Source organism: Chloroflexota bacterium, assembly GCA_035652535.1.
In the GTDB taxonomy this organism is placed as follows: Bacteria; Chloroflexota; UBA6077; order UBA6077; family SHYK01; genus DASRDP01.
Window position 1 is genome coordinate 1 of the sequence record DASRDP010000098.1, and the last position, 45,983, is coordinate 45,983.

The following is a 45,983-nucleotide window of genomic DNA, read 5'->3' on the forward strand; positions in this document are numbered from 1 at the left end:
ATATCCCTGCCTGGAGAAGGGAGGCATCATCTTCACCTACATGGGTGAAGGCGATCCGCCGCTCTTGCCGAACTACGAAGTGCTTTCCGCCCCTGAGGAGAACCGGTTCACCACCAAGCACTTCCACGAATGTAACTATCTCCAGGGGCTCGAGGGGAGCCAGGACAGCACCCACGTCCGCTTCCTGCACCGTTTCTTGCGGACGGACCCTGGCACCAGGCAGCTCGAGACGCATCCCAGAGATACGGGCGGAGCCCAGGAGATGAATTTTCGTGAGCCCCCGCGCGACGAGTACATCGGGTACACGCGGGTAGAGGAGCACGATTTCGGCGTGTGGGCCTACCGGGCCGACGGGATGGGCGGTCCCGAGTACACCTTCCCGAGCCTCTGTCTCACCAACGGCGGGTCGCAGGCCGCGGGGGATGGCTACCTCATCTACTGGCGCGTACCGATCGACGACACCCACAATTGGCTGTTCGCCCTGTCCTTCAAGCGCTCCGGGCCCATCCCGGAGGAGCACCGATACAAGCGAAGCTGGGCGATGATGACGCCCGACTACCACTTCATCCGGAACCAATCGAACCGCTACCTGCAGGACCGCGAGGAGCAGAAGACGAGCACGTTCACGGGGATGGGGTCGGTGTTCGTGGTGCAGGATGCGATGGCCAACGAGACCCAGGGACCCATCCAGGATCGAACGAAGGAGACGCTCGGGGTCGCGGACATGTCGATCGCGGCGTGGCGGCGGATGCTGCTCCGGGCCATCCGAACGGTCGAGGAGGGGGGAGTGCCGCCCGGCCAGATCCGGGATCCGCGCGTCAACGACGTGGATCCCATCTTCCTCAAGCGGAACGCGCCGCCGACGGATGAGGAGCTGGAGGGTCTCCTCCGGGAGACCGGGGGACGCTATGTCGATCCACTCTGGAGGGCGCCTGCCGAGCGCGTAGCGCGGTAATTCGACGTGTCGCTACGCGCCGCCTCGTGCCCACCGACCAAGGTCAGGAGCCAAGAACCCAAGGGACTGTCTGCTGGGCCAAGGCCGCAGCTGGAGCCGGCTCGTCCAAATCGAAGGCCAGGGCGAGGACGGCGCGTAGGCCCCGATAGAAGGGGCGCGGGTCGCGGGATTCGCCGCGTTGGGCGCCACCCAGCTCCGGCGGGAAGCCCATCCGGTTGTCGATCACAAAGCTCTGCGCTGTCGAGAGCCGCAGCACTTCGAAGAAGGCGTCGAGGTCTACCCCGCCCTTCTGGGCCAGACGGATCCCCTCCGACGCCGCCAGCAGGTTTACGACGGTCACAGCCTGCTGCGCGGCCTTGGTTACCGCGCCCATCCCCAGCGGGCCCATGTGGATGACGTGGGACGCCGATGCCTCGAGGACAGGGCGGACGCGGTCAAGGACCGCGGCGTCGCCGCCCACCATGAAGAGCAGGTTTCGCGCCTCTGCCCCCGTGCGCGCGCCGGTCATCTGCGCGTCCAGAACGTGGACGCCCTGGGTGGCCGCGCGCGCGTCCACTTCCTTCGCAGTCTGGGGATGAATCGTGCTGTGGATGATGACGGTCGTGCCCGGCTTGGCCCCAGCGAGGAGCCCGTCCTGGCCGAGCACCGCGGCCCGAACCGCGGCGTCGTCGGGGACGGCGAGCTGAATCACGTCTGCCATCACCCCGAGCTCTCGAGCGGACGTCGCCACCTGCGCACCGCGTGCGGCCAGGGGCTCCGTCGCCTCTTTGCGCGGGTCAAAGACTGTCAGCTCGAAGCCGGCCGCCAGGGCGTTGAGGGCCATCGGGGTGCCCATCGTCCCGAGCCCGATGAAGCCAACCCGGGTAGGCATCAGCCGACGCTCGCGAAGTGGCGCTTCTCTTGCTTCTCCGCGAGGCCTGCCGGGGAGACCCAGTCCTTCAGCGGCTGCCCCTCGGCCAGGGCTTTGAGCTCGCGCTCCCAGATTTTGCGCTTCAGGATGACACCGACGTCGGTCGATCCGAGGTGCTCCGGTCGCTCGCGTCCTCGCTGGCGCTGGCCGACCTGCGTCACGTAGTCCTCGATCCAGAAGAGCTTGTAGATGCTCATGTCCTTCGGCAGGTCCTCGATGCGCAGCTTGCCCGCTAGGATCTGGTCGCCAAGGGCGTTGAGCTCCGCCGGCGACGCCTCGCCGGCCTCGCGCCGTCGATCGCGGTACAGCTCCGCCTGCTCGGGCGTGAGCGGAATGTAGTCGACGACGAAGTTGACGCAGTTGTCGTCGTCCACCGGGACGCGCCAGAAGAAGCGGTCGGCCTCGAGGTTGCGCGCGTCTTCGATGGTGCCCTCGATGCGCGGGCTGCGGACCTGGTTGATGTTCGGCATGTGGAAGTAGGTGAAGCGCTGGACCTGCCCGGGCTTCGCCGGCGCGTAGGTCACGACGCCATATTCGGTCTCCTCGGCTCGCAAGTTCGACGGCCCTGAGCGCATCGGCGCGCCCATTCGGATCCACGACTCCATGTGCGTGTACACCACGTGGCGGGAGTCGTTGTCGATGCGCGTCATGAAGTTGCACGGCCAGTACTCAGGCGGACCAGCCTCGAGGTAGCCGGGGCGCTCCGCGTCGGGAAGCCGCTTCAAGGGTGGTGTCTCGCCCTCGCCCAGGTAGGCAAAGATCAAGCCGAGGTACTCCTGCACCGGGAACGAGCGGATGCGGACGCGCTCGCAGAATGGCCGGTCCTCCAAGGGCTGCTCGAGGCACCGGCCGGAGCCGTCGAACATCCAGCCGTGGTAGCGGCAGCGCACGTTCTCGCCCTGCACCCAGCCGATGGAGAGCTGCGTCCCCCGGTGCGCGCAATGGGCGTCGACGAGATAGACCTGGCCGCTCTCGCCCCGGTACAGCGTGTAGTCCTCACCCATGATGCGGACGGGTACGGCTCTCCCGGCCGCCAGGTCCTGCGCGCGATAGACGGGCTGCCAGAACAGTCGGAGGTACCGACCCGCCAGAGTCCCGGGCCCCGTGTGGGTAATATCGCGCCACTCCTCAATTGCCATCGTACGCCTCCTGCTTCGTCGGCCCGAGTGTACGGGCCCCTCGTCCCTTTCTCAAGAGCGCTTGCGCACATGAGCTCCCACTCCTCGATGTTCCAGTAGTTCGGAGTCTCTGAGACCCCCGCGTCGGGTCCGCGCAGGGCGCCAAGGTGGGCGGTGACGTTCAGGCTGTAGTGTAAAGAGCTGGAAGCGGCCGGGGATCGCGTGGTTTGGGACTCGGAGGAGCCTGTGACGTGGGCCGACCTCTGCCGCGGCACCGCCGCCCCGCGCGACGTTCCGCTCCACCCTGGGGCCGAGCGATCCTATGGTGAGCGAGGCCACGTGTCGTAAGCGCTCGTCGGTGCGACCGGCGCCTGACGCTGGAGCGACGTCGCATACGGCGTTGTCTCTGGTCGCGGCTCCGCAGACTGCTCCCTCTTTTGCCCCCGGTGACGCCGTCTCGGAAGCTCCTCGGGACATGCAGGAAGGGATGAGGAAGAGTCTCTAGCTCATCGCAGGCTCAGATTCTCCCGCATACATGGCAATCTGTTTCCATTCCGCGTCGGCGGGGATCACCGCGCTCTCCCCACGGACGCGATCCAACGGGACCGACGGGTCGGCCTCGGCCACCTCACCCGACTCGACGAACCGCTTCACCGCCTCGATGAGGCACTGGCGCATGGCCACGATGACGACATCTGCCACCCCGAGGTGCTCCTTCGCCCAGTTCGTCAGCGGCCCCATGCTCTCGATGACGGCCATGTCCTGGTGGGGCTTGCCCCAGGGAATGCCGGAGAAGCTCCAGTGCTCCTTCTTCGCTCGCATCGCCTTGCGGTCTTGCAGGAAGTTATTGTCGAGGGTTCGGAACTTCCGATGCTGGGCATCGACGTCCACCCCTACTACCTCGCCCCGCTCCCGCAGCTCGCGCTCCCGGTCGACCTTGTGGGTGGCGCTGGCGCGCACGTCGAAGTACCAGCAGTGCTCGTCATCCATCGGGACGAACATATGGGGCGATGTCGACAGGAGAATGTGGAACGGAACGATGAAGGGCGTGATGTGGATCGCTTTCTGATCGTCGTCCAACGGTTTGATGCCGGCGAATCGGAAGCCGTATGGAGTGTCCTGGTTCTCATAAAGCCGGGCCGCTGGGCGAAATCCGTAGTAGCGCTTGTCGAGGCTCGCTATCTGTGCCTCATTCCAGCCCATCAACTCGTGACCCGAGTGGAGCACGTCGCCGTGGATGTGCTCGATGGCGCCCTCGATGGACTGGACGTAGTTGCAGGCGTAGTCGATCTTGCCAACGCTGCGCTGATCCGCGGGTACCGTGGTCCACCAGAAGTTCGGGAACGGCGGCTGCTTCTCCTTCGGGCCCATGTAGATCCAGACCACGTCGCCCTGCTCCACGACCGGGAAGGCTCGGTGCTTGATGTGGAAGCGCATCCGGCTCTCGGGCGGCTCGCAGGGAGTCTCCAGGACGTTCCCGTGCACGTCGATCTTCCAGCCGTGGTAGAGGCAGCGGATCCCGCCCTCCTCGTTTCGGCCGAAGAAGAGGGAGGCCTGACGGTGGGGACAACGCTCTTCCATGACGCCGACATGACCGTCGCTGTCGCGAAATGCAACGAGGTCCTCGCCGAGGAGCCGGATGCGGATTGGGTCACAGTCCGGCTCCGGCAGCTCCTCAGAGAGACAACACGGCACCCATGTCCGGCGGATGAGCTCGCCCATTGGGGTCCCGGGCCCGGTTCGCATGATCAGTTCTGCATCTTCCACCGTCAACATGGCTCCGCTCTCTCCTCGATACGCTTGATGACTTGCCCCATGATCCGCAGTCCAAAACGACGAGCGCAGGCGGGGAGCCCGTCCACGGCCAGTGTACCCTCGGACAGGCCGCTCGTCATGAGGAAAAATGAAGTGCTCGCATCAAGGTCAGGCATCCGATACCATGGCGTCCATCCGAAGCAGTCATTCGGCGTGACGCAGACCAGCACGCGAGACGGAGACCGACCATGCTGAGCAAAGAAGACAACGAGCTCCTCACCCGAACGGGGCCGGGCACGCCCATGGGCCAGCTCTTCCGCCGATTCTGGATGCCGGCCCTGCTCTCGGAGGAGCTCGCCGCGGATGGGCCGCCGATGCGCACCGGGCTCCTCGGCGAAGACCTCGTCGCGTTCCGGGATTCCACCGGCCAAATAGGTGCGGTGGATGCCTACTGCGCCCACCGCCGCTCGCGTCTCTACTACGGGCGGAACGAGGAGTCCGGCCTGCGCTGCATCTACCACGGCTGGAAGTTCGACACGGCCGGCAATTGCATCGAGATGCCCACCGAGCCGGCCGAGTCCACGTTCAAAGACCGCATTCGCCTCAAGGCCTATCCCGCACGGGACTGGGGCGGGGTCGTCTGGGTCTACATGGGGCCGCCGGAGCTGATGCCCGAGCTGCCCCTCTTCGAGTGGTGCCAGGTGCCGCCGAGCCACCGGATGGTGATGCGCTGGATGCAGGAGTGCAACTACTTCCAGGGGATGGAAGGCGAGATGGACTCCACCCACGCGTACTTTCTCCACCAATGGTTCGACCAGCAGAACATCCCGACTGGACCGGCAGGCGCACGCGGTGGCGCCGCGACGGGTGGCCGACCCTCCTTCAACTTCCGCAATATCCAGATGCCGCCCCGACAGACGGACTTCGGCATGATCCGCTCGTCCCACTCGCCCGATCCAAGCGGGCTGGAGCGGTGGCGCATCGACCGATGGATGGTGCCCAACTTCAGCCTCATCTCGTCTCCGACCTATCCGTCCGGCGGGCGGGTCTTCGTCCCCATCGACGACGAGCACTGCACAGTCTTCCAGTACATGTCGCACCCCGAGCGGCCACTGAAAGACGACGAGCGGCGACGGCTCCAGGTGAACGCGCCCAGCGAGAAGAAGTACAGCCCAGACGTCGAGCGGACCGTGTACCAGCTTCCTGGCGGGTACGCCATCGACACGTATCGGGACACGCGGACCCTTCAAAACGACTACCTGCAGGACCGGGAGTTCCAGCGGACGAAGAATATGAGCGGAATCCCGGCCCAACGGACCCAGGACACGGCGATGGTGGAGCGGCAGGGACCTGGGGCGATCGTCGAGCGGGACCTGGAGCACCTCAGCGCCACCGACGCGCCGTTGATCAAGATGCGGGCCATCCTGCTCGAGGCCTGTCGCGATCTCCAGAAAGGCATCGAGCCCTACAACGCGAGCCATCCGGAGGCCTACTCCACGATCTCAATCGAGTGCCTCTCCGAGCATACGGACCTCGACGGCGCGCTCGAGGACCAGCTCGCATGCATTCGATCCGCCGCCCGCTCGTGGAAGGACACGGTGCCCCAGACGGTGCCCGCCGGCTAGCGGGGGATGGCCCGATGACGAACCTCCGGCACCGGACCGCCTGGCTGGCATGCCTGCTCACTGTCGCCGCGTGCGCGCCATCGGCGGCGCCTGGAACGTTGGGGAGATCGCCCGCCGCTCCTTCGCCGAGCGCAGTTCCGATCCAGCGCACCCTCGTGATGCTGGCACGCGGCGAGCCACCCAGTATCGCGGCCAAGCCCCTCCAGGCATTCTCAGGATCGCTGCTGGGCCCGATTCGCATGTTCAACGGCACGCTCGACTACATGGATGACACCGAGGGCATCCACCCCTACCAGGCCGAGGCGTTACCGCAACTCAACACGGACTCGTGGCAGGTCTTCCCCGACGGCACGATGCAGACGACATATCATCTGCGCCCCAACCTGTCCTGGCACGATGGCCAGCCGCTCACCGCCGCGGACTTCGTGTTCGGCTGGCAGGTTTACTCCACGCCGGAGCTGGGCGCGTCGGCCGGGGCGCCGATCGGGCAGATGGCCGAGGTGCTCGCGCCGGACCGCGACACGGTCGTCATCAAGTGGCGACGCCTGTATCCCGACGCGGCCGGGCTCGACATGGGGTTCCAAGCGCTCCCCGCCCATATCCTCCGCGGGTCGCTGCGCCAGCTCGATCCTGAAGCCTTCGTCAATCTGCCGTTCTGGACGCGGGAGTACGTCGGCTCCGGGCCATACCGGATCACTGAGTGGACGCCGGGCTCGGCAATCGAGGCTTCTGCGTTCGAAGGCCACGCCTTGGGCAAGCCCAAGATCGACCAGGTCCGCATCATGTTCGTCTCTGACCCCAACACGGCGATCGCCCTGATGCTGACCGGTGAGGCGCAATTCGCCCACGACTGGGTGTTCTTCTACGAGGAAGCCGCCACCCTGGAGCAGGAGGCGCGGGCGCGCAACGTGGATATCGTGCTGGACTATGCGCCGTCCCTACTTCGCCTGACGGGGATCCAGCACCGGCCGGATACTGTCAGCCCCCGCGCACTCGTCGACGTTCGCGTCCGTCGCGCCATTGCCTGGGGCATCGACGCGCAAGCGGCAGTAGACGCGGTGACGGGCGGTCACGGACTCGCGACTTCTACGATCACCTCGCCCCGGTCGCGCATGTTCAAGGCAGTGGAAGGGCTCAGCCCGCCGCCGCGCTACGATCCCCGCATGGTCCAGCAGCTCCTCGAGGAGGCCGGGTTGACGAGGGGGCCCCAAGGGTTCTTCCAGGAGCCCGGGGGCGAGCCGTTCCGGGTGGAGTACGCCACGGATGGCGGACCATCGCCCGAGCGCGAGAACGCCATTTACGTCGACAGCCTGCGCCAGGCGGGCGTGGACGTCTTCTCCTACGTCATCCCGGTCGCGCAGCTGCGCGACCTGCAGGCGCGGGCCTTGCGCCCCGGGCTGACCATGGGTGGCTTTGGAGGGAAGGCCCTCAGCCTCTTCACCTCCGCGGAGATTCCACGCCCGGAGAACCGGTGGGCCGGTCAGAACAGGGCTGGCTGGTCGAGTCCCGAATACGACCGCGTCTGGCAGGCATTCGACACCAGCCTCGACCCTGCGGACCGCGAGCAGTACACCGCGCAGATGGAGCGGCTGATCTACGAGGACGTGGGCGCGATCCCGACGATGTTCATGGTCGTCGTCAACGCCCGGGCGGGCAATCTCCAGGGGCCGAAGGTCCGCCAGACGCCCGACGCCGCGAATGGCGCGTTCAATACGTACCTCTGGGAATGGACCCGCTGATGGTCGAGCAGCTTCGTCTCGGGATCGTCGGCGCCGGCCGTCGCGCCCAGCAGCACCTCGCGACGCTCCGCGCCCTGACGGATCTCTTCCAGGTCGCCGCCATCTGCGACGCAAATCCGTCGGTCGCCGAGCGGGTCGCGGGCGAGCTGGGCTGCGAGGCGTACACCGACCCGCGCGAGTGCCTCACGAAGGATCGCGTCGATGCGGTGCTCATCACGACACCGCCCGAGGCTCACCACCTCGTCGCGATCGTGGCGGCGCGCGCGGGCGTCCCCATGATGATCGAGACGACCCTCGGTCTGACGCGTCCGATGATGGATGCGATCGCCGACGCGGTGGCGAAAGCGGGCGTGTTCGTCGAAGTCGCCGAGAATTACGGCCGCCGACCCGCGGAGCAGCTCAACGCCGCCGCGATCCGCGCGGGCCTCATCGGGGAGCTCGTCCACCTCTCCGCCTACAACCCGCCGGTGAACGAGGAGAGCAGCTACCACATCATGAGCCTCCTCCGCTCCTACGCGGGGTGCGATGTGGCTGAGATCCGGGCGGCCGGCCGCCGGGTGCCCAACGGCCCGGTGCGCGAGGGTTGGCCCGAATCCTGGATCGACGCGACGCTGACCTTCGAGAGCGGGATCACAGCCTCCGTGAGCTACAGCACCGCCTGGGTCACGCCGCTCCGCTGGGGGCGGCCCCGAATCGTGACCGCCGAGGGGACGAACGGCTACATCCTGACCGAGGACGGCGCGGATCGCCTGCGGCGAGGCGAGGATGGCGGGCCGGTCGATTACCCGACCCGGGTGGAGATGGCAGTCACGGCGAACGGTGAGACCCCGACGCGCTACTCGTTTGGACCCGGTTTCGATGCCAGCTGGGACAATCCGTTCGCCGACCGGGCTCTACCGGACACGGGCGGGATCGCGGACGGCATCGCCCGCGCTATCGAGCTGCGGAGCCTGCACCGGGGCGTGACAAGCGGCGGAACGCCGGGCTGGACGATCGCGCAGGCGCGGCGCTCGCAGGAGCTCGGCATCGCCATCGCCGAGGCCGCGCGCCGCGACACGCCGATGCCGGCCAAGTTGGAGGGCGGGACGAGTTGGGAGCGCGAGCAACACGCCGCCGTCGTGCAGCGCTGGCGTATCGATCCGCTGGACGACGTCGACCGCGTGCTCGACCATCTCTCTAATCGACGACACTAGACGACCAAAACGAGACTTCCGGCCGGACAACCTTCCCCAGTTCGCGATCTACACGGGCGGGCAGGGGAAGATCGAGCCGCGGGAACCGCAGCGACCCTCCGAGCACGGTGCCGTACCGAATCCGCTGTCCTACCCGTGCGACGCAGCGCTTGGAGCTGGCCTGATCCACCTCGAGATCGGTATCGACAACCCGCGCGGCGAGGCGGCTCGGGCCAACGTGACCGCCAGCCTGCCCGTGTGGGCCTCAGGTGTTGAGGATGCCGTTTGCAAAGATGTCGGCGTACTGCGGGTCTGAGCTGATCAGTCCTTGTTCGCGGTTGTACTGAATGAACGTGTCGATTTCGCTCTTGTTGGCCTGGATCCCGTACTTCCAGGGGTCGCCCCAGCGCTTCATCTGGTCCAGCAGCCGCTCGCGCAGGTAAATCGTGGAGAAGCCGGCCCGGTCGCTCAGAATGTCGTCGTACGCGATCTGCTTGGCGCGCTCGAACGCGTCGTAAACCTTCTGCGCCAGCTCTGGGCGCTCCTTGTCGAGCGTCCTGCTCATGACCATCATGTGGGCCGGCGCGAAGATGCCCGTCTCCCGGTACAGCTTCTCATCCTCGTCCATGTAGTTTGGGAAGAGGCGCTTCACGGCCGCGCTGGTCTCCAGCGTGTGGAAGAGTTTCGTATCCGAGATGTCGGTCATGATGGCATCGACCTCGCCGTCGAGCAGCGCATCGACCGGGCTCTTCTGCGGGTCGGCTGGGGCTTCGATCCGGGCGTTCTTGTCGTGAAGCGGGAAAATCTCGTTCCCCCAAATCACCCAGCGGAATGTCGAAATGTCGACACCGTGGCGATGCTGCAACAAGCCCTTGAGCCAGATCGTCGTGGAGAGCCGGTAGGGTCTCGAGCCGATTCGCTTGCCTTCCAGGTCTTTCGGCGTGTCGATGCCGCGATCGGTGCGGCAGAACACGTACTCGTACACGGGTTTCCGCTTGATCCAGAGCGGCAGACCGATAATCTGCCACCCGGCCTCGATCGCGGGCAGCCAGTACATGACGTTCAGGTCGGCGATGCCGAACGAGCCATCCTTGTACGGCGATTCCTCGGTGAAGATCATCGCGGGGATGCGCATCGGCTTCAGGGTGACGCCGTCAATTTGTACCCGACCGTCGAAGAGCGGCAGCGTAATGTCGTACCGCATGTTCGCGATTGGCAGCTCGAGCTCACCCTTCATACATTCCTCCATGTCCGAGCATCGTCGCCTTGCGCGTTACTCGGCCTGAAATTGAATTGCCGCATTATGCGGCGGATCATCACGCGGGCTACGAGAATGGTGGCAAGGCGATGTCATCGCGCATGGAGCTCTATGGCATCGCTCGCCATGCTTCCTCCACTCCGTGGGTGCTATCTCGCGATTCTCGGTCAAGCGGAAATTCGTTGATGAGCATCGTGAGCAGCCGCTCGAATTCAGGGAGCCGAGGGCCGCTGCGCCGACGGGGCGATTGCAGGAGATAGACCGGCTGCTCGCTCCGGTACCCTTGGACCGCTACTTCCCGCAACTCCCCACACTGAAGCTCGCGCTGTACGACAGCGCGAAGTGCGATCGCCAACCCAGAACCTGCCCGCACAGCCTCCTTGACACCTTCCCAGGTTCCGAATGTCAGCACGGTGTTCAGGGGTGGCAAGCCGGCTCCAACAATCGCCTCATCCAGGGAAGCGGCCGCGGTATCGCGACCTGTGGCGCGACGGACGAACGGAAGACCGATAACTTGCTCGAGCGTCAGTGTCGGTCCATCCCATACGGGCATTCGAGCTGACTGGATCAGAATGACGTCGTCTGTGCCCAACAGATAGGCATCAAGATCGTCTTCGATCCGTCTGGTCCGGATGATCGCGATATCCATCTGCGCCCGTCGGACCTGCTCGATGAGGTCAGTCGGCGACCCATCGACGAGGGTCACGCGAACAGAGGGATTTGACCGCTGAAATGCCGCCAGCAACGAAGGCAGCAAGTAGGCGCTGTAAGCCGCCCCGGTTCCCACCGTAATGTGGTGCAGCCCCCGGATCGAGAGCGCCTCGATGTCGCGCTGGAGCGTTTCACTCGCGGAGAGCACTTCGTGTGCATATCGGTACACGGCAAGCCCAGCATCCGTCGGCACGAGCTTTCGCCCGTCTCTCTGGAGGAGCGTCGCCCCGAGTACCGATTGCAGACGTTGCACCTGCATGCTGACCGCAGGCTGGGTGAGATAGAGCTCAACCGCGGCCTTCGTGAAACTGCCCGAGTCGATCACCGCGACGAGGGCGCGCAGCTGCTGAAGGTTGATGACCAAACAAACGAATCCTTATGGAAGTCTCGAAAACACTTATTGGACTTATGACCGGATCTACCCTAGTATACGCTTCATCGGCTCGTCCCGAAGTTTCGCGCGTGCCGGCCACCGGGCGCGGGAGATGTTGACGACGTGCAGTTGAAGCGAAGCGTATCCGGGCTCGTCCTCATCCTCATCGCAGCGTTGCAGGGCTGCGGACCCGCCGCCTCCGGCACAATAGCCTCTGGAAGCGCTGTGACCGCCGGGGCTCCGCCGGCCGCGAAGCGCCTCACTGCCGCCATTCAAGGCGCCCCCGCTACCGTGAGCACCATCGCCAGCCAGACAGGCGGGGCTGTTCAAGGAACCGACGCTCTTGAGGCGCTCGCCAACGCGGGCCTCACCATCTTGGACGAGAAGGGCAATCTCCATCCGCAGCTCGCAGAGGCGACGCCGACGATCGAGAACGGGCTCTGGACGGTCTTTCCCGACGGTCGAATGGAGACGACCTGGAAGATCAAGCAAAGCGCGGTATGGCAGGACGGAGCCGGTGTGACGTCAGGGGATGTAGCGTTCACGGCACGCGTCGAGCAGGACAAGGACCTTGGCCGTGTTCGTAATGCCAACTACGATCTCATCGACCGCATCGAAACGCCAGACCCGTACACCGTGGTCGTAACGTGGCTCCGGCCTTATATCGCGGCAAACGCCATGTTTTCGACCCTTGTGCCCAAGCACCTCTTGGAACAGACGCTGGACGAGGACAAGGGCAACTTCTTCGACCTTCCGTACTGGTCAGCGCAGTTTATCGGCGCCGGGCCATACAAGGTTCAGGATTGGGTTGCAGACTCCCACGTCGTCTTCCGAGCGAACGAGCTATTCGTGCTCGGCCCACCCAAGATCGATGTCATCGAAGTGCGGTTCATCCAGGAGCCGAACACATTGATGGCGAACCTGTTGGCCGGGGATGTCCAGCTCACTATGGGCCGCAGCCTGTCGCCAGAACAGGCGGTCAGCATCCGCGATCGCTGGCAGGGCGGGCGGGTCGTTAGCCAGGCCAGCGGCACACTGATCGCCTTCCCGCAATTCCTCAACCCCAACCCTCCGATCGTAACGGACGCGCGCTTCCGTCGGGCGCTGTACTACGCGCTGGACCGCAAGGAGATGGCAGAAACGCTCGGGAGCGGCCTGGCCCCCCAGGCGGACACATTCCTCGATCCGGAAGAGCCGGAATACCGTGAGCTCGAAACCAGCATCGTGCGATACGAGTACGACGCGGCGCAAGCGAGCCGAATACTTGAGGACCTCGGCTACACACGGGAGGGGGACGGGTTCTTCCACGATCCATCAGGCCAAACATTGTCCCTCGAGCTCCGATCAACCGGCGCCGAGCTAACACGGAAAACGACCTCTTCGGTGGCGGCCTACTGGCAGCGCAGCGGGATCCAGGTTGACCTCAATCTCTTCCCCAATGCGCAGTTCCGCGACCGGCAATACGTGGCGACCTTCCCGGCGTTCACCCTGTTCAACCAGCCGTCGACCATCTTCTTCTTCACGGACAACCTCCACAGTCGCATGGCAAGGACGCCAGAGAACGGTTTCGGCGGTGGCAACAACTACGCGCGCTACATGAACCCAGATTTCGACACGCTCGTTGACCGCGCCTTTGCCACGATCCCGTGGAACGATCGCATGGCGCTGTTCCGTCAGCTCATGCACAAGGTCACAGACGAGCTTATCGTCATGCCGATCTTCTACTCATCCCAAGTAACAATCATCAGCGGCCAGCTGCGGGGTGTGTCGCCCAGCAAGATCTGGAACGCAGAGCAGTGGGACCTCGTTTCGACACCGGGCTCCTGAGGAGGAATGCGGATGGCAGTCGAGATTCAGGCTCCGTACGACGCGCTAGTGCGAGAAGACTCCGTCCACCGACGCCTCTACACCGACCCGGAGATCTTCCGCGATGAGATGGCGCGCATCTTTGGACGAACGTGGGTCTTCGTAGCGCACGAGAGCGAGGTTCCCGAGCCTGGCGACTTCAAAACGGACACGCTGGCCGGGCGGCCGATCATCATTTCCCGCGACGCCGACGGCCAAGTGCATCTGCTCTACAACGCCTGCCGCCACCGGGGCGCCATGGTGTGCGTTCTCCCGAAGGGGAACGCCAGCTTCTTCCGCTGCCCCTACCACGCCTGGACCTACAAGCCGGATGGGAAGCTTGCCCTAGTCCCGAGCCAGTACGCGCTGGGCCCCGATTTCGACCTGTCCGACCATCCGCTCGTCCCGGTTGCGCGCGTCGAGAGCTACCAAGGGTTCATTTTTGCGAGCCTGGCCCCGGAGGGGCCTAGTCTCCGCGAGCATCTCGGGCGCGCGACCCACTACATCGATCTGTTCGTCGAGCGGGCCCCGAACGGCGTGGTCCGGGCGACGAAGCCGTTGAAGTACGAGTATCCGGGCAACTGGAAGCTCCAAATGGACAACATGGCGGACAACTACCATGCCGAGTTCACGCACGCGAGCGCGTTCACCATTCGACCGGATGCCCTGGTGCCGCGGACGAATGGATTCACGTCCAACGGCTCGTACGAGGACCAGACCGACCGCAACTACCCAACGGGCAAGACATTCGGGCCGGGGATTGGCTGCGCCTTCTATCACGGAGGCAGGCAGATCGTATCCGACCCGGACCGATACCCTGACTACCTCGCTGCTCTTGCAAAGGCGCATGGCGAGGAGCGGGCCAGGGAGCTCGCCGGGCTCCACTTCCATCTCATGATCTACCCTAACCTCATCCTGCATCCGCTGTACAGCCACTACCGCGTGATCCGCCCCATTTCGGTGGACCACACCGAGATCAACGTCTATCCCTGCGCGCTAGAAGGCGCCCCGGATGCGTTGAATGAAGCGCTCATCAAAGCGGCGGCGCTCCACGTGTCAGCGGGCGGACAGGTGCAGGTCGACGATCTGGAAGCGTTCGCACGAGTTCAGGAGGGGCTGAAAACCGAGGCCTTCGATTGGCTACTCTTCAAGATGGGCGGCGAGGAGACCGACAACGAGTACGGCGAGCGCGAGACGAAGGTGCTCAGCGAGATGATCCCCCGCGGCTTCTATCGCGAATGGCGCCGGCTGATGGCGCAGCCGTGACGCAGGAGCTGGCACGCCGAGCAAGCCAGTTGACCAAGTCAGGCGCCTTGCGCTTGGAGATCGAGCGCTTCCTCTACGAAGAAGCAGCGCTGCTGGACAACCGGCAGTTCGACGAGTGGTTGACCCTCTTCGCTGAGGACGGAAGCTATCACGTGCCCAATGACGATGACGAGGTGCGTCCAGGTGACGCAGGCGCGCTCATCTACGACGACTATCGCGCTATTGCCGCCCGGGTTCGGCGTTTTCAGCACCCGGCAGCTCTTACACAGATCCCGCCTCCGAAGACCCGGCACTTCATTACGAACGTCGTGGTGAATCCCGGGCCCGACGATGAGGTGACCGTTACCTCGTATCAGATCGTGTACGCATCCCGGCGCGGTCAGGACAAACAGTATCCCGGATCGATGGAGCATGTCTTACGGCGCGACGGCGACCGGTGGCGCATCCGGCGCAAGAAGGTCTGCCTCATCACCGGCGACAAGGCCCTCGCTAGCCTGCCAATTCTCTGAGCCAGCGGAAGGAGGCACTCAATGGCATACGACCTCGTCATTCGGAACGGCCTCGTGGTGGACGGAACAGGCAGGCCGGGGTTCGAAGCAGACGTCGCCGTCGAGGGGGACCGGATCGCCGCCATCGAGAAGAACCTCGGCCGTGGCCGGAGGGAGATCGATGCCCGCGGCAAAGTGGTCTCGCCGGGGTTCGTCGATCCCCACACCCACATGGACGAGTTCGCCTTCCTCTACCCGAACGGCCAGCCGGTCGTTCAGTACGGCGTCACGACGGTCGTGACGGGAGACTGCGGCGGGTCGGTGGCTCCTGTCCCACCTGCAGGCAAGCCGTTGGACGTCCTGATGAGCTACCTGCGACGCGTCCTCGACGACTACGTGGACGAGAAGAAGTGGAAGTGGGAAACGATCCCGGAGTACCTCAACTTCCTGAAGGGCAAAGTCGGCATCAACTACCTGACGCTTGCCGCCCACTCCCCGATTCGCCTCAGCGTCATGGGCGAGGATTACGAACGCCCCGCGACTCCGGCCGAGCTCGACGAGATGAAGCGCGTTCTGCGCGAGGCTCTGGAGGCTGGCTGCGGAGGATTCTCTACGTCGCCGAAAGGGGCGGCAGCTGCGCACGCGGGTACGCCGAGCACCTTCGCGACGGAAGAAGAGACCTCTGAGCTGGCAAACCTCGCCGGTCGATATGGCGGGCTCTTCCAGTTCAACGGATTCCTGCCTCAGGTGGTGACGCCCGAGACGGGGCATCCGGCGCTCCTAGAGCGCATCAACTGCACGAGTATCGGGAATGAGTTTCGCATCGTTCCCGAGAGGAACGCCCAGGCATACCAGGCGCTCGCGTGGCTGGACGAGCAGAAGCGTCGTGGGAAGGACGTCGTCGGCGTCTTCATTCCCTATCGCTATACCATGCGCTTCGACCTCTCGCGCCCCCTGATCTTCGACGGCCTCCCGGGCTGGGAAGAGGCGAGTGGAGATCGCGAAGGGCTCAAGACCAGGCTCGCCGACGGCGAGTTCCGACGACGTCTGGAAAAAGAGCGCATCGCCGGCGCGGGCAGGCCCCGGTTTGGCGAGTGGTGGGGCTGGGACGACGTCGTCGTTCACACCGTGAAAGAGCCGAGCCTCAAGCACACGGAAAACCACAACATCGCGGAGCTCGCCCGAGCCAAGGGTGCGGAAGCAGTCGACGCCTTTTTCGACCTCTGGCTCGCGGATGATCTGGCCTCGACCTTCGATTTCTGGGGTGCGCAGAATGGGAATCCGGCACTCTTCGAGAAGGTCCTCAAGCATCCCCAGGTCGTTTTCGGAACGGATGCTGGCGCCCACCTCTCCCGCTTCTACTGGCACGGCTCTCCCTGTTACGTTCTCGGCTACCACTGGCGGCAGAGGGGGACCTTCACGCTGGAGGAAGCGGTCAACAAGATCACGGCGCTGCCCGCCTCCAAGCTCGGGATCAATCGTGGACAGCTCAAGCTCGGCTGGCCGGCGGACATCACCGTGTTCGATCCGGACCGGGTCATGGATACGACCAGCGCGCGAATCCCCGACCGCATGGACGAGATGGAGATCAGGCGACAGCCGGAGGGAATCGATGCGGTCGTCGTCAACGGGCAGATCGTGCTGGAGCAGCGGGAATTCAGCAACCTGCTCCCTGGCAAGGTCACGCGCCAAGAGATCTCGCCGCCTGTCCCCTACTGAGGCGCAGGTCTCATTTTGGGTTCTGCACTCTCACGTCCTAGCAAGGAGGCCGACTTGGCGATCAAGGTTGAAATCGACACATCGCTGTGCGAAGGAAACGGCACGTGCGCCCGCCTGGCGCCCGAGATCTTCGTGTGCAGTCCGTACGGCTCCGTCATCATGGAGCGGGTGCCCGACGAGCTGAAGGCGAAGGCCTTGCTCGCCGCAAAGCAGTGCCCCACCTACGCGATTCGCACATCCGACGATTAGACAGAGTGGAGACGCTGCTTTGACACGCTCTGCGAACGAGACGGTCGGAATCGGCGTCGCCGGCCTCGGCGCGGCAATCGTCAAGCTCTGAAAGGAAGACTTCATGACCCAAGTGGCGCGGATGCGCGACCTGCGCGACTATATGGAGCAGCTCGAGCGGCGAGGCATGCTCTACCGCTTCACCGAGCAGATCAACAAGGACAGCGAGCTGTACCCCGTGTTCAGGGTCCAGCAGCGCGGCCTCCCAGACGAGGCTCGAAAGGCGCTCCTCTTCACCAACGTTGTAGACGCGAAGGGCAATCACTTCGACATGCCCTGTCTGGCCGGCGCATACGCAGCCTCGGAGGCGATTCTCCGCGTCGGCCTCGGCATCGAGAGCCACACGGAGGGACTCGAGCGCTGGCACTACGCGCGCGAGAACCCGATCGAGCCCGTTCTTGTCGACAGCGGCCCGGTGCAGGAAAACGTGATGACGGGCGATGAGCTGAAGACGCTCGGCCTCAGCATGTTGCCCGTGCCCGTGGAGGAGCCAGGCTTTAGCGGCATGCTGCGCTGCGGTCTGCCGATGATCTCCAAGGATCCCGAGACCGGCATCCGCAATGTGGGGACGTACAACGCATTCCTCAAGGCGCCAGACCGTATGCAAGCAGCGATCGGCCCGGGCGCGCACGCCATGGCCTACCATTGGAAGAAGGCCCGCGAGCGCGGCGAAGCGCTTCCCATCGCCATCGTGATCGGCTGCGACGTCCCAACTATGGCCGTCGGCTCGGCCAGCATCCCGTACGGCGCGGACGAGCTGGGCGTGGCGGGCGCATACGCCGGACAGGCGATGGAGCTCGTCCGTTGCAAGACGATCCCGCTGGAGGTACCCGCCTACGCTGAGGCGGTGATCGAGGGCGTCATGTCGACCACCGTGGTCGAGCCGCGCCTCCCGTTTGGCGAGTATCCGGGCTACATCCACTCGGATCTCACCGTGCGCCCGATCTTCAACGTCACGGCGATAACCTATCGAAACGGCGCAACCTTTACGCCCGTGCTCGTCGGCATGCCGCCAAGCGACACCAGCGTCGTGTGGGGCTTCGTGCACGCGGCTGAGGTTTACCATCGCCTGAAGTACGAGTGCGGCCATCCTATTGACGAGGTCTACTACCCGGATTGGGGCGGCGGAAGTGCGCTCTGTCTCATCCGCGTTCAGGAAGGCTCGACCCCGGAGCAGGTGAACGCCCTCATGAGTGAGCTCGAGGCGCGAGCCGGCGATGCCCGCAAGTACACAATCGTCGTGGATTCGGACATCGACATCCACGACGCGGAATGCGTCTTCTGGGCGCTGTCCTTCCGGACGGCCCGAAAGCGCGACATCCTGCTGCCACATTTCCATGGCGGCGGTCTCGATCCGTCGGGCTCCCCAGCCGGTCACGGCCGCGGTAAGCTGTCCGCTGAGGGTGAGGAGCCGGACTTCACACGAGTAGTCATTAACGCCACCCGCAAGTGGAACTACCCGCCAGTGGCGCTCCCAAAGCGCGAGTTCATGGAACGCGCGATGGATATCTGGGCGAAGCACGACGACCTGCAGCAGCCGAAGATGCGGCAGCCGTGGTACGGCTACACGCTAGGCCACTGGAACGATGAACTCCAGCATTACGCCGACATGATTGTGGCCGGCGAGTACGTGAAGCTGGGTGAAGAGATGGTCGAGTACCAGCAGCCGCTGCAGGACTTCATGGTCGGCAACAACAACGACCGATCGCTGGACTGAGCAGCCAAAACACATCGGCTTTCAATGGTATGGGGGAAACAATGCGTCGGCGAACTGGCTCTGTTATCCTTCTGGCTGTCCTGCTCGCCGCATGCGCCCAGCCTCAACAGCCGCGAACGGCTGCCAACCCAGACCAGGATCTGGGCGGTCAGCGGAGCGAGTCACACGCGAAGCGTGTAACCGCGGTGATCATGGGCGACCCGCCCGGAGTGGTTCAGGCGGTCGCGGGCTTCGGCAGCCGAGGCGTCGACGCACTGGAGCACATGGTCGGGGCCGGGTTGACGGTGATCGACAACACCGGCAGGCTGCAGTCCAGGCTCGCCGAGGCAGTTCCCTCGCTGGAGAACGGCCTCTGGGTCGTGCTTCCCGGCGGCGAGATGGAGACGACCTGGCGGATCCGGCAGGGTGCCCTCTGGCAGGACGGCACACCCGTCACGGCCGACGATGTGCTGTTCTCGGCGAAGATCGAGCAGGATAAGGACCTTCCTTTTTATACGAACGCCGTCGGCTGGGCCGCGATCGACGGCTTCGAGGCGCCAGACCAGCAGACGATCAAGGTGCATTGGAAGCAGCCGCAGATAGAGGCGGACGGGCTTTTCAGCGATCCGGTGCTGCCAAAGCACCTGCTCGAGCGGCAGTACCTGGACGACAAAGCGAACTTCATGAGCCTGCCCTACTGGGCAGACGAGTACGTCGGCGCGGGACCGTACAAAGTGCGAGAGTTCTTGCGCGGCACGCGCGTCACGCTCGAAGCCAACGACTCGTTCGTGCTGGGCCGGCCGAGGGTAGATGTGATCGAGGTGCGCTTCATCCCCGATCCGAGCACAATCATCGCGAACATCATGGCTGGAGAGATTGACGTTACTCTTGGCAAGACACTCTCCGCGGAGCAGGGCATCGAGGCCGCGAACCAGTGGAAGGACGGGAAGCTCGACTTCACCGCCTCGAACATCGTGTCGATCTACCCTCAGTTCATCGGCTCGAACCCGCCGATCGTTCGGAACGTCCAGTTCCGGCGGGCGCTCATCCATGCAATCGACAGGCAGCAGATGGTGGACTCGCTGCTGCCTGGCCTGAGCTCGGTCGCGCACAGCCTGATGTATCCGGGACAGGCCCAGTACAAGGACATTGAGGAGGCGCTGCCACGCTATGAGTACGATCCGCGGCTCGCGTCCCAGATGATTGAGGGACTCGGCTATACGCGCTCCGGTGAGTTCTTCCGCGACCAAGCGGGTCAACCCCTCAACGTCGAGCTTCGCACGTACACCGTGGACATCAACCAGAAGGCCACGTTGTCCGTGGCTGACTTCTGGCAGCGAGCCGGCGTGTCAGTCACGCCAAACGTCATGTCCCCGCAGGCCGCTCAGAACAATGAGTACGTCTTTACCTTTCCTGCCTTCATTCTCCAGCGGTACACGAGCGACCTTCCGGGGCTCAAGCAGCTTCACAGCTCGCGCACCCCACTCCCAGAGAACAACTTCCGATCGGGGAATGTCTCGCGCTACATGAATCCCGAATTCGATGCCATGCTCGACACATACTTCAGCACGGTTCCAATACAGCAGCGAATCCAGGCGCTCGGTCAGATCCTGTACCACATGGCGGATCAGCTCACGCAGATGGGTCTGTTCTACGATGCCGAGCCCACCATGCTGAGCAATCGACTGCAGAACGTCACCGCACGCTGGCCCAGCTCCACGCAGGCCTGGAACGTTCAGGCCTGGGACGTGCGCTAATGGGGCGAGATCGACTCCCGAGCCGAGCGGTCTCGCTGGCTATCGTCTGCATTGCGCTGACCGCGTGCGCGCCGTCGCCGGCGCGGAGCGGCACCAGCGCAGCCTCCGGGTCGGCCGCGTCGACGGCGGCAGCCACCACGCCAAGTCGGGTCACGGTTGCCATTGGCGGCGACGCCACGAACCTCGCATCCAAGCTCGACGTCACCGGCGGTGTGTTCAACTCGGACTTCAAGTTCATGACCAACAGCCCACTCGTCGTGCAGGACCCAAAAGGAAACGCGCGCCCATTGCTGGCAGCTGAAATCCCGTCACGGGACAACGGCACCTGGGTTGTCAATACGGATGGGACCATGGTCACGACGTGGAAGATTCGTCCGAACGCCTTCTGGCATGACGGAGCGCCCGTCGTGTCTTCGGACGTCGTGTTCGCCTTCAAGGTCTACATGGACGACGCCATTGCCGTAAGCACGCGGGATCCAGAGCGACTGGTGGACCGCGTGGAAGCTCTGGACGAAAAGACGTTCAACGTGTACTGGAAGCAGGTTTATCCAAATGCTAATCGTTTGGGCCTTGGTCAGCTCGAGCCCCTTCCAGAACACATCGTCGGCACGATCTATGAGGCCGACCGTGAAGCTTTTCAGAACGCCTCGTTCTGGACATCGACATCGTTCGTTGGAGATGGTCCCTACCGTCTCGCCGATTGGGACAAGGGCGTGCAGCTCGTCTATCGCGCCTTCGATCAATTCTTCCTTGGTAAGCCGCAGATCGACGAAGTCACCCTGCGCATCATCGCCGATATGAACACAGTCGTTTCGAACGTACTCAGCGGAACGGTGGACACGACCGTGGCCGTAACCCTCAACCACCAGGCCGGCGCGACAGTCAAGCAACAATGGGAGAAGAGCGGCGAGGGCCAGGTCGCCAGCACGCCGACCTACTGGCGGAATATGCAGATTCAGCATGACCCCAACCGCGCGAAACAGCCCGGATTGCAGGACCGTCGCGTGCGCCAGGCGCTCGTTTACGGCATCGATCGCGCCTCGATCGCGGAAGTCGTCACGGCGGGCGCGTCGCCCGCCGCAGACTCCATCATTCCGCCCAACGACCCGCGGTTCGACACCGTGCAGCGGTCCATCGCCAGGTACCCGTTCGATCGGAACCGCGCCGCGGCGCTCCTGGCGGAGGCTGGGTACCCGAGGTCCGGCGATACCCTGATGACTCCTGGCGGCCAGCCGTTCGGGCTCGAGATCTGGACGAGCCAGGTGTCTGACAATGAAACCGAGATGAGCCTGGTGGCGGCGGATTACACCGCCCTGGGGATGCAGATGGTCCAGAGTGTCATCCCGATTGCCCGGAACGCGGATCGCGAGTTCCGGGCCGAGTTTCCCGGCCTGAACATCACCGCCACGTCGATCGACATTCCGAACGCCCTGATCGATCTGACAGACGATCGGTGCCCACGACCCGAGAACCGCTTCGCGGGCAGCAACCGCGGCTGCTGGTCCAATCCCGAGTTCGAAACTTTCTTCCGCGTGGCGAATACGGCGCTGGATGACCGGGAGCGCGACGATGCGCTGGTACAGGCGCTTCGCGTTTTGACGGAAGATGTCGGGACGATCCCCATGTCTTACAACATGGAGATCATCCCGGTCCGCAAGGGGCTGGTCGGTCCCGCCCCTCGGTGGCCCCAGCAGCCAGGCAATACGTGGAACGTTTTTGAGTGGCGCTGGTCATGAGCGCGTGCGGACAGGGGCGGCGCGAGAGCAGGGAAGCCCAGCCCCGTCGGAGGAGACACGGATGAGCGATCGAGGCCATAGCGAATACGACGTCCTCACCCAAACGGGGCCGGGGACACCCGGCGGCAACCTCATGCGTCGCTTCTGGCATCCGGTTGCATTAATCGAGGAGTTGCCCGTCGGAGGGCCGCCGGTCTCACTGAAGCTCTTCGGCGAGGAGCTCGTGCTCTTCCGGGACGATGAAGGCAAGCCCGGCCTCCTGGGATTGCATTGCCCGCACCGCGGAGCGGATCTCTCCTACGGGCGAGTCGAGGACGGTGGACTGCGCTGCATCTACCACGGATGGCTCTTGGATCGGGCCGGGCGATGTCTGGAGCAGCCGGGGGAGCCTGCAGGCAGCACCTTCCACGAGCGCATCAGGCAGACGTCCTATCCGTGCGTCGAGCGCTCTGGCGCAATCTGGGCGTACATGGGCCCGAGCGAGCCGCCGCTCTTCCCGAACTATGAGTTCCTGACCGTGCCGGACGAGAACGTGTTCGCCATCAAGCTCCACCATGAGTGCAACTGGCTGCAGGGGAACGAGGGGAACATCGACCTGCTCCACCTGTCGTTTGTGCATCACAACGCATTGCGCGACCTCTCGGGACCCGGTGGCGCAGGCGCGCCCCTTGGCGGCGGCGGGGCCGCTCCGCACCGCGAGAAGGTCGAAGCGGAGCTTACGGACTACGGACTGAAAGTCTGCAAGGTGCGGGACTGCGGCGACCAGCAGAACTTCTACTTGTGCACGTACATCTACCCGGCCGCGTTTGCGTTCTCCAGTGAGACGCAGAACAGGGGCTACTCCGTCAACTGGCATGTGCCGATCGACGACACGCACCACTGGAAGTTCACCTTCATGCACAGCCGCGAGCAGTCGCTGGACAAGGATCGGGCCCGCCGAAGCAGGCTCCCCATGGACGACCAGTACCGACCGCTGCGGAACAAGGCGAACCGCTACCAGCAGGACCGGGAGAGTATGAAGACCGAGACCTACAGCGGGATCGGTCTCGTGTTCCAGGCGCAGGACCTGTGTGTCACCGAGAGCGCGCCAATCCAGGACCGGAGCAGGGAGCATCTCACGATTCAGGATGCTCCCCTCGTAGCATCGCGAAAGCTGCTCCTCAAGGGCATCAGGGATGTGGCGGAGGGCCGCGACCCGCCGGGCGTGATCCGCGATCCGGCGCGGAACAGCTTTCCGCGCCCGTTTGCCCATACGTTGTTCGAGCCAAATGGCGCCGACTGGAAGGAGTGGATCCGCCAGATCGAGGCCGAAATCGGCGCGACGAACCCCTCGCAGATCCCAGCAACCATCGCGTAGAGGAGATTCCATGGCGGACGTCATGCGGCTCGGCTTCGCCGGGCTCGGGGAGGCCGCGACGCTCGTTGTCCCTGAGGTCGCGCAGCTCCCTTATGTAGAGCTCACCGCCGCCGCGGACATGCGACAGGCCGCGCGTGAACGGTTCGCCCAGGAGTACGAGGCGGCGGTCTTTCCCACGGTCGAGGAGCTGTGCGCTTATCCCCATGTCGACGCCATCTACATCGCCACACCCCACGAGCTGCACGCCCAACACGTGATCACCGCCCTCGAGCACGACAAGCACGTCATCGTCGAGAAGCCGATGGCCCTGACGATCGACGACTGCGAGCGGATGAACGAGACGGCGGAGAAGCGGGGGCTCAAGCTCATGTGTGGCCACACCAAGAGCTTCGACCCACCGATCCGGAAGATGCGGGAGATCATCACGAGCGGCCAACTCGGCAAGCTGTGGATGGTCAACACCTGGAACTACAACGACTTCCTCGTGCGCCCGTACCCGGACCGCGAGCTGATCGTGAGTCGCGGCGTCGTGCTGAACCAGGGGCCGCACCAGGTGGACATCATCCGGCTGTTGGGCGGTGGCATGGTGCGCAGCGTGCGCGCGATTACGACGAACCGGGGTGATCCTACCCGTCCGGAAGGTGCTTTTGGCTGCTTCATGGAGTTCGAAGACGGCGCGTTCGCCACTCTCATCTTCACCGGCTACGGCTACTTCGACACGGGGGAGCTGACCTGGTGGCTCGGCGAGGCGACCTATCCTGGCCGCAACCAGGACTCGCGCAAGGCATTCAACAAGATTCGCGGGTCCGAGCGGGAGCGCATTCTCCAGGAGCTGAAGAACGACACGCGCTACGGCGAGCCCGGCTCGAAGGCCTACGGCCATGAGGGGTCGGACAAGCTGCGCCAGTACGGCTGGGGTGAGCACCGCGATCCCTCGTGGGCGGCGGGTCACCAGCGGTTCTACGGGCTGACTGTGGCGAGCTGCGAGAAGGGCGAGATGCGCCAGTCGCAGGATGGCATCCTGATCTACGGCGACGGCGAGGTTACCGAGGTCCCGATCACCGACAAGGTGTTCGGTCGGCAGGCGGAGATTACGGAGCTGTACGAGGCGGTTATGCACGGCCAGCCCATGTTCCACGACGGCCGCTGGGGGGAGGCGACGCTTGAGGTCTGCCTCGGCATGCTGCAATCCTCTGCCGAGCGGCGCGAGATCATGATGGCCCACCAGGTACCGGTCAAGGAGCCGTCGCGGCGCGTTTAGACGGAGCGATCTCACTGCTGAGTTGGAGGAGGGAGAGATGGAGCCGCATGAAGTCCATGAGCTGCTGACACGGATTGGACCGGGCACCGCATGCGGCGACCTCATGCGCCGGTACTGGCAGCCAGCGGCATTGTCCGAGGAGCTACCGGTCGGCGGCGCGCCCTTGCCCATCCGTCTGCTCGGCGAGGATCTTGTGCTCTTCCGCGACGACCTGGGCAAGCCAGGTCTCCTGGGCATTCACTGTCCGCACCGCGGCGCTGACCTGTCATACGGGCGGGTCGAGGATGGCGGGCTGAGGTGTATCTACCACGGCTGGCTCTTCGACCGCACGGGCCAATGCCTTGAGCAGCCGGGCGAGCCGGCGGGCAGCACCTTCCACGAACGGATCCGGCAGACGGCGTACCCCTGTGTCGAGAGGGCGAGGACAATCTTTACGTATATGGGGCCTGGCGAGCCGCCCCTGTTCCCGCGATATGAGTTTCTGACCCTGCCCGACGAGAACGTGCTCGCGACCAAGCTGCTCCACGAATGCAACTACTTGCAGGCAAACGAGGGGAATATCGACCTTTCGCACCTGACCTTCCTGCACTACACGGCGCGGAATCGCGGCATTGGCGGCGGACTGAACAACGAAGGAGGGCGACCCGACCTTGGTCCGCAGGCCCAGGTCGATGGTAGAGGAGCCGCTCCTGGCGTTGATTCAGCCGATGCCGAGCTGACGTCCTACGGCATCCGGAGCTATAAGATTCGCCGTGACTTCGGGCCCGACAAGTACCAGCTGTATCTGACAGAGTTCGTCCTGCCCAATTTCACGGCCTTTCCCGGTCCGCTACGCGGCGACGGTGGATTCGGCATCAACTGGCACGTCCCCATCGACGATACGCACAACTGGAAGTACACCTTCACCTTTTGCCGCGATCGACCCATCGGCGAGGAGTGGGGGCACAACGCGGCTGTGAGGACGGATTGCTATGTGCCCAAGCGGAACAAAGCGAACCGTTACCTGCAGGATCGCGAGTCGATGATGTGGGAGTCGTACACGGGCATGGGCGTCGACTTCGTCATTCACGATCTGGCCGCCACTGAGAGCCAGGGTCCCATTCAGGACCGGGCGCAGGAGCACCTCGGGGCGATGGACCGCCCGCTCGTTCTGGAGCGCCAGGTCTTGCTGAAGGCGATCCTCGATCTGCAGGAGGGGGTGGAGCCGGTCAACGTCGCTCGCGACCCGAGCCGAAACGCATTCCGCATCATCGCAAACAACGGCGTCTACCCGGAGTCCAGGCCATGGCGCCAGGTTGCTCGGGACCTGGAGGCCGAGGTTCGGGTGTGAGTCAGACTACGTCTTCATCTGGGAAAGGCGGGTTGGCATGACGCTCTTGGCTCGCCCCGGCTGGGTCTGGGGCCTCTTGGCCATCGTTTTCCTCACTGCGTGCAGCGTCCCCGCGGCTCAACCGCCGTCCTCGCCATCCGGCTCGACCGGCGCTCCGGCGTCCCGAACGCCGAAGCGGATCGTCGGCGCAATCTTCGGCAATCCGAATAACATCGTCTCTCGCATGAACAACGCGCAGGTGACGGTTCCCGGGGCTGGAACCATCGAACAGCTCGTCAACGCTGGTCTTGGCGACGTCGACGGTGACGGAAAGATCCGACCGCAGCTCGCGGAGGCGATCCCTTCCACGGAGAATGGCCTCTGGAAGCTGTTCCCCGACGGGCAGATGGAGACCAGATGGAACATCAAGCCAAATGCCAAGTGGCAGGACGGAACGCCCGTCACCGCGTCGGACTTTGTCTTTACCACAACCGTGGACCAGGACACCGACCTGCCCATCCTGAGGAACGCCGGCTACCAGTCGGTCGAGGCCGTGCTTGCGCCTGACCCCAGCACCGTCGTTGTCCGCTGGAAGCAGCCGTACATCGATGCCGACACGATGTTTACAAGCCAGTCGACGACGGCGTTCGGGCTCCCGCTTCCGAGGCACCTGCTCGAGGAGGCCTACACCGCTGACAAAACCAGCTTCCTGTCTCTGCCCTACTGGACGACGGACTACGTCGGAACTGGCGCCTACTCGGTCGCCGAGTTCGTGCCCGGAAGCCACGTCCTGTTTCGCGCGGTGGACACGTACGTCGCCGGGCGGCCAAAGATCGACGAGATCGAGGTGCGCTTCATCCAGGACCTGAACGTCATCATTACAAATCTTATGAGCGGTGCGGTCGACCTCACATTCGGCCGTGGGTTCTCCATCGAGCAAGTCCTCGAGGTTCGCCAGCAATGGCAGGAGGGTAGGGCGGAGGTTACGCCGCGCGCGTGGATCGTGATCCATCCGCAGTTCATGAACCCAACGCCGCCGATCATCAGCGACGTCCGGTTCCGGAAGGCCATGATGTATGCCACCGACCGGCAGCAGCTGATGGACACGCTGGAGGGTGGGTTCACCAGTGTGGCGCACGCATATCTTGGCCCAAGCGAGCCCGAGTACAACGAAGTGGCCGACGCGGCGGTCAAATATGAATTCGATCAACGGAAAGCCGGGCAGATGCTGGAGGAGCTGGGCTACACCAAGGGCTCGGACGGCATGTACCGAGACGCGAGCAATCAGCGTCTCAGCGTCGAGATGCGCACGTACGGCATCCGCGTGTCCGACGACGCCACGGTGAGTATTGCCGATGCCTGGACGCGGTTCGGCGTGGCGACCGATCCGCTGATCGTGCCGCCCCAGCGCATCACGGATCGGGAGTACATGGCGACGTTCCCGTCGTTCCTCATGTACCGCCAGCCAAATGCGGCCAGCGATCTCGGACGGCTCAGGGGCCCCCTTGCGCCGACGGCCGAGACAAAATTCGTCGGCAGCAATTACGCACGCTACGTGGACCCCGAGTTCGACAGCATTATCAACCGATTCCTTACGACAATTCCGCGTCAGGAGCGCATCCAGATCCTTCGCGACGCGGTCCGATACATCTCAGACAACCTGAACCTCATGGGGCTCTTCTACGACGCGGAAATCTCGTTCTTCAACAACCGGCTCGTCAACGTGAACGCTCGCGAGACGCGCGTCTGGGACATCCAGAGCTGGGACACCAGGAGCTAACGCGTCCGCAATAGGGCGGTTTCAGAAAGGAAGCTCGACATGGGCAGGATCGTCGCCGCACTGGCATCGTCCCACGCATTTGCGCTCGAGGACCCGTCCCGATGGGATGCCGGCCGAGCGCGGAACCGCGCGATGTACGCGCGAAGGTATGGCGTGGAGCCACCCAACCACCCGCAGATCGCGGCCGAGACGCTCGAGTCGAACCAGGCACGCTATGCCCATATTCGTGATGCCTTCGCTGCTTCGCGACAGAAGCTGGCAGAAGTGAAGCCTGACGTCCTGTTGTTCATTGGCGATGACCAGAATGAGAACCTTACCGAGGACAATCTACCGCAGGTGGCAATCTACCTGGGAGACCACTTCCTCGCCGGGAGCCGGGACCCAGCTGTTCAGCCACTGCGCTATGAGTGTGCGCCAGCTGTCGCGAGAGCTATCCTCACGCACTGCGTCGAGTCGGACATCGACATGGCGTCCATCGCAAAGCTACCAGGGGACGTGCTCAAGGCGCATGCGTTCGGTCCGGTGCTGCGCGTCGTCGACCCCGAAGCCCGCGTCCCGGTCATTCCGATTTTCGTGAACGCGATCCACGTGCCCGCGCCGACGCCCGCCCGCTGCTACTATCTCGGGGAGACGCTCCGCAGCGCGGTAGAGCAGCTCCCGGGGGATCTGCGTGTCGCGGTCTATGCCAGCGGCGGCCTCAGCCACTTCACCGGGGGCTACCCCTGGAAGCACTATGAGGGACCTTTCGGGTATGGGTCGATCAGCGAGTCGTTCGACCACTGGCTGATCGAGCGCATGAACGCCGGCGACGGGCGCGCCCTTGCCGAGATCACGAACAAAGAGATCATCGCCAACGGCGAGATCGAGCTGCGAAGCTGGATCACCATGCTCGGTGCCATAGGAGACGCACGCCCGGAGCGACTGGTCTACGAGCCGTTCTACCAGGGCATTATGGGCATGGGAGTCGGCTGCTGGGATCTCCATGCCTCGACGGGCTCCGTGTGAGGGATTTTCGTAGGGCCCCTCGTGCCGAACCCGGTGCGCAGTGACCCCGAGATCAACGCGATGCTCGGGGGCGGGGCGGTCCACGGGAATGGGATGACGAGCCACATCGGCGGTGCGCAGGGCCTCGTCAGCGATCAGACCGGCACGTCAGCCACGCGCTGGGTGGGCAACAATCGCGGCGGAAGGACAAGCCCAGACTGCGATCTTTCGTCGGAGAGAACATCCGTGAATGGGACCTCACTTCTCATACGTAGGACGGCTGAGCGGAGACGGTAGCGATCCGCACGCCGGCATCACCTAGGACCTAGGTCCGCCGTCCGATAGCCCGATGTCCGCGGCCCGACGCGATTTTGGCACGCGTTGGGGGCCATGCAAGTTCGGGGGATCACGACGCCTCGGACGTGTGGCTGCGCTATGAGCGCCATGGAAGCCACCGGGATTGCCTGGCAGCCGAGGAGCACGGTACCATTGTAAAGAGACTCATCGCGATGAAGCTCGCGAGGATGCGCGCCAGCGCAGCCGAACCGTCAGCCCCTGACTGATGGCTTCTACTGTCCACGGGTGTGGTCAGTGGAGGCCTTTTTGTTGCTCCTCGAACGGTCCGCGATGGTGAGTGATCCCGCCGCTGCCCGGCTAGAGTCCCTCCTCGATCGGCGGGGGCGCATCGTCTGCGCCGCAGCAGACGACTGGGGGATCCGTGCGATCATACATCTTCTCGCCGACATAGTTACTGATCCCCACATTCGGATCCGCCTTGGCGCGGCCCTTGGGTTTTGCCCAGCGCACATATGCCGCATTCACGAGGCTGCACGCACGCGGACTGGCGATCTCCGCCGCTGTGTGATGCGAGCGCGAGATTGGTCAGAGGGGATCGCCGTCCGCCTAGAGCACGCACTTCCGAAGGGTCACGCAGCGCGGGACCTCAGCGCGCGCCTAGGCCCAGTCACACCGAGGACGTTCGAGCGATGACCTGGCAAACGTCCCTCACCCTTGGATTGATCTTTAGCACGATCGCCGGCAGCATGGCGTTCTTGATTACCTATGACGAATACAGCCGACACCAAATGCTGTCGCGAGGCGACGTCATGAAACATTCGGTGCAGGCTGCGGCCGTCGCCATGTTCTTCTTCATCGGGCTGTCCCTGGTTGCGGGTGCATGGTTGGGCTCCATCGTCCAGAGCGCGGGGCCTCTACCTACCGGAAATGTGAAATGACAAGTCTCTGCGTCGAAACCTCAAGGTAATCGAGCAGCAGGCTCAGGGAGAAGCTTCGAATGGCCATAACGAACCAAACCAACGCCCAGGCCGACGTATGTCACGTGCAAATTGATCTCCCGTCCGAGGTCTACGAGCGTGCGTGCGAGCTTGCGTCGCGCGAGAGATGGCCGGAGCCCGAGGTCTGGTTAACGCTCATCAGCTACGGCCTTGCCTACCTCGAGGGGGAGCGAGAACTGAGCCGGCTCAACCGAGGAGATCCCGACCTGCGCGCCGAGGTCGAGCGCTTCCACGCCCAGGCGATGCAGCTTGACAGCGCCTACTCGGTCATGAAGTTCCGGGCCTTCGAGCTCGCAAAGCTCGTGAAGGTGCTCGAAATGAATATCGCGGGACTCCGCGGCGAAAACGAGCTGGCGAAGCATCGGCTGGCCATGTTCCGGGCGGACGAGCAACGCCTGAAAGCAGAAATGGCGGTGCTGCGCGCCCAGGTGGCTTCCATCCCAACGGAGAACGAGCGGGCCCCACGCGTTTCCGACCAGCCAGAATCATCTGCACACGGGCTGGTCTCATGGCTACGCCGTTGGCTCGGGCCCCGCTCACTCGGTGCCGCAGTCCACAGCAGGATCCAGCGGCCTGACCAGACCTGAGAAAGGGACGATCCATCGCCAACTCGGAACCCCGCCGGTCACATGCTGTTGTCAAGCGCGATGCCGATTGGTGATCGGACGCCGTTCGCCCGCGGGCAGTGTCGGTTAGCCAGCCTTGGGACGGGCTGCGGCCCACCCGATCGTTTCTGCCGAGTGGATCCGCGGCGAGGTCCGCTGGGGCGGCCGGAGCGCGAAATCGTGGGCTTCCTAAGGGCCGAGCGGGTTGACCTGGTCGCGCTCGCGGCTAAGCGGCATGCCGAGCCGGGACCCCGATAAGTCGGCAGGGTAGCGCGGTTCGTACTCGATCACGCGCCCCGCGCCGTGCTCCTCGCTCGTGGCTAGCTAGGATGGTGGGGCCCACATCACCACCTTCGACTTGTGCTGCTCATCAAGTTGTCCCGATGCGAAGCGTGATCGCCGCCTCAGACGAAAGGCATTGCTCGGTATACTCTGTTGCAGAGGGCGATGAAGCTCGCCCAGCCCGCCAGGGCGGACCGCCGGCTGTTTCCTGCCGGCTGATGGCTTCTAACGCGCGCGTTCTGCCGTGCGGTGGGAGCTTTTTTGTGTGCTCGCGTCTGCAAAGAGCAAGTTCGCCGAGGCTGTCCGGTGACCTGCTGCAGCATCTTGTTTAAAGATGTCAACCAGGCGGCCGGGCTGGGCGAACTGGGCGCCCCTGCCTGTTTTCGCGATCTGAATCTCGACCAAGTGGTCGAGGCGATCGTCGCTGGCCGTGAGGAATACGCGCTCGAGCCGTTCTTCTCCGCACCGCTGCGGGACGTCGATGCGATCACCTACCGGCACGAAGTCTTCCGCGACCTCGAGCGTCAGCCCGTGTGGGACAGCATCATGGCATTCGCTCGCGCCATGCTCGCCATGCGGGAGCACCTAGCCCAGGCCGACAAGCTCTACTACAAGTACCAGAAGGAAAGCTGGTTCTTGGACGCGGTGTCGATTTACACCAAAGCCGTCACTGGCCTCCGGGCGGGGTTGACCGGGGCTCCCATCGCATCACGCGGTCTTGTCGCCTTCGAGGAATACCTCTCGGGCTATGTCGGATCCACACCATTCGCCTCGCTGGTCGGTGACGCAAACGACCTGCAGGATGAGTTCGCGCGGATCGCCTATTGTCTCCAAATCGAGGGCGACCGTATCACTGTAAGCAGGCATGAGTCCGAAACGGACTATGCGGCAGAAGTGGAGGCCACGTTCCAGAGGTTTCGCCAAGGCGACGTCACAGACTATCGAGCCAAGTTTTCCAGCAGGCCCGAGATGAACCACGTAGAAGCCGGCATTCTAGACAGAGTCGCTCTTCTGTACCCCGATCTCTTTCGGGCCTTGGACAGCTTCTGCGATCGCCATAGCGAGTATGTGGACCAAACCATCGCCAGATTCGATCGAGAGATTCAGTTCTATGCGGCGTACATGGAGTACATGCACCGGTTCACGGCGGCCGGCCTGGCGTTCTGCTATCCGCAGGTGTCAGATCACTCCAAGGAGGTCTCAGCCTGCGAGACCTTCGACCTCGCCTTGGCCAACCGACTCGTCCCTCAGCGCACCCTGGTGGTGTGCAACGACTTCTCCCTGCAGGATCCGGAGCGGGTGGTCGTCGTGACTGGCCCGAATCAGGGGGGCAAGTCGACCTTCGCCCGAACCTTCGGGCAACTTCATTATCTGGCCAGCCTCGGTTGTCCGGTGCCCGGCAAAAGGGCCAGGCTCTTCGTATTCGATCAGCTGTTCACGCACTTCGAGCGCGAGGAGCAGCTCGCGAGCCTGCGGGGGAAGCTCGAGGATGATCTCGTGCGAATTCACGACATTCTTACGGCCGCCACTTCGTCCAGCATCATCATTCTGAACGAGATCTTCACCTCGACCACATTCAGAGATGCGCTCTCTCTCAGCACCAAGGTCCTAGGGCGCATCACGCAGCTGGACTGCCTCTGCGTCTGTGTGACATTTCTGGACGACCTCTCCTCTCTCAGTGCGACCACCGTCAGCATGGTCAGCACCGTGGCGCCCGACGACCCGGCGGTGCGCACCTACAAGATCGTCCGGCGGCCCGCCGATGGTCGTGCGTATGCGGCTGCCCTGGCCGCGAAGTACGGTCTGAGCTACGCGCGCTTGAAGGAGCGGATCGCACGATGAAGGCGTTCCTGATGTATCCGAACCGAGACTTCGATCTGGGCGCGGAGCTCCCGACGCAGGAAGCGGAGCTCACGCAGGACTTGGGGCTGGATGTGCTTTTCGATGCGATGGCACTCGGCGACCCGTTCCTGCGTGATGTGGCACGGAAGGCAGTACTGTCCAGCCTCGAGGACCCGCGCGAGATCGTCTACCGGCAGCGCGTGCTTCGCGACTGCATCGAGCAGTCGACCGTTGTTCGGGAGATCTACGCCATCGCCGTCGAGGCGATCGAGCGGGAGCGGAAGATCTGGCGCAGTTTCTTGCCATCCCCCGACTCCGTGCTGCACGGCGCGACCGAGGTCCTTGATGGGTTCATGCCCCTGCTGCGAAGGCTGCGGTCCATCGCCGACGCACACGGCGGGCAGTTCCAATCCGATGGATTTGCCAGGTTCTTTCAGATGGTCCGCACGGAGCTTGACGACGAGTATCTCCAGTGCGTCGACGATCACCTGAAACGGCTCCGGTTTCGCCATGGCGTGCTGGTCAGCGCCCGGCTAGGCAAGGGGAACAAGGGTGTCGACTACGTGCTGCGGAAGCCGCGACAGTTCAAGCGGGGATGGTGGCGGTGGCTTCCCTTCCGAGGAAGTTCGCCCCTCACCCTTGTCATCGCGCCCCGCGATGAAGCGGGGACACAGGCGCTATCCGAGCTGAGGCGCCGGGGCATCAACCTCACGGCCAACGCCGTCGCCCAAGCCGGCGATCACATTCTCAGCTTCTTCGGGATGGTGCGAGCCGAGCTGGGCTTCTACATCGCCTGTCTCAATCTGCTGAGCCAGTTGATAGCGAAGGGTGAGCCGGTATGTTTTCCCGAGTCTTTGGCAGGAGAGAGACCAATGCTCTCTGGCCGCGGGCTGTACGACGTCTGCCTCAGTCTGCGCATGCGAGGCAGGGTCGTCGGCAATGATCTGGATGCCGATGACATGCGACTGGTCGTGATCACTGGCGCGAACCAGGGTGGGAAGTCGACGTTCCTGCGAAGCGTGGGCCTCGCCCAGCTGATGATGCAGTGCGGCATGGTTGTGGCAGCCGAGCGGTTCCGTGCCAACACCTGTGCCGGCGTCTTCACGCACTTCAAGCGCGAGGAAGATCCGACGATGGAGAGCGGGAAGCTGGACGAAGAGCTCGGCAGGATGAGCAAGATCGCCGACCGGGTGACCCCGCACGGCATGGTCCTCTTCAACGAGTCGTTCGCGGCGACGAACGAACGCGAGGGCGCCGAAATTGCCAGCGGTATCATCCGGGCACTGTTAGATGCGAACGTCAAGGTTTTCTTCGTGACCCACTCGTTTGAACTGGCGCACTACTGGTACGGCGAGGAGCGAGACGTCGGGCGCTTCTTGCGAGCTGACCGGCTAGCCGATGGGACCCGGACCTTTCGACTGGTCGAGGGTGAGCCTTTGCCCACCAGCCACGGTGAGGACCTCTACCGGCGCATCTTCGAGGAGGGAGAGGGCGTCGCGCCGGTGACCCTCCGCGCGTGAGGCGGATTGCTGATGCGGGATCCGCCGCGGTGCTATGATAGATGTGAGCCTCGCGATGAAGCTCGCGAGAGGTGCATCCGCACCCGAACCGTCAGTCCCCTGACTAATAGCTTCTACTGCCCACCAAATGGTCAGTGGAGGCTTTTTTGTTGCCCGGAGCCGTAGTGGGACCGAGGGACGTAGGAGGGGTCAATGACGACCGTCTACTGCACAGAGTGCTGGGCTGAGCAGCTCCCAGGCGCCAAAACCTGCTGGCGGTGTGGGGCCGACGTCGCAACGGTGCCGGAGATCGACTACGTCACGAAGCTCATTCGCGCCCTTGACCATCCGGAACCCGACACCCCTGCACGCGCCGCTGCGATCCTGGGTGAGCTTCACGCCGAGCGAGCGGTCGGGCCGCTTTGTCATGTCGTCACCGAGAGGAATGAGCTTGGACTGCTCGAGTCGGCGGCGACGGCACTCGGCCAGATCGGGCGCATTGAAGCGATACCCGCGCTCGAGCATCTCTTGGAGCGCCCAAGCTTTCTGACTGTTCGGCTCCGGGCGATTGAAGCGCTTGCTGCCATCGGTGGGCCAGGAGCATATCAGGCGCTCAGGTGGGCCGCGGACAACGATCCTTCGATGCGCGTGCGCCAAGCGGCGCAGCGGTCACTCGGGATGGCCTCACCCGCCACTGCGCAGTCGTAGCAGGTGCAGGGTCCTGACCATTGAGCGGCAGCCTGGTGCCCTGGACCTTCGGACCATGATGGACGAACTGCTTTCGACCGTCGCGGATGCCGCGGATCTCTTCGCGGAGATCGGCGCGGACACTGCCGCCGAGCGCGGCCGGCTGGAGCGACTCCACGAGCAGTTGGTGGAGGTTCGGCTCCACGTGGCCGTTCTCGGCCAGTTCAAGCGGGGCAAGAGCACGCTGCTCAACGCCCTGCTGGGGGAGCCCCTTCTTCCCTTCGGCGTCACACCGGTGACGTCCATCCCGACCTGGCTCTCGGGGGGACCCCAACGGCTCGTGCGGGTGATCTTCCAGGATGGGCGCCACCAAGAGTTCGCCAGCGATGATCCCGCGGAGCTGGCCGCCACGCTGGTCGAGTTCATCTCTGAGCGGGCTAACCCCCACAACGAACGCCAGGTTGACCGGGTGGAGGTGGAGCATCCGAGCCATCTGCTCCAGCGTGGGGTGGTGTTCATCGACACTCCGGGGATCGGCTCGACATTTCAGCACAATACCCAGACGACATTTGATCTCCTCCCACAGTGTGATGCCGCTCTGTTCGTCGTCTCCGCCGATCCGCCGGTCACGGAAGTCGAGGTCGACTTTTTCCAAGCGGTCCAGCGACACGTGGCTCGCGCGTTCTACGTCTTGAACAAAGCTGACTGTCTCGATGAGGCGGATCGTGAGGAGGTCGTCGAGTTTCTCCGCAGCACCCTGGCTACCAAAGGAGTCTTCGGGGAGCAACTCGCCATTTGGGTCGTCTCCGCGCGGCAGGGGCTCGAGGCGCGAGTCAGCGGGAATGTCGCACTCTGGGCGGATAGCGGGATGGCCGTCGTGGAGCAGCACCTCCTCGACTTTCTCGCCGAGGACAAGGAGCGCACGGTGCGTGCGGCGGTCTCGTCGAAGGCTGAGGCCCTCGTTATCGACGCGCTCTTTCGAGTCCGCCTGCAAGGGCGTACGCTCGATCTATCGCTGGCCGAGCTCGAGCAGCGCCTCGCGACGTTCGAGGCCAAGGTGAAGGAAGCTGAGCAGCAACGGCTCACGTTGCAGGACCTGCTCGACGGTGACCGCCGCCGGGTCATCGCTTTCATCAATGAGGAAGCGACACTGCTGAACAAACGGATTTGCGATTCGCTGGCCGGGGTCGTCGAGGGAGCAGCGACGCCGGCGGGCAATCCCGCCGAGCTGGCCAGGATCGGGAGAGCTCGCACCGCCGAAGCAATCCCGCAGCTCTTCGAGGAGCTCTTCACACAAGAGACCGCGACCATCGACCAGCGCCTCCAAGCGGTCCTCACCGGTCATCAAGAGCGTGCCGACGAGCTGATATGCTCAGTCCAACAGACGGCCGCAGAGCTGTTCGAAATCCCCTATGGAGGCGTGCCAGCGCACAACCCCCTGGAGATCCGGCATCGGCCCTACTGGACGACCCACGACTGGAGCTCACTCTTCAATCCCATTCCGATCTCGCCAAGCCTCTTGGAGAGACTGCTTCCGATGGATCGTCGCATGAGGCGCCTGAAGCATCGATTGGTGGATGAGGCGACGCGGCTCGTCTCCCGCAATGTCGAGAATCTCCGCTGGGCCGTGGTTCAAAACGTAGAGGACAGCTTCCGCAGCTTCGCTCTCGATCTCGATCAGAATTGGGAGCGCATTATCACCGCCATTCGCGGGGCGGTGGAAATGGCGCGAGGCAGACTGGCTGCTATGGACGCGGGAGCTGACCGAGAACGGGAACGGCTTCGGACCCTGGAGCGTCAATGCCTGGAATTAGCGCACGCGCTTCGCTTAGCCAGGCCCGCGCCCGTTCAGCCCGTCATCACAGCGGCAAACGGGCCTGAGCTACCGTCTTGGGAACGGATAGACCCAGTCAAGCACACGTGACGTGCGGTTCATCTGCCAGATCTTCACCGTCGGAGGCTTGCCACGAGTCGGAGCGGATTGGCGAGCAAATCGAGTCCATCCAGAATTGACGGGACTACGATATCCGCAACTTGCAGCGCTCCAACCGCGAGCCCTTCGCCGCCGAGAATGCCAATCCCGAGCGCGGCCTCTTGGAGCATTGCAGCGTCATTGGCTCCATTCCCCACCGCCACGACGCTCTTCGTGCCAAGACCTCGAATGAATGCCGCCTTCCGCTCGGGGGCTGAACCATCGGCAGAAATGCGGACGGCGTTCGCTTGGAGCTGAGCGGCCACTACTTCGAGCTGACCGTAGGTATCTCCTGAAAGGAGGTGTGGTTCGAGGAGGCCACGGATGAGCCCGATGCGATCAATAACCCCGGGTAAGAGCGATCCATCCAGAGCAACGGTACCGTTAACGTCGAGCACGAGGTGCTCGAGATGCAGACATTTCCATCCCGGAATGTCGATCTCTAACATGGCAACGCCTTTGCTGTGCCTCGGTGTGGCGCGAAGTCTGGGTCGTGGGTGCAGAGAGCGTGGCGGTCACCGCTCGCATCTCACGCATTCCCGGTCCGCCCTTCGGACCTTCGTAGGGGATGATTATGACATCCCCCGCCTCAATGCGGCGCTCCATTGCGGCGTTCAGCGCCGACTCCTCATCATCGCACCCGCGCGGCGCCGTCCCGAGCTATCCACGCGGAGCGTGAGCTCGATCTTACGGAGCCATATGTGAGTCCCGTGCGCTGGGCCGCGATGCTCATGGGCGGCGGCGTGATCGTCTTCGTCGTCGGAGCGACGCTCCGTATCGCGTAAGGGCCGATCCGATCGCGGTGCAGCCCATGTGCCTATAATGACATGAGCGATGAAGCTCGCTCGGCCGCGGGCCGAAGTGCCGCTACTATGGGGCTGATAGCTTCTACTGCCAGGCGTCATTGGGCAGTAGAAGCTTTTTTGTGCCCTCGGACTACGGAGTTGGAGGCTGGCACTCGTGGCAGGGAACACCGCGCCGAACCAGGGGACGCGAACGACAGAGGTTTCCGCCGGAGGCGTTGTCTACCACGCCGATCGAGTCCTGCTGTTACGCACCGCCTCGGGTGCCTGGGTCATGCCAAAGGGACGCGTCGAGCCTGGGGAATCAACAGCGGAGGCGGCGGTGCGGGCTCACCTACGCAAACGGCGCATCCTACACGCGGCGGCGTTCCTGCGCGGGTCCGATTTAGCCGCGCGGAGCAAACAGAAACCGAAATAGGGAGGCTAGGTGATTCGAGGGAGTCAAGCTAAGTAGGCGAAGGAGGCAGGGCGTGGAGATCTCCACTGATCAGGCCGTCACTGAAAACTACACCGGGTACAGCACGGTGAGGCGACGAGCGATCAAGTTCATCGTGCTCGTTGGCATCATGAGCTTCTTTGCTGACTTCACGTACGAGGGGTCCCGCGGCATCATTGGGCCCTATCTTGGCCTACTGGGGGCCGGCGCCACTGCCATTGCAATCATTACCGGCTTCGGCGAGCTCCTCGGGTATGGGATTCGCCTGTTCTCGGGGAGGGCGGCGGATCGCACCGGCCAGTTCTGGCCCATCACGATTTTCGGCTACGTGATCCAGATGGCGGCGGTGCCCCTGCTCGCCCTGGCCCCCAATTGGCAGATTGCGGCCCTGCTCGTCATCCAGGAGCGCGTCGGAAAGGCCATACGGAATCCTCCACGCGACGTCATGCTCTCCCACGCAGGGAAGGAGATCGGCTATGGGTGGGCCTTCGGCGTCCACGAGGCCCTCGATCAGTTTGGCGCCCTCTTCGGCCCCCTGGCCGTCGCGCTCGTCCTAGCGGCACGTGGCGAGTACCGGGTTGCCTTCGCGTCGCTTGGCATCTCGGCCGTCGTGATGCTGAGCCTCCTCGTTGGAGCCCGGCTCTCCTATCCGCGCCCGGAGGAGATGGACAGCTCGCCTCTCGAGGTTAACGCGCAGGGGCTCCCCCGGGTGTTTTGGGTCTACCTCGCGGGGGCGGTGCTCGTCGCGGTGGGATTCGCGGACTTCCCCTTCATGGCCTACCACCTCGAACGGACAAGCGACATCTCCGACAGTTGGCTACCGGCCTTTTACGCCCTGGCGATGGGGATTAGTGGAACGGGCTCCATCATTTTTGGAAAGCTGTTCGACAAATTCGGGATCTGGGTATTGATTCCGCTGACGTTGGTCTCGGCCCTTTTCGCGCCCCTCGTGTTCTTCGGCGGCATCTGTCTGGGTCTTCTCGGGATCGCGCTCTGGGGCCTGGGCATGGGTGTCCACGAATCGATCGTGCCCGCGGCTGTGGCCCACATGGCGCCGCGTCAGCGCCGCGCCTCCGCGTACGGCCTCTTTACCTCGGGCTACGGGGTCTTCTGGTTTCTCGGAAGTGTCGTGCTGGGCCTCCTCTATAACGTGTCGCTCATGGGACTCGTCACCTTCTCAGTCGTGGCAGAACTGGCGGCGATCCCGCTCTTTATCGCCGTCGCGCGCCAGGGTGGAGAAGTGGGGGATGGCACGTCCTAGACGGCCCGGAAGCGGTGGAAGGTATTGAGGTCATCATAGAGATCCCACGTGGAAGTCGCAACAAGTACGAGTACGACGCTGATCAAGCACCTCGAGAGCATCGCCGATGAAGCAATCCCGGGTCTCGACATCGGCACCGGCGAGGTATATGTGTACCAGGTGGATACCGAGGGGCGGATCATCTCAAAGGAGATCCGCGTTGCCAATCCGAACCTCGTCTGAGCGGCAGTGCCGCCGCGCGGTTCTACGCCCCGGCGTGCCCCGGGGACGTAATCGCGCAGTTCGTTGATCATTCGACTCGCTCGCTGCTATGATGTCGTTGCCGCGATGAAGTCCGCGGGCTCCCATCTGGGAGCGAACTGGCGCGCCGCGTCTGATGGCTTCTGCCTGGTACCTGGGCAGGGGCCTTTTTTCATGCTCAGTTACTGCCTGGGAGGAACGAGTCCGGCTGAGCGTAGCGCGGTCGTTCGAAGCGCCGCGGGTTTCTGCTGGATAACGCTGAGGAATAACCAGCAACAACGCGAGTGAGGACGAATCGGTGGCATACCGAAACATCGTGGTCGCAGTTCATGGCACACCGGCAAGCGACGTCGCTCTGCATCGGGCCATCGGCATCGCCCGCGCCGAACATGCCGAGCTGACCGTGCTCGGCGTTGACGAGCCATTACCCCCCTTCGCGCCTGGCGGTGAGGGCGGCAGGCGGAACGGGCAGCTCCACGCGGCCGTGGAGGCCGCGGTCGGTACCGCGCGCCGCTCGGGCGTGGAGGTGCAAGGGCAGGTGCTGAGCGGCTATCCGGCGGAAGCGATCGTCCAGTACTGTGAGACGAACGACTGTGACCTGTTGGTCGTCGGTGCCGGGAACCAGCGCCCGGGACCAGTCGGCCGGACCGCAGACAAGGTGGTCGGCCTCGCTCCCTGCGGAGTGCTCGTGGCCCGGTAGGCCCGACGCGTGGCCACCAAAGGAGGTGGCAGTGTTCCGAAAGATATTGGTCGGACTCGATGGATCAGACACATCCTGGGCAGCCTTCCATCGAGCGCTCGACATCGCCCAGGCACATGGCGCCGAGCTGTGGGTGCTGTCCGTTGAGGACCACCTTCCCCATTTTCCGGGGACCATCGACGAGGTCCAGGAGGAGGAGGAACGGGAGAACAGCTACTTCCGCGAGGTCCAGCAGACTGCCCGCGAGGCAGCCGCGCAGCAAGGAGTTGCCTTGCGGACGCGAACAGTGACCGGCCATGCCGCCGACCGGCTTATCGAGTTCGCCCGCGATGCCGCCGTCGACTTGATCGTCGTGGGGCACCGCGGGCATGCCAATCCCTGGCACCATTTGATCGGCAGCACCGCCGACCGGCTCGTCGACCACGCCCCTTGCTGCGTCCTGGTCGAGCGACTGCCGGCGGAAGTCACCACCGCCAGAGGCTCGTAGCTTTGGGGACGCACGGTTCCTCCGAGTCGAAAGCTTCGTGAGTAGCCGACAGTGACTTCGTCGCGAGAGTCGCACGGGACTTCTTTCGACTGCGCATAACGTCGGGATGAACCTTCACGCGGAGGTGGGGCGTGTTTCACCGAGTTCTCGTGGGATTCGACGGCTCACCCAGTGGGTGGTGCGCCCTACGCCACGGCATCCAGGTGGCGAAAGAGGACGGTGCCGACCTCTGGGCCTTGTCGGTCGAGGAGCCACTCCCGCACTACGCCTCCGCTGCCAACAAGGTGCAGGCTGAAGGGTCCGCAGTGGCAGCGTACTTTGAGCGACTCCAGGCGGAGGCGCAACGGGAGGCAGAGTCACATGCGGTCGCGCTGCAGACCGAGACCGTGCATGGTCACGCGGCACAGGCAATTGTGGACTTCGCCAGCCAGATTCGTGCCGACCTCATCATCGTCGGCCAGCACGGCCACCGGGGGGTGATGAAGCGCTTGCTCGGTAGCACCAGCGACCGGGTCGTCGACATCGCACCATGCTCGGTCCTCGTCGTCCGGAGCGACGACACCACTCCGTAGCCCCTTCGAATTCTCGATTGGGCCTGTGTCATAGACCGAAAGCCCTGGCTACAGTTGATCGTCCGGACTCCGAAATGAGAAGACACCCTTCTCGCCCACGAGTAGATCCAAAGCCCGCTTGGTCGCGCGCTCCTCTTCACGGGTGATCAGCTCCCGGCGACGGCGTCGCGATTCAGGGCGTTACCGTGCATTTGCTCGGCGACCTCAGCGAGATTTCTGGCTTGCCAGGTCCACCAAGGGGAGATACCCAATCGTGACGCGGCCATTCCGGCGCCGGGGCATCCCGAGATCGGCGGCGCGCCCTCGGACCTCCTCGGCGTATACCGCTCGAATCTTTCCCGAGTTGGCGGGGACTGTGGTCAAGAACCACCGCGAAGCGTATAAGTGGAACACGCTGATCGCCTGGTTTGTCGGCAGCTCTCGAGCTGCCGAGGCTTCACTGCGACCCTCCTTCAAGGGGAGGGGACGCCGCAAGGAGGGAAGAAATGGCTGAGCACATCAACGGACCCCTGTACTGGGAGCAGCTGGGCAAGAGTGGACTGCCGGTCGCCTTCGTGCACCCCAACCCGATGGATCACACCTGCTGGATCTACCAGATGGCGCACCTCTCCACCTGGTTCCGCTGCATCGGCATCGATCTGCCGGGCTACGGCAAGTCTCCCAAGGCCTCCCCGGGCTTGACGATGCGAGACATCGCGCAGGCATGCTGGGAAGCGATCGAGGAGGTCACCAGCGATCGAGCGATTATCGTCGGCGAATCCGTCGGGTCGAGCGTCGTCCAGCACATGGCCAACATGCGGCCGGAGCAGACCCTGGCCGTGGTCGTTTCGGGGACCGGGTTTGGCGGAAACAAGGAGTTCACGGTCAAGCGTCGCCGCGAGTACGGCGCTCGGGGCGTCGCGTTCCGCTTCGATCACACCTTCCAGGACTACAGCGCCCCGTTTCGCGCCACTCCGCTCGCCAGCTACTTCGCGCGCATCTTCGTCGAGCGCAACCGCTGGGCGGATGCGAACACCATCGTGGAGATGTTCCGCGCGCTCGGCGAGCCGGACCCCGAGTGGCTCCATTCCGGCATCAAGGCGCCGATGCTCGTCATCACGGGGAGCGAGGACAACTCACACGACTCTACGTGGGAGCTGCAGCGCAACGTGCCCGACTGCGAAGTCGTCACCATCGGCGGCGCTGGCCATTCCTGCAACATGGAGCAGCCGTGGGAATGGGACGCGATCTTTCTGGACTTCCTCCAGCGCCGCGGCCTCTTCGAAGGCGTGGGCGCGGACATCGCCTCTACGGGCGCGCCGATCCTTCGGGATAAGACGCCCGCCCGAGTTGGGCCTGACCCACGATTGTGACGGTCAAGTGATGGGCGGCGACCGGTAGCCACCGGTCGCCACCTGGTACTGGTGCGCCGCGCGCAGGACGAGCGCGTCTTCCCAGTGGCGACCCGAAATCGTCATCCCAACGGGGAGACCATCAGCGGTAAACCCGCACGGAACCGAAACGGCGGGCATGCCGGTGAAGTTGAACGGCGACGTGAGCGCATTAGTGATCGCGAGATTCCCGCCCGGCTTGCCGCCAGGAAGATCGCCCGTCACGTCGATCAAGAACGCCGGCGTCGGGTTCGTCGGGGTCACGATGACATCCACCTCCTGGAGCACGTTGGCGAACTCCCGACGGATCAGGCTACGGAGCCTGCCCGCCTGCGCCGCGTCTGCCCGCCGCACGAACTGTCCCGCGATCACGCGCTCCCAGATCGTGCGGTCCGCGAAGGCCTGCGGACCCAATCGGGCGTACTGAAGGAGGAACGCATTGCTTTCGTTGCCCTGGGCTGCGCTCACCAGGCCGATCTTCTCCACCCAGGGGATGTGAATCTCGTGGACCTCCCCGCCGATCGATGCGAGCTGACGGACCCCCTCGTGCACGAGCGCCTGGATCTCCGGCTCGGCATTCTCAAAGAAGTAACTCACCGGTACCCCAACCCGGAGCCCGCTGAGCGGCCGCCCGACCTCGGCGTGGTAATCGACGGAGGCCGACTGAATAGACGTGGGATCGTTCGCGTCGTATCCCGCGATTGCGCCCAGCAAAATGGCCGCGTCGCGGACATCCTTGGTGATCGGCCCCACGTGATCGCTCGTCGAGCTCGTCGGCGGCAGCTGGCCAAACCGGCTCACCAGCCCGTAGGTCGGCTTGAACCCGACCACCCCGCAGTAAGACGCTGGCGTCCGGATCGACCCCATGCCATCTGTTCCGAGCGACCCATAGATCAGCGAGGCGCTCACCGCCGCGGCGGACCCACCGCTCGAACCCCCGGGCACACGGGTCTCGTCCCAGGGATTGTGAACGGTGCCGAAGGGCCCGTTCGAGCAGGAGCCGCCCATCGCCCATTCGTGCATGTTGTTCTTGCCGACGATCGTTGCGCCCGCCGCCCGTAACCGCTGGACGACCGTCGCGTCGTAATCGGTGACGAACTCACTCATCAGCGCCGATCCGCTGGTCGTCGGCCAGCCCGCGACCGCGATGTTGTCTTTGATCCCGAGGGGAATCCCGTGGAGGGGCCCCCTATAGCCACCGCGCGCGATCTCCACCTCCGCGGCCAGGGCCTGCGTCAGGGCCTGCTCGGGCTCCAGACGAATGAAGGAGCGGAGACGCGGCTCCAGGCGGTCAATTCGGTCAAAGAGCGCCCGCGTCACCTCGACGGGCGACACGTCTCGGCTCTCGATCATCGGGGCTAGCTCGTGAATGGGCAGGAGCGACAGGTCAGGCATAACGGGGCAGCCGAAAATCTTCGACGTATTGTGTGGTGCGCGGGTCATCCCCACCGAAGTCGATGGCGTGCAGCTCCCGCATCCGCGCCTGCTGCCGCTCGACGACCGCGCGCAAGCGCTCCCGGTCTTCGGGCTCGAACGCGACGCCGACATACTCGACCAAGAGGGCGCGAAACACGTCGTCGGTCAGCATCTGCGACTCCCCCTCTGCTATTGGACATCCCAGGTGTAGGCATTCCATGCCTGGGTGCTCGATCCCGCGTTATTGGCTCCCACATTCTCAACGCGGTTCGCGATCATTGTCGCCTCGGCGTTGTAGAAGAGGCCCATCCACACAAGCTGGTCAGTCATGTGATGGACGATCTGGGCGAGCACATCCGTCCGCTCTGCCTTGGGGATTGTCGCCACGTACCGGTCGAGCAGGGCGTCGAACTCAGGGTTCCGGTAGCGGCTGCGGTTGTTGCCCGTGTAGTTATTCTCCGGCAGTGGCGTCTCAGATCCGTGGGCCCGCGTGACCGCCGGCGCATCGTTCGGTTGGCGGAGCAGCTCGAAGGACGGGAACGTGGCCCGCCATTCCCGATCGCGGACGCGCTGGATCGGGATCGGGAAGGGGTCGGCGCCCAGGCCAATCTGTTGCCAACCAGCGGCCACGGCGAAGGTCGTCTTCTCGATGATGTCATCGCCGGCGATGGTCCGGATCTCCAGCGTTGGTCGCTGCCCCGCGGCGTCCTGCCGCGTGCCATCTGGTCCCGCCTGATAGCCCAGGTCGGTGAGTAGCTGCGCTGCCTGCTTGGGATCGAACGGATAGCGCACGATATCGCGCTCGACGGCCGCATACTCCTCGGTGCCGGGAGCAAAAATATCGTCGGCAACCGGCGTGAGCCCCGCCTGCAGCGTCTCCGTGAGCTGCTTGCGGTCAATCGCGAGCAGGAGCGCGCGTCTGAGTCGGACGTCGGTCAGCGTGGCTGGGGTGGGATTGAGGAACTGGGGAAAGAGGGCGATCCAGCTCTTGAGGCCCACGTCCATCCGCCCGTTCGGCCAGCGGTCCCGCGTCTGTAGCGCCGATTCGAGCGAGATGTTGCGCCCCAAGGTGAGCTCGACTTCGCCGCTCAAGAGGCTTGCGACGATCGTGTTGGCATCGTTGATGAAGCGCACCTCGATGGTGTCCAGCTTGGGACCGCCGAGCACGTACTGCGGATTGGCGTCGGCGATCATATAGCTGCCCTGTACCCACTGCCGAAGGCGGAATGGTCCCGTGCCGACGAAATTCGTGCTCCAATAGGGGAGGTCGGTGAATCCGTCCTTCGCCGCCTCATATGGTCCTTTCAGGATGTGCTCAGGGAGGGGGATCCCGCGGACCGTGGTGAAGAGCGTATCCGCGTCAATGAACGGACGGCTCCAGTGGACGACAATCGTGCTGGAATCGGGTGTGTCC

40 protein-coding genes and 2 riboswitches are annotated in these 45,983 nt (G+C 64.0%); of the genes, 30 read left to right on the forward strand and 10 right to left on the reverse strand.

The features are described 5' to 3' along the window. On the forward strand, positions 1-955 hold a 955-nt coding region (locus VFC51_11745; protein HZT07696.1), incomplete at its 5' end, for a hypothetical protein. A gap of 43 nt (positions 956-998) precedes the next feature. Here the strand turns inward: VFC51_11745 and VFC51_11750 are convergent. The 3 genes from VFC51_11750 to VFC51_11760 all read right to left on the reverse strand — a co-directional run bounded on the left by VFC51_11750 (position 999) and on the right by VFC51_11760 (position 4,759). After that, positions 999-1,826, reverse strand: coding sequence for an NAD(P)-dependent oxidoreductase (locus VFC51_11750; GenBank protein ID HZT07697.1), 828 nt, complete (start codon positions 1,824-1,826; stop codon positions 999-1,001). After that, entirely contained in the window at positions 1,826-3,004 is a 1,179-nt protein-coding gene (locus VFC51_11755) for a Rieske 2Fe-2S domain-containing protein (protein HZT07698.1), read from the reverse strand. Before VFC51_11755 ends, VFC51_11750 begins: the two co-directional genes overlap by 1 nt. 480 nt (positions 3,005-3,484) lie before the next feature. Further along, entirely contained in the window at positions 3,485-4,759 is a 1,275-nt protein-coding gene (locus VFC51_11760) for a Rieske 2Fe-2S domain-containing protein (GenBank protein ID HZT07699.1), read from the reverse strand. A 227-nt stretch (positions 4,760-4,986) separates the two neighbouring features. Here VFC51_11760 and VFC51_11765 point away from each other — a divergent pair, with 227 nt between their 5' ends. The 3 genes from VFC51_11765 to VFC51_11775 are packed head-to-tail and all read left to right on the forward strand — an operon-like array spanning position 4,987 to position 9,295. Further along, entirely contained in the window at positions 4,987-6,363 is a 1,377-nt protein-coding gene (locus VFC51_11765) for a Rieske 2Fe-2S domain-containing protein (GenBank protein HZT07700.1), read from the forward strand. A 14-nt stretch (positions 6,364-6,377) separates the two neighbouring features. Continuing rightward, positions 6,378-8,102 carry an ABC transporter substrate-binding protein gene (locus tag VFC51_11770; protein HZT07701.1) on the forward strand — a complete coding sequence of 575 codons (1,725 nt, stop codon included), beginning with the start codon at positions 6,378-6,380 and terminating at the stop codon, positions 8,100-8,102. Continuing rightward, positions 8,102-9,295, forward strand: coding sequence for a Gfo/Idh/MocA family oxidoreductase (locus VFC51_11775; protein HZT07702.1), 1,194 nt, complete (start codon positions 8,102-8,104; stop codon positions 9,293-9,295). The genes VFC51_11770 and VFC51_11775 overlap by 1 nt, the downstream gene beginning before the upstream one ends. 244 nt (positions 9,296-9,539) lie before the next feature. Here the strand turns inward: VFC51_11775 and VFC51_11780 are convergent, their stop codons facing one another. Both VFC51_11780 and VFC51_11785 read right to left on the reverse strand, forming a co-directional pair. Next, entirely contained in the window at positions 9,540-10,511 is a 972-nt protein-coding gene (locus tag VFC51_11780; GenBank protein ID HZT07703.1) for a hypothetical protein, read from the reverse strand. A gap of 130 nt (positions 10,512-10,641) precedes the next feature. Continuing rightward, positions 10,642-11,607 (reverse strand): LysR family transcriptional regulator, encoded by a 966-nt coding sequence (locus VFC51_11785; GenBank protein ID HZT07704.1) that lies wholly within the window; start codon positions 11,605-11,607, stop codon positions 10,642-10,644. Positions 11,608-11,739: 132 nt separating this feature from the next. Between VFC51_11785 and VFC51_11790 the strand changes: the two genes are divergently transcribed. The 19 genes from VFC51_11790 (at position 11,740) to VFC51_11880 (ending at position 37,236) form a co-directional block, all read left to right on the forward strand. Further along, the gene (locus VFC51_11790; GenBank protein HZT07705.1) at positions 11,740-13,443 is read left to right on the forward strand and encodes a peptide ABC transporter substrate-binding protein; all 1,704 of its coding nucleotides are present in this window, start codon (positions 11,740-11,742) and stop codon (positions 13,441-13,443) included. Positions 13,444-13,455: 12 nt separating this feature from the next. Then, on the forward strand, positions 13,456-14,727 hold the full coding sequence (locus VFC51_11795; protein HZT07706.1) for an SRPBCC family protein: 1,272 nt from the start codon (positions 13,456-13,458) through the stop codon (positions 14,725-14,727). A 29-nt stretch (positions 14,728-14,756) separates the two neighbouring features. Beyond that, complete coding sequence (locus tag VFC51_11800) at positions 14,757-15,236, forward strand: aromatic-ring-hydroxylating dioxygenase subunit beta (protein HZT07707.1); 480 nt, start codon at positions 14,757-14,759, stop codon at positions 15,234-15,236. Between the two features lie 21 nt (positions 15,237-15,257). After that, positions 15,258-16,934 carry an amidohydrolase family protein gene (locus VFC51_11805; GenBank protein HZT07708.1) on the forward strand — a complete coding sequence of 559 codons (1,677 nt, stop codon included), beginning with the start codon at positions 15,258-15,260 and terminating at the stop codon, positions 16,932-16,934. 54 nt (positions 16,935-16,988) lie between these two features. Then, on the forward strand, positions 16,989-17,183 hold the full coding sequence (locus tag VFC51_11810) for a ferredoxin (protein HZT07709.1): 195 nt from the start codon (positions 16,989-16,991) through the stop codon (positions 17,181-17,183). Positions 17,184-17,286: 103 nt separating this feature from the next. Further along, positions 17,287-18,939: a UbiD family decarboxylase gene (locus VFC51_11815; GenBank protein ID HZT07710.1), complete on the forward strand. Its 1,653-nt coding sequence runs from the start codon at positions 17,287-17,289 to the stop codon at positions 18,937-18,939. Between the two features lie 41 nt (positions 18,940-18,980). Further along, positions 18,981-20,675, forward strand: coding sequence for an ABC transporter substrate-binding protein (locus VFC51_11820; protein ID HZT07711.1), 1,695 nt, complete (start codon positions 18,981-18,983; stop codon positions 20,673-20,675). Then, a complete protein-coding gene (locus VFC51_11825) occupies positions 20,675-22,411 on the forward strand; it encodes an ABC transporter substrate-binding protein (protein ID HZT07712.1) in 1,737 nt (578 codons plus the stop codon). Before VFC51_11820 ends, VFC51_11825 begins: the two co-directional genes overlap by 1 nt. Before the next feature lie 61 nt (positions 22,412-22,472). Next, a complete protein-coding gene (locus VFC51_11830) occupies positions 22,473-23,768 on the forward strand; it encodes a Rieske 2Fe-2S domain-containing protein (protein HZT07713.1) in 1,296 nt (431 codons plus the stop codon). A 10-nt stretch (positions 23,769-23,778) separates the two neighbouring features. After that, the gene (locus VFC51_11835) at positions 23,779-25,029 is read left to right on the forward strand and encodes a Gfo/Idh/MocA family oxidoreductase (protein ID HZT07714.1); all 1,251 of its coding nucleotides are present in this window, start codon (positions 23,779-23,781) and stop codon (positions 25,027-25,029) included. A gap of 37 nt (positions 25,030-25,066) precedes the next feature. Continuing rightward, complete coding sequence (locus tag VFC51_11840; protein ID HZT07715.1) at positions 25,067-26,359, forward strand: Rieske 2Fe-2S domain-containing protein; 1,293 nt, start codon at positions 25,067-25,069, stop codon at positions 26,357-26,359. Positions 26,360-26,396: 37 nt separating this feature from the next. Beyond that, positions 26,397-28,118 carry an ABC transporter substrate-binding protein gene (locus tag VFC51_11845; GenBank protein HZT07716.1) on the forward strand — a complete coding sequence of 574 codons (1,722 nt, stop codon included), beginning with the start codon at positions 26,397-26,399 and terminating at the stop codon, positions 28,116-28,118. Between the two features lie 39 nt (positions 28,119-28,157). Then, on the forward strand, positions 28,158-29,123 hold the full coding sequence (locus tag VFC51_11850; protein HZT07717.1) for an extradiol ring-cleavage dioxygenase: 966 nt from the start codon (positions 28,158-28,160) through the stop codon (positions 29,121-29,123). A 475-nt stretch (positions 29,124-29,598) separates the two neighbouring features. Beyond that, a riboswitch (Fluoride riboswitch) is annotated at positions 29,599-29,681 on the forward strand. 407 nt (positions 29,682-30,088) lie between these two features. Further along, the gene (locus tag VFC51_11855; GenBank protein ID HZT07718.1) at positions 30,089-30,337 is read left to right on the forward strand and encodes a hypothetical protein; all 249 of its coding nucleotides are present in this window, start codon (positions 30,089-30,091) and stop codon (positions 30,335-30,337) included. Positions 30,338-30,396: 59 nt separating this feature from the next. Next, the gene (locus VFC51_11860; GenBank protein ID HZT07719.1) at positions 30,397-30,984 is read left to right on the forward strand and encodes a hypothetical protein; all 588 of its coding nucleotides are present in this window, start codon (positions 30,397-30,399) and stop codon (positions 30,982-30,984) included. A 452-nt stretch (positions 30,985-31,436) separates the two neighbouring features. Then, positions 31,437-31,519, forward strand: a riboswitch (Fluoride riboswitch). Positions 31,520-31,590: 71 nt separating this feature from the next. Next, positions 31,591-33,126, forward strand: a complete 1,536-nt coding sequence (locus VFC51_11865) for a DNA mismatch repair protein MutS (protein ID HZT07720.1) — start codon at positions 31,591-31,593, stop codon at positions 33,124-33,126. Then, the gene (locus tag VFC51_11870) at positions 33,123-34,646 is read left to right on the forward strand and encodes a DNA mismatch repair protein MutS (protein ID HZT07721.1); all 1,524 of its coding nucleotides are present in this window, start codon (positions 33,123-33,125) and stop codon (positions 34,644-34,646) included. The genes VFC51_11865 and VFC51_11870 overlap by 4 nt, the downstream gene beginning before the upstream one ends. Positions 34,647-34,838: 192 nt before the next feature. Then, a complete protein-coding gene (locus tag VFC51_11875; protein ID HZT07722.1) occupies positions 34,839-35,333 on the forward strand; it encodes a HEAT repeat domain-containing protein in 495 nt (164 codons plus the stop codon). Between the two features lie 55 nt (positions 35,334-35,388). Continuing rightward, positions 35,389-37,236, forward strand: a complete 1,848-nt coding sequence (locus VFC51_11880; protein ID HZT07723.1) for a dynamin family protein — start codon at positions 35,389-35,391, stop codon at positions 37,234-37,236. 23 nt (positions 37,237-37,259) lie between these two features. Here VFC51_11880 and VFC51_11885 read toward each other — a convergent pair whose 3' ends face one another. Together VFC51_11885 and VFC51_11890 are read right to left on the reverse strand one after the other, a co-directional pair. Continuing rightward, positions 37,260-37,733: an HAD family hydrolase gene (locus VFC51_11885; protein HZT07724.1), complete on the reverse strand. Its 474-nt coding sequence runs from the start codon at positions 37,731-37,733 to the stop codon at positions 37,260-37,262. Next, positions 37,669-37,890, reverse strand: a complete 222-nt coding sequence (locus VFC51_11890) for a dihydroxy-acid dehydratase (protein HZT07725.1) — start codon at positions 37,888-37,890, stop codon at positions 37,669-37,671. The genes VFC51_11885 and VFC51_11890 overlap by 65 nt, the downstream gene beginning before the upstream one ends. A 354-nt stretch (positions 37,891-38,244) precedes the next feature. On the opposite strand from VFC51_11890, the gene VFC51_11895 reads away from it, so the two are divergent. The 7 genes from VFC51_11895 to VFC51_11925 all read left to right on the forward strand — a co-directional run bounded on the left by VFC51_11895 (position 38,245) and on the right by VFC51_11925 (position 43,135). Further along, entirely contained in the window at positions 38,245-38,505 is a 261-nt protein-coding gene (locus tag VFC51_11895; GenBank protein HZT07726.1) for an NUDIX domain-containing protein, read from the forward strand. 52 nt (positions 38,506-38,557) lie between these two features. Beyond that, positions 38,558-39,784: an MFS transporter gene (locus VFC51_11900; protein HZT07727.1), complete on the forward strand. Its 1,227-nt coding sequence runs from the start codon at positions 38,558-38,560 to the stop codon at positions 39,782-39,784. Between the two features lie 48 nt (positions 39,785-39,832). Then, a complete protein-coding gene (locus tag VFC51_11905; GenBank protein HZT07728.1) occupies positions 39,833-40,006 on the forward strand; it encodes a hypothetical protein in 174 nt (57 codons plus the stop codon). A 316-nt stretch (positions 40,007-40,322) separates the two neighbouring features. Then, positions 40,323-40,724 carry a universal stress protein gene (locus VFC51_11910; protein HZT07729.1) on the forward strand — a complete coding sequence of 134 codons (402 nt, stop codon included), beginning with the start codon at positions 40,323-40,325 and terminating at the stop codon, positions 40,722-40,724. A gap of 31 nt (positions 40,725-40,755) precedes the next feature. Then, positions 40,756-41,211: a universal stress protein gene (locus VFC51_11915; protein HZT07730.1), complete on the forward strand. Its 456-nt coding sequence runs from the start codon at positions 40,756-40,758 to the stop codon at positions 41,209-41,211. 131 nt (positions 41,212-41,342) lie between these two features. Beyond that, positions 41,343-41,783 (forward strand): universal stress protein, encoded by a 441-nt coding sequence (locus VFC51_11920; protein HZT07731.1) that lies wholly within the window; start codon positions 41,343-41,345, stop codon positions 41,781-41,783. A gap of 485 nt (positions 41,784-42,268) precedes the next feature. Beyond that, the gene (locus VFC51_11925; GenBank protein ID HZT07732.1) at positions 42,269-43,135 is read left to right on the forward strand and encodes an alpha/beta hydrolase; all 867 of its coding nucleotides are present in this window, start codon (positions 42,269-42,271) and stop codon (positions 43,133-43,135) included. A 3-nt stretch (positions 43,136-43,138) separates the two neighbouring features. On the opposite strand, the gene VFC51_11930 is transcribed toward VFC51_11925, so the two are convergent. From VFC51_11930 to VFC51_11940, 3 genes are all read right to left on the reverse strand, one after another. Continuing rightward, complete coding sequence (locus VFC51_11930) at positions 43,139-44,506, reverse strand: amidase (GenBank protein HZT07733.1); 1,368 nt, start codon at positions 44,504-44,506, stop codon at positions 43,139-43,141. A gap of 34 nt (positions 44,507-44,540) precedes the next feature. Then, a complete protein-coding gene (locus tag VFC51_11935) occupies positions 44,541-44,741 on the reverse strand; it encodes a hypothetical protein (protein HZT07734.1) in 201 nt (66 codons plus the stop codon). A gap of 17 nt (positions 44,742-44,758) precedes the next feature. Next, positions 44,759-45,983: ABC transporter substrate-binding protein (locus tag VFC51_11940; GenBank protein HZT07735.1), on the reverse strand; the 1,225-nt coding region annotated here is incomplete at its 5' end.

Bases quoted from the DNA above. Each gene is read 5' to 3' on its own strand.
- VFC51_11750 (HZT07697.1), bottom strand. From the start codon at position 1,826: ATGCCTACCCGGGTTGGCTTCATCGGGCTCGGGACGATGGGCACCCCG.
- VFC51_11755 (HZT07698.1), bottom strand. From the start codon at position 3,004: ATGGCAATTGAGGAGTGGCGCGATATTACCCACACGGGGCCCGGGACT.
- VFC51_11760 (HZT07699.1), bottom strand. From the start codon at position 4,759: ATGTTGACGGTGGAAGATGCAGAACTGATCATGCGAACCGGGCCCGGG.
- VFC51_11765 (HZT07700.1), top strand. From the start codon at position 4,987: ATGCTGAGCAAAGAAGACAACGAGCTCCTCACCCGAACGGGGCCGGGC.
- VFC51_11770 (HZT07701.1), top strand. From the start codon at position 6,378: ATGACGAACCTCCGGCACCGGACCGCCTGGCTGGCATGCCTGCTCACT.
- VFC51_11775 (HZT07702.1), top strand. From the start codon at position 8,102: ATGGTCGAGCAGCTTCGTCTCGGGATCGTCGGCGCCGGCCGTCGCGCC.
- VFC51_11780 (HZT07703.1), bottom strand. From the start codon at position 10,511: ATGAAGGGTGAGCTCGAGCTGCCAATCGCGAACATGCGGTACGACATT.
- VFC51_11795 (HZT07706.1), top strand. From the start codon at position 13,456: ATGGCAGTCGAGATTCAGGCTCCGTACGACGCGCTAGTGCGAGAAGAC.
- VFC51_11805 (HZT07708.1), top strand. From the start codon at position 15,258: ATGGCATACGACCTCGTCATTCGGAACGGCCTCGTGGTGGACGGAACA.
- VFC51_11815 (HZT07710.1), top strand. From the start codon at position 17,287: ATGACCCAAGTGGCGCGGATGCGCGACCTGCGCGACTATATGGAGCAG.
- VFC51_11820 (HZT07711.1), top strand. From the start codon at position 18,981: ATGCGTCGGCGAACTGGCTCTGTTATCCTTCTGGCTGTCCTGCTCGCC.
- VFC51_11825 (HZT07712.1), top strand. From the start codon at position 20,675: ATGGGGCGAGATCGACTCCCGAGCCGAGCGGTCTCGCTGGCTATCGTC.
- VFC51_11830 (HZT07713.1), top strand. From the start codon at position 22,473: ATGAGCGATCGAGGCCATAGCGAATACGACGTCCTCACCCAAACGGGG.
- VFC51_11835 (HZT07714.1), top strand. From the start codon at position 23,779: ATGGCGGACGTCATGCGGCTCGGCTTCGCCGGGCTCGGGGAGGCCGCG.
- VFC51_11840 (HZT07715.1), top strand. From the start codon at position 25,067: ATGGAGCCGCATGAAGTCCATGAGCTGCTGACACGGATTGGACCGGGC.
- VFC51_11845 (HZT07716.1), top strand. From the start codon at position 26,397: ATGACGCTCTTGGCTCGCCCCGGCTGGGTCTGGGGCCTCTTGGCCATC.
- VFC51_11850 (HZT07717.1), top strand. From the start codon at position 28,158: ATGGGCAGGATCGTCGCCGCACTGGCATCGTCCCACGCATTTGCGCTC.
- VFC51_11855 (HZT07718.1), top strand. From the start codon at position 30,089: ATGACCTGGCAAACGTCCCTCACCCTTGGATTGATCTTTAGCACGATC.
- VFC51_11860 (HZT07719.1), top strand. From the start codon at position 30,397: ATGGCCATAACGAACCAAACCAACGCCCAGGCCGACGTATGTCACGTG.
- VFC51_11870 (HZT07721.1), top strand. From the start codon at position 33,123: ATGAAGGCGTTCCTGATGTATCCGAACCGAGACTTCGATCTGGGCGCG.
- VFC51_11875 (HZT07722.1), top strand. From the start codon at position 34,839: ATGACGACCGTCTACTGCACAGAGTGCTGGGCTGAGCAGCTCCCAGGC.
- VFC51_11880 (HZT07723.1), top strand. From the start codon at position 35,389: ATGATGGACGAACTGCTTTCGACCGTCGCGGATGCCGCGGATCTCTTC.
- VFC51_11885 (HZT07724.1), bottom strand. From the start codon at position 37,733: ATGTTAGAGATCGACATTCCGGGATGGAAATGTCTGCATCTCGAGCAC.
- VFC51_11890 (HZT07725.1), bottom strand. From the start codon at position 37,890: ATGGAGCGCCGCATTGAGGCGGGGGATGTCATAATCATCCCCTACGAA.
- VFC51_11925 (HZT07732.1), top strand. From the start codon at position 42,269: ATGGCTGAGCACATCAACGGACCCCTGTACTGGGAGCAGCTGGGCAAG.
- VFC51_11930 (HZT07733.1), bottom strand. From the start codon at position 44,506: ATGATCGAGAGCCGAGACGTGTCGCCCGTCGAGGTGACGCGGGCGCTC.
- VFC51_11935 (HZT07734.1), bottom strand. From the start codon at position 44,741: ATGCTGACCGACGACGTGTTTCGCGCCCTCTTGGTCGAGTATGTCGGC.